The 57,671-nt window shown below is 39.2% G+C and carries 54 protein-coding genes and 1 pseudogene (2 of these 55 running past the window's edge); 53 read left to right on the top strand and 2 right to left on the bottom strand.

Annotation, left to right across the window (positions count from 1 at the left end):
- From ACDX78_RS10865 to ACDX78_RS10670, 40 genes are all read left to right on the top strand, one after another.
- Nucleotides 1-360: the 3' portion of a response regulator gene (locus tag ACDX78_RS10865; RefSeq protein ID WP_486027780.1), read on the top strand. 3 nt of this gene lie to the left of the window's left edge; the window shows 360 of its 363 coding nt (coding positions 4-363); its start codon lies beyond the left edge, outside the window; its stop codon occupies nucleotides 358-360.
- 12 nt (nucleotides 361-372) lie between these two features.
- Nucleotides 373-1,023, top strand: a complete 651-nt coding sequence (locus ACDX78_RS10860; protein ID WP_486027778.1) for a flagellar biosynthetic protein FliO — start codon at nucleotides 373-375, stop codon at nucleotides 1,021-1,023.
- Nucleotides 1,020-1,685 carry a flagellar type III secretion system pore protein FliP gene (fliP, locus tag ACDX78_RS10855; protein ID WP_486027776.1) on the top strand — a complete coding sequence of 222 codons (666 nt, stop codon included), beginning with the start codon at nucleotides 1,020-1,022 and terminating at the stop codon, nucleotides 1,683-1,685. Before ACDX78_RS10860 ends, fliP begins: the two co-directional genes overlap by 4 nt.
- Nucleotides 1,686-1,713: 28 nt before the next feature.
- A complete protein-coding gene (gene fliQ, locus ACDX78_RS10850; RefSeq protein ID WP_486027774.1) occupies nucleotides 1,714-1,983 on the top strand; it encodes a flagellar biosynthesis protein FliQ in 270 nt (89 codons plus the stop codon).
- A gap of 4 nt (nucleotides 1,984-1,987) precedes the next feature.
- A complete protein-coding gene (fliR, locus tag ACDX78_RS10845) occupies nucleotides 1,988-2,767 on the top strand; it encodes a flagellar biosynthetic protein FliR (RefSeq protein ID WP_486027773.1) in 780 nt (259 codons plus the stop codon).
- Nucleotide 2,768: 1 nt separating this feature from the next.
- Nucleotides 2,769-3,848, top strand: coding sequence for a flagellar biosynthesis protein FlhB (flhB, locus tag ACDX78_RS10840; RefSeq protein ID WP_486027771.1), 1,080 nt, complete (start codon nucleotides 2,769-2,771; stop codon nucleotides 3,846-3,848).
- A 19-nt stretch (nucleotides 3,849-3,867) separates the two neighbouring features.
- Entirely contained in the window at nucleotides 3,868-5,904 is a 2,037-nt protein-coding gene (gene flhA, locus ACDX78_RS10835; RefSeq protein ID WP_486027769.1) for a flagellar biosynthesis protein FlhA, read from the top strand.
- Nucleotides 5,901-7,022, top strand: coding sequence for a flagellar biosynthesis GTPase FlhF (gene flhF, locus ACDX78_RS10830; protein ID WP_486027767.1), 1,122 nt, complete (start codon nucleotides 5,901-5,903; stop codon nucleotides 7,020-7,022). The genes flhA and flhF overlap by 4 nt, the downstream gene beginning before the upstream one ends.
- Nucleotides 7,015-7,893, top strand: coding sequence for a MinD/ParA family protein (locus ACDX78_RS10825; RefSeq protein ID WP_486027766.1), 879 nt, complete (start codon nucleotides 7,015-7,017; stop codon nucleotides 7,891-7,893). Before flhF ends, ACDX78_RS10825 begins: the two co-directional genes overlap by 8 nt.
- On the top strand, nucleotides 7,890-8,522 hold the full coding sequence (locus ACDX78_RS10820) for a CheB methylesterase domain-containing protein (RefSeq protein WP_486027765.1): 633 nt from the start codon (nucleotides 7,890-7,892) through the stop codon (nucleotides 8,520-8,522). Before ACDX78_RS10825 ends, ACDX78_RS10820 begins: the two co-directional genes overlap by 4 nt.
- 1 nt (nucleotide 8,523) lies before the next feature.
- The gene (locus ACDX78_RS10815) at nucleotides 8,524-10,527 is read left to right on the top strand and encodes a chemotaxis protein CheW (protein ID WP_486027764.1); all 2,004 of its coding nucleotides are present in this window, start codon (nucleotides 8,524-8,526) and stop codon (nucleotides 10,525-10,527) included.
- Between the two features lie 29 nt (nucleotides 10,528-10,556).
- Nucleotides 10,557-11,027: a chemotaxis protein CheW gene (locus tag ACDX78_RS10810; protein WP_486027762.1), complete on the top strand. Its 471-nt coding sequence runs from the start codon at nucleotides 10,557-10,559 to the stop codon at nucleotides 11,025-11,027.
- Between the two features lie 5 nt (nucleotides 11,028-11,032).
- Nucleotides 11,033-11,665 (top strand): chemotaxis protein CheC, encoded by a 633-nt coding sequence (locus tag ACDX78_RS10805; protein ID WP_486027760.1) that lies wholly within the window; start codon nucleotides 11,033-11,035, stop codon nucleotides 11,663-11,665.
- A complete protein-coding gene (locus ACDX78_RS10800) occupies nucleotides 11,658-12,155 on the top strand; it encodes a chemotaxis protein CheD (RefSeq protein ID WP_486027758.1) in 498 nt (165 codons plus the stop codon). The genes ACDX78_RS10805 and ACDX78_RS10800 overlap by 8 nt, the downstream gene beginning before the upstream one ends.
- A 72-nt stretch (nucleotides 12,156-12,227) precedes the next feature.
- On the top strand, nucleotides 12,228-13,007 hold the full coding sequence (locus ACDX78_RS10795; RefSeq protein ID WP_486027757.1) for a FliA/WhiG family RNA polymerase sigma factor: 780 nt from the start codon (nucleotides 12,228-12,230) through the stop codon (nucleotides 13,005-13,007).
- Nucleotides 13,008-13,040: 33 nt separating this feature from the next.
- On the top strand, nucleotides 13,041-14,417 hold the full coding sequence (locus ACDX78_RS10790) for a DUF342 domain-containing protein (protein WP_486027756.1): 1,377 nt from the start codon (nucleotides 13,041-13,043) through the stop codon (nucleotides 14,415-14,417).
- Between the two features lie 26 nt (nucleotides 14,418-14,443).
- Complete coding sequence (locus ACDX78_RS10785; RefSeq protein WP_486027754.1) at nucleotides 14,444-14,710, top strand: hypothetical protein; 267 nt, start codon at nucleotides 14,444-14,446, stop codon at nucleotides 14,708-14,710.
- A gap of 523 nt (nucleotides 14,711-15,233) precedes the next feature.
- The gene (locus ACDX78_RS10780; protein WP_486027752.1) at nucleotides 15,234-15,665 is read left to right on the top strand and encodes a DUF6115 domain-containing protein; all 432 of its coding nucleotides are present in this window, start codon (nucleotides 15,234-15,236) and stop codon (nucleotides 15,663-15,665) included.
- Nucleotides 15,666-15,928: 263 nt separating this feature from the next.
- Nucleotides 15,929-16,702 carry a 30S ribosomal protein S2 gene (gene rpsB / locus ACDX78_RS10775; RefSeq protein ID WP_486027751.1) on the top strand — a complete coding sequence of 258 codons (774 nt, stop codon included), beginning with the start codon at nucleotides 15,929-15,931 and terminating at the stop codon, nucleotides 16,700-16,702.
- 199 nt (nucleotides 16,703-16,901) lie between these two features.
- Nucleotides 16,902-17,786: a translation elongation factor Ts gene (tsf, locus tag ACDX78_RS10770; RefSeq protein WP_486027749.1), complete on the top strand. Its 885-nt coding sequence runs from the start codon at nucleotides 16,902-16,904 to the stop codon at nucleotides 17,784-17,786.
- A 362-nt stretch (nucleotides 17,787-18,148) separates the two neighbouring features.
- Nucleotides 18,149-18,871 carry a UMP kinase gene (gene pyrH, locus ACDX78_RS10765; RefSeq protein WP_486027748.1) on the top strand — a complete coding sequence of 241 codons (723 nt, stop codon included), beginning with the start codon at nucleotides 18,149-18,151 and terminating at the stop codon, nucleotides 18,869-18,871.
- Between the two features lie 2 nt (nucleotides 18,872-18,873).
- Nucleotides 18,874-19,422: a ribosome recycling factor gene (gene frr / locus ACDX78_RS10760; RefSeq protein ID WP_486027747.1), complete on the top strand. Its 549-nt coding sequence runs from the start codon at nucleotides 18,874-18,876 to the stop codon at nucleotides 19,420-19,422.
- Between the two features lie 184 nt (nucleotides 19,423-19,606).
- Nucleotides 19,607-20,368: an undecaprenyl pyrophosphate synthase gene (uppS, locus tag ACDX78_RS10755; protein ID WP_486027745.1), complete on the top strand. Its 762-nt coding sequence runs from the start codon at nucleotides 19,607-19,609 to the stop codon at nucleotides 20,366-20,368.
- A 15-nt stretch (nucleotides 20,369-20,383) separates the two neighbouring features.
- A complete protein-coding gene (locus ACDX78_RS10750) occupies nucleotides 20,384-21,175 on the top strand; it encodes a phosphatidate cytidylyltransferase (protein ID WP_486027743.1) in 792 nt (263 codons plus the stop codon).
- A gap of 254 nt (nucleotides 21,176-21,429) precedes the next feature.
- Nucleotides 21,430-22,704 carry an RIP metalloprotease RseP gene (rseP, locus tag ACDX78_RS10745; protein ID WP_486027741.1) on the top strand — a complete coding sequence of 425 codons (1,275 nt, stop codon included), beginning with the start codon at nucleotides 21,430-21,432 and terminating at the stop codon, nucleotides 22,702-22,704.
- A 105-nt stretch (nucleotides 22,705-22,809) separates the two neighbouring features.
- Complete coding sequence (locus ACDX78_RS10740; protein ID WP_486027739.1) at nucleotides 22,810-27,096, top strand: PolC-type DNA polymerase III; 4,287 nt, start codon at nucleotides 22,810-22,812, stop codon at nucleotides 27,094-27,096.
- A 202-nt stretch (nucleotides 27,097-27,298) separates the two neighbouring features.
- Nucleotides 27,299-28,141: an STAS domain-containing protein gene (locus ACDX78_RS10735; protein ID WP_486027737.1), complete on the top strand. Its 843-nt coding sequence runs from the start codon at nucleotides 27,299-27,301 to the stop codon at nucleotides 28,139-28,141.
- A gap of 502 nt (nucleotides 28,142-28,643) precedes the next feature.
- Nucleotides 28,644-29,114 carry a ribosome maturation factor RimP gene (gene rimP / locus ACDX78_RS10730; protein ID WP_486027735.1) on the top strand — a complete coding sequence of 157 codons (471 nt, stop codon included), beginning with the start codon at nucleotides 28,644-28,646 and terminating at the stop codon, nucleotides 29,112-29,114.
- A 15-nt stretch (nucleotides 29,115-29,129) separates the two neighbouring features.
- Nucleotides 29,130-30,260: a transcription termination factor NusA gene (gene nusA, locus ACDX78_RS10725; protein ID WP_486027733.1), complete on the top strand. Its 1,131-nt coding sequence runs from the start codon at nucleotides 29,130-29,132 to the stop codon at nucleotides 30,258-30,260.
- Nucleotides 30,261-30,271: 11 nt separating this feature from the next.
- Nucleotides 30,272-30,553, top strand: a complete 282-nt coding sequence (gene rnpM / locus ACDX78_RS10720) for an RNase P modulator RnpM (RefSeq protein WP_486027732.1) — start codon at nucleotides 30,272-30,274, stop codon at nucleotides 30,551-30,553.
- A complete protein-coding gene (locus ACDX78_RS10715) occupies nucleotides 30,543-30,842 on the top strand; it encodes a YlxQ family RNA-binding protein (protein ID WP_486027730.1) in 300 nt (99 codons plus the stop codon). The genes rnpM and ACDX78_RS10715 overlap by 11 nt, the downstream gene beginning before the upstream one ends.
- A gap of 20 nt (nucleotides 30,843-30,862) precedes the next feature.
- The gene (infB, locus tag ACDX78_RS10710; RefSeq protein WP_486027728.1) at nucleotides 30,863-33,001 is read left to right on the top strand and encodes a translation initiation factor IF-2; all 2,139 of its coding nucleotides are present in this window, start codon (nucleotides 30,863-30,865) and stop codon (nucleotides 32,999-33,001) included.
- Entirely contained in the window at nucleotides 32,998-33,276 is a 279-nt protein-coding gene (locus ACDX78_RS10705; RefSeq protein WP_486027727.1) for a DUF503 domain-containing protein, read from the top strand. The genes infB and ACDX78_RS10705 overlap by 4 nt, the downstream gene beginning before the upstream one ends.
- A 44-nt stretch (nucleotides 33,277-33,320) precedes the next feature.
- Nucleotides 33,321-33,662 carry a 30S ribosome-binding factor RbfA gene (gene rbfA, locus ACDX78_RS10700; protein WP_486027725.1) on the top strand — a complete coding sequence of 114 codons (342 nt, stop codon included), beginning with the start codon at nucleotides 33,321-33,323 and terminating at the stop codon, nucleotides 33,660-33,662.
- 66 nt (nucleotides 33,663-33,728) lie between these two features.
- Complete coding sequence (gene truB, locus ACDX78_RS10695) at nucleotides 33,729-34,622, top strand: tRNA pseudouridine(55) synthase TruB (RefSeq protein WP_486027723.1); 894 nt, start codon at nucleotides 33,729-33,731, stop codon at nucleotides 34,620-34,622.
- Nucleotides 34,623-34,643: 21 nt separating this feature from the next.
- A complete protein-coding gene (ribF, locus tag ACDX78_RS10690; RefSeq protein WP_486027722.1) occupies nucleotides 34,644-35,585 on the top strand; it encodes a riboflavin biosynthesis protein RibF in 942 nt (313 codons plus the stop codon).
- A gap of 142 nt (nucleotides 35,586-35,727) precedes the next feature.
- A complete protein-coding gene (gene rpsO / locus ACDX78_RS10685) occupies nucleotides 35,728-35,997 on the top strand; it encodes a 30S ribosomal protein S15 (RefSeq protein WP_486027720.1) in 270 nt (89 codons plus the stop codon).
- Nucleotides 35,998-36,578: 581 nt separating this feature from the next.
- Nucleotides 36,579-38,693, top strand: a complete 2,115-nt coding sequence (gene pnp / locus ACDX78_RS10680; protein WP_486027719.1) for a polyribonucleotide nucleotidyltransferase — start codon at nucleotides 36,579-36,581, stop codon at nucleotides 38,691-38,693.
- A gap of 154 nt (nucleotides 38,694-38,847) precedes the next feature.
- On the top strand, nucleotides 38,848-39,798 hold the full coding sequence (locus ACDX78_RS10675) for a polysaccharide deacetylase family protein (RefSeq protein ID WP_486027718.1): 951 nt from the start codon (nucleotides 38,848-38,850) through the stop codon (nucleotides 39,796-39,798).
- Nucleotides 39,799-39,857: 59 nt separating this feature from the next.
- On the top strand, nucleotides 39,858-41,078 hold the full coding sequence (locus ACDX78_RS10670) for a M16 family metallopeptidase (RefSeq protein ID WP_486027717.1): 1,221 nt from the start codon (nucleotides 39,858-39,860) through the stop codon (nucleotides 41,076-41,078).
- A gap of 730 nt (nucleotides 41,079-41,808) precedes the next feature.
- Here ACDX78_RS10670 and rnhC read toward each other — a convergent pair.
- A complete protein-coding gene (gene rnhC, locus ACDX78_RS10665; RefSeq protein WP_486027716.1) occupies nucleotides 41,809-42,747 on the bottom strand; it encodes a ribonuclease HIII in 939 nt (312 codons plus the stop codon).
- Nucleotides 42,748-42,935: 188 nt separating this feature from the next.
- Between rnhC and zapA the strand changes: the two genes are divergently transcribed.
- The 12 genes and pseudogenes from zapA to uvrC all read left to right on the top strand — a co-directional run bounded on the left by zapA (nucleotide 42,936) and on the right by uvrC (nucleotide 56,365).
- Nucleotides 42,936-43,193, top strand: coding sequence for a cell division protein ZapA (zapA, locus tag ACDX78_RS10660; RefSeq protein ID WP_486027714.1), 258 nt, complete (start codon nucleotides 42,936-42,938; stop codon nucleotides 43,191-43,193).
- Between the two features lie 6 nt (nucleotides 43,194-43,199).
- Nucleotides 43,200-43,757: a CvpA family protein gene (locus tag ACDX78_RS10655; RefSeq protein WP_486027712.1), complete on the top strand. Its 558-nt coding sequence runs from the start codon at nucleotides 43,200-43,202 to the stop codon at nucleotides 43,755-43,757.
- 72 nt (nucleotides 43,758-43,829) lie between these two features.
- Complete coding sequence (gene polX / locus ACDX78_RS10650; RefSeq protein ID WP_486027710.1) at nucleotides 43,830-45,548, top strand: DNA polymerase/3'-5' exonuclease PolX; 1,719 nt, start codon at nucleotides 43,830-43,832, stop codon at nucleotides 45,546-45,548.
- A gap of 34 nt (nucleotides 45,549-45,582) precedes the next feature.
- Complete coding sequence (locus ACDX78_RS10645) at nucleotides 45,583-47,925, top strand: endonuclease MutS2 (protein WP_486027708.1); 2,343 nt, start codon at nucleotides 45,583-45,585, stop codon at nucleotides 47,923-47,925.
- Between the two features lie 95 nt (nucleotides 47,926-48,020).
- Nucleotides 48,021-48,425, top strand: a complete 405-nt coding sequence (locus tag ACDX78_RS10640) for a DUF350 domain-containing protein (RefSeq protein ID WP_486027706.1) — start codon at nucleotides 48,021-48,023, stop codon at nucleotides 48,423-48,425.
- Nucleotides 48,426-48,737: 312 nt separating this feature from the next.
- Nucleotides 48,738-50,432 (top strand): long-chain-fatty-acid--CoA ligase, encoded by a 1,695-nt coding sequence (locus tag ACDX78_RS10635; protein WP_486027704.1) that lies wholly within the window; start codon nucleotides 48,738-48,740, stop codon nucleotides 50,430-50,432.
- Between the two features lie 127 nt (nucleotides 50,433-50,559).
- Entirely contained in the window at nucleotides 50,560-51,141 is a 582-nt protein-coding gene (gene fadR / locus ACDX78_RS10630) for a fatty acid metabolism transcriptional regulator FadR (RefSeq protein WP_486027702.1), read from the top strand.
- A gap of 55 nt (nucleotides 51,142-51,196) precedes the next feature.
- Nucleotides 51,197-51,970 (top strand): enoyl-CoA hydratase, encoded by a 774-nt coding sequence (locus ACDX78_RS10625; protein WP_486027700.1) that lies wholly within the window; start codon nucleotides 51,197-51,199, stop codon nucleotides 51,968-51,970.
- 22 nt (nucleotides 51,971-51,992) lie between these two features.
- Nucleotides 51,993-52,766 (top strand): electron transfer flavoprotein subunit beta/FixA family protein, encoded by a 774-nt coding sequence (locus tag ACDX78_RS10620; protein WP_486027698.1) that lies wholly within the window; start codon nucleotides 51,993-51,995, stop codon nucleotides 52,764-52,766.
- A gap of 202 nt (nucleotides 52,767-52,968) precedes the next feature.
- Nucleotides 52,969-53,940, top strand: coding sequence for an electron transfer flavoprotein subunit alpha/FixB family protein (locus ACDX78_RS10615; protein WP_486027696.1), 972 nt, complete (start codon nucleotides 52,969-52,971; stop codon nucleotides 53,938-53,940).
- A gap of 218 nt (nucleotides 53,941-54,158) precedes the next feature.
- Nucleotides 54,159-54,485, top strand: a pseudogene (gene trxA, locus ACDX78_RS10610) (thioredoxin); the annotation flags it as partial.
- Nucleotides 54,486-54,574: 89 nt separating this feature from the next.
- Nucleotides 54,575-56,365, top strand: a complete 1,791-nt coding sequence (uvrC, locus tag ACDX78_RS10605) for an excinuclease ABC subunit UvrC (RefSeq protein ID WP_486027695.1) — start codon at nucleotides 54,575-54,577, stop codon at nucleotides 56,363-56,365.
- A gap of 38 nt (nucleotides 56,366-56,403) precedes the next feature.
- On the opposite strand, the gene ACDX78_RS10600 is transcribed toward uvrC, so the two are convergent.
- The gene (locus tag ACDX78_RS10600; RefSeq protein WP_486027693.1) at nucleotides 56,404-56,841 is read right to left on the bottom strand and encodes a YslB family protein; all 438 of its coding nucleotides are present in this window, start codon (nucleotides 56,839-56,841) and stop codon (nucleotides 56,404-56,406) included.
- Between the two features lie 456 nt (nucleotides 56,842-57,297).
- Here ACDX78_RS10600 and ACDX78_RS10595 point away from each other — a divergent pair, with 456 nt between their 5' ends.
- On the top strand, nucleotides 57,298-57,671 hold the 5' portion of the coding sequence (locus tag ACDX78_RS10595; RefSeq protein WP_486027691.1) for a succinate dehydrogenase cytochrome b558 subunit. Its footprint extends 247 nt past the window's final position; the window shows 374 of its 621 coding nt (coding positions 1-374); the start codon lies at nucleotides 57,298-57,300; the stop codon falls past the right edge of the window.

The raw sequence follows: 57,671 nt of genomic DNA, 5'->3' as shown, positions 1-57,671 counted from the left end.
GCAAAACAAATTCTCATTGTAGATGATGCTGCATTTATGCGAATGATGATAAAAGATATTTTAACAAAGAATGGGTTTGAAGTAGTTGGCGAGGCACAGGACGGGGTGCAAGCGGTGGAGAAATATAAAGAGCTGACACCGGATCTTGTAACAATGGATATAACAATGCCTGAGATGGATGGGATCACAGCACTAAAACAAATCAAAGAAGAAAATAACGAGGCGAAGGTAATTATGTGTTCAGCGATGGGACAGCAGACTATGGTTATTGATGCAATCCAAGCAGGAGCACAGGATTTCATCGTTAAACCATTTCAGGAAGACAGAGTCATAGAAGCGATACAAAAAGTGCTGGTTTAAAGACGGGTGAATATGTTGAAAAAACAAATCGTCACCATGATAAGTCTGTTGTTTATTATACCTTTTATTTTTCTTGCAGAGGCAGGAGCACAAACACCGAGTGTGAATGATTGCCTTGAAGCAGATGCCGACTGTGAAGAAGAAATAACACCATTATCAGAGGATGAAGACGCCTCCGAATCGATGGCTGGATTTGATGATTCCAACTCTCTCTTGTTTGATCTCATAAAAATGTTTCTCGCTTTATTATTAGTTCTTGCACTTATCTATATTATGCTGAAGCTGTTAAATAAACGTAATAAAATGTATAACCAAATCAAACATTTGGAAAATCTCGGGGGAATTTCTGTCGGGCAGAATAAGTCCATTCAAATTATTCGCATAGGCGGCAGGTTTTATTTGGTAGGTGTTGGAGACAACGTGGAAATGATGCAGGAAATAACAGATGAAGAGATGAAAGAACAGCTTTTGGAACAAGGGGATGAAGAACCTTTTCAATTAACCACATTGCTTCCCTCCTTTTTACGGAAAAGGGGAGAAAAAAATCCTTACAATCAGGATAGCCAGGATTTTAAAAATCTATTTTCCGATGAACTGAAAAAGCTGAAAAAGAACCGGAAAGATTTAATTGGTCGGAACAACCGGAGGGAAGATGAACAATGAATGAATTTATAGACATGTTTTCCGATTCCGATCCTTCGAATATTTCAACCTCGGTTCAATTGATATTATTATTAACTGTTTTGGCTTTAGCGCCCAGTATTTTAATATTAATGACAAGTTTTACAAGAATTATTGTTGTCTTGTCTTTTGTCAGAACATCGCTGGCAACACAGCAGATGCCTCCTAATCAAGTGTTAATCGGGTTAGCCTTGTTTTTGACTTTCTTTATTATGGCGCCCATATTTTCCGAGGTTTATGACAATGCCCTGCAGCCGTTATTTGACGAAGAAATAACACTTGATGAAGCATACGACAGGGCAAGTGAGCCAATGAAAGAGTTTATGGCTTCTCATACGAGACAGAAAGATTTGGAATTGTTTATGAGCTACGCCCAGCTGGATGAAGTAAGCAGCATACAGGAAATTCCGCTGACAACCCTTGTGCCTGCATTTGCCATTAGTGAATTGAAAACGGCTTTTCAAATGGGTTTTATGATATTTGTACCTTTCTTAATTATCGATATGGCAGTTGCAAGTGTACTTATGTCCATGGGGATGATGATGCTGCCGCCGGTTATGATCTCATTGCCTTTTAAAATATTGCTGTTTGTTCTTGTTGATGGCTGGTATTTAATTACCCATTCCTTGTTGGATGGTTTTTAACGTATTTTATAAAAAGTAGGTGTCAGCTTTGAATAGTCAATTTGTTTTGTCCCTGGCTGAAAATGGGGTCTTCACTATCCTGTTGGTCGTTGGCCCTTTATTAATATTGGCGCTGGCCGTTGGTTTATTGGTGAGTATATTTCAAGCAACAACACAGATACAAGAACAAACGCTTGCATTCATTCCGAAAATCGTTGCTGTCCTATTGGGATTAGTTATTTTTGGACCCTGGATGTTATCCCATATTACTGAATTTACAACAGACTTATTCCAAAATTTAAACCGGTTTGTAGGGTAGTACGATGCTTGAGATGATTAATATTAATAGCTTACCAGTATTTTTGCTCATTTTCGTAAGGGTTATTGCTTTTTTTGTCACACTTCCCTTGTTTTCTTATCGGACAATCCCTGTCCCTTTTAAAGTGGGATTTAGTTTCTTTTTAGCGTGGGTCATGTTTTATACCGTTGATCCTGCTGTCATTAATGTGGACGGAACGTATTTCTTTCTATTGCTAAAAGAAGCGATGGTAGGTCTTTTAATCGGTTTAATTGCCTTTATTATTTTATCTGCGGTACAAATAGCCGGTGGTTTTGTTGATTTTCAGATGGGTTTTGCCATTGCCAATGTGGTTGATCCACAAACAGGAGCCCAAACACCGCTAACGGGACAGTATTTTTATATTTTTGCCTTGCTGTTTTTATTATCGGTGAACGGACATCATTTATTAATAGATGGTATCTTTAACAGTTATCAATTTATACCGATAGACGCTTTTATACCATTTCATCATGGCTCTATTGCCGATTTTGTTATTGATGCATTTAATTATATGTTTCTGATCGCCTTTCAAATGGCCATTCCGATTGTCGGATGCTTGTTTTTAGTGGATGTTGCTTTAGGGATGATAGCGCGTACTGTTCCACAGGTCAATGTATTTGTAGTCGGACTTCCATTAAAAATATTGGTGAGCTTTATCGTAATTTTATTCTTTTTAAGTTTATACATTGTACTTATTGAAAGATTGTTTGAAACGATGTTCCAGGCGATGCGTGGTCTCATGCAATTGTTCGGAGGTGCTTAATTTGTACTTGAACATGGATCTGCAATTTTTTGCAGGTGAGAAAACAGAAAAAGCAACCCCAAAGAAAAAGCAAGACGAGCGCAGAAAAGGAAAAGTTGCAAAAAGTCAGGATGTCAATACTGCTATTTTATTATTATTTTCGTTTATGATATTAATCGTTTTTGGTCCTTTTATGAAAGACATTATGACAACGATGTACACCCATACATTCACTGAATTTATTCATTGGGAAGTTACTGAAAATACGGTGCAGCAAGTATTTACAGGTGCTACGATCGAAGCGGCGAAAATGCTTGCTCCGATTATGCTTATAGCCATTGTTGCCGGGTTTGGTTCAAACCTGTTGCAAATTGGTTTTTTATTCACAATGGAACCGTTAAAATTTGACTTGAAAAAGATCGACCCAATAAAAGGAGCAAAACGGATATTTTCCATTCGGGCTCTGGTTGAATTCTTAAAGTCGATGTTGAAAATAGTTCTTATTGGGACAGTTACCTTTATGGTGATCTGGATTAATAAAGATGAAATGATGATGCTTTCTTTTAAAACGGCTGAAAGTGCGCTTGCTTTTTTTGGCAGAGTGACTGCAATCATGGGTATTGCTGCCACGGTTGCATTATTGTTTTTATCAGTTTTTGACTATGCATACCAGCGATATGATTTCCAGAAAAATATGCGTATGTCCAAACAGGATATTAAAGATGAATTTAAAAACGTTGAAGGGGATCCTTTAATTAAATCCAAATTAAAGGAAAAAAGGCAGCAAATGGCAACAACACGAATGATGAGCGAAGTGCCAAATGCTGATGTGGTTATTACAAACCCTACCCATTTTGCTATCGCTATTAAGTATGATGAAGAAAAGATGAGTGCGCCGTATATAGTTGCCAAAGGAATTGATGAAATAGCATTAAAGGTAAAAGAAGTTGCCAAAGCAAATGATGTTGTAACCGTGGAAAACAGGAGTTTAGCCAGGTCTTTATACGCCTCGGTTGAAATTGGTGATGCGATTCCTGAAGCATTTTTTCAGGCTGTTGCTGAAATTTTAGCCTATGTATATAAGTTGGAAAATAAAGTTTAAGCAATGAGGAGGGTTATTCATGAAAGCCCGAGATATTTCCGTTCTATTAGGTGTTATATTAATCATCATCATGTTAATCATTCCGTTGCCAGGATGGCTTTTAAGTGTCCTCATTTTATGTAATATTTCGCTTGCGCTTATCGTCATTCTCGTTTCCATGAATACACAGGAAGCATTGCAGTTTTCCGTTTTTCCAACGCTCCTTTTGCTCTTGACATTATTTCGCCTTGGATTGAATGTGTCAACAACGCGCTCGATTCTTTCCGATGCCAATGCGGGCGGAGTGGTTGATACGTTTGGTTCCTTTGTAATTGGAGATAACCCTTTCGTCGGTTTTGTTGTTTTTATTATTCTTGTCATTATTCAATTTATTGTTATTACCAAAGGGGCGGAACGGGTGTCGGAAGTATCTGCAAGGTTTACACTTGATGCAATGCCCGGGAAGCAAATGAGTATTGATGCTGATTTAAATGCCGGCTTAATCTCTGAACAAGAAGCAAAAAAAAGACGGGAAAAGGTAGGAGACGAAGCAGATTTTCATGGCTCGATGGATGGAGCAAGTAAATTTGTAAAAGGAGACGCGATCGCAGGAATCATTATAGTTTTAATTAATATTATTTTTGGTCTTATTATTGGCATGGTGCAATTTGATTTGTCATTCCAGGAAGCAGTCAATACATTTATGCGGCTTACAGTAGGTGATGGGCTGGTAAGTCAAATACCGGCACTCCTTATAGCTACAGCAACGGGGATAGTGGTGACCAGAACTGCTACGACCGGCAATTTGGGAACAGAAGTAACCGGTCAGCTACTGCAGTATCCTAAGTTGTTATTTATTGCAGCAGGTACTATTTTTTTCATTGGGTTAACACCGATAAACTTTTTCCTTACCACAGTACTAGCAGGCATATTAGCACTAAGCGGGTATTTCCTGTTGAAGCAATCAACTGATGAAGAGCCGGAATTGAATGAAGAGGCAGAAGATCAGGCGGAAAGCACATCCATGAAAGAAACGGATAATGTGATCAATTTATTGAATGTGGATCCGATAGAGTTTGAATTTGGTTATGCATTAATACCGATTGCAGACACGAACCAGGGAGGAGATCTGCTGGACAGAATTATTATGATTCGCAGACAATTGGCAATTGAACTTGGGATGGTTATCCCTGTAGTAAGAATTCGGGACAACATTCAACTGGAGCCGAATGAATATCGGCTGAAAATTAAAGGAAATGTGGTTGCATCAGGTGAACTGTTATTGGATCATTATCTGGCCATGTCGCCGGATATGGATAATGATGAAATAGAAGGAATAGAAACGAATGAGCCTGCATTTGATTTGCCGGCAAAATGGATTAATGGAGAGATGAAGGATGAAGCGGAATTATTGGGATATACAGTGGTAGACCCCGCGTCGGTTGTTTCCACTCATCTTACGGAAGTAATTAAACAACATGTCCACACTTTACTTGGAAGACAGGAAACGAAGCAATTAATTGATCATATAAAAGAAAGTTACCCTATTTTGATCGAAGAAGTTACACCCGAGCCGCTTTCCGTGGGTGATGTCCAAAAGGTGCTCGCTAAATTGCTGAAAGAAAATGTGTCCATTCGGAATCTGCCGGTGATTTTTGAAACACTTGCAGACTTTGCCAAACTGACCAGCGATACAGACTTATTGGCTGAGTATGTGAGACAAGCACTATCGGCACAAATAACCAGGCAATATGTACAGGATAATGCTTCCCTAAAGGTAATTACTGTCACAGGAAAAGTAGAAAAAATGATTGCAGAGAGTATCCAGCAAACTGAACACGGCAATTACTTGTCCCTGGATCCGGATGATCAGCAGCAAATCATAAATATCATTCATGAAGAAGTGGAAAAAGTGGCTATTCAGCAAGATACAGCTGTCGTATTATGCTCCCCTGCTATCCGAATGTATTTAAAGCAATTAATTGAAAGATTTATGCCGCAAGTGGTCGTACTTTCCTATAATGAACTGGAACCAAATATCCAGGTACAAAGTGTAGGGGTGGTGAATGTCGCATGAAGGTAAAAAAGTATGCAGCAGCTACGATGCCTGAAGTGATGAAACAAATAAGAAATGAACTCGGACCAGAGGCAGTCATATTAAACTCCAGAAAGGTCAAGCATGGCGGTTTCCTTGGTTTGAAAAAGAAAAGCCGCATCGAGGTAGTAGCTGCACTGGATCCCCAGCCGTTAAAAGAAAATAAACAGGAGTTAAAGCAAGCAGCAGCAAGTGTGCTTCCTGATGAAAAAAGTAAAATTACTTATCCAAATGACCATATTTTAAATGAGATTTATGTATTAAAGAAGATGATACATCAATCAACTTCCGATAAAACCAAGTATCCGGCGGAATACCAGCGCGTGTATATGCAATTGCTTGAACAGGAAGTTGAAGAAACTGTTGCTAATAAGATACTTGATCAAGTTGTGAAACATCATGACTCAGAGAATATTGAGCCTTCTTATAAAAGGATTCAACAGGATGTGAAAACAGAAATCCTGAATCAATTGAAAAATCTTTCCTTTCAGCCTATTTCAACTGAGCAAAAGATCGTACATTTTGTTGGGCCGACTGGGGTTGGGAAAACAACTACTATTGCAAAAGTTGCTGCCGAGCGTATTTTAAAAGAAGGAAGAAAAGTTGCTTTTATTACAACAGACACATACAGAATTGCCGCAATTGAGCAGTTAAAAACATATGCGAAGATCTTACAAGTTCCGGTTAAAGTAGCTTATACAAAAGAAGATTATATACATGCTGTTCATACATTTGCAGACTATGATTATATTCTGGTGGATACGCCAGGAAGAAACTTCCGTGAAAAGAAATATGTCAATGCGTTAATTCAAAGTATCAATACCGATTTTTCTATTAATATGTATCTTGTATTATCTTTAACGGCAAAATCAAATGATAATCTGGAGATTTATGATCAATTTCAGCACTTGCCAATTAATCAGGTTATTTTCACTAAAGCTGATGAAACAAGACAATATGGCAGCATGCTTAATATGACACTTGAAAAAAATATGGGAATAGCATATATAGCCAACGGGCAGGATGTGCCTGATGATTTAATGGAGGTAACCCCTGAATTAATTTCAGACTTTGTTTTAGGTGGAATTCATGATGAATGACCAGGCAGAGAATCTACGCCGCCGTCTGCAAATGAAATATAACCCGAGACAAGCAAAAACACTATCTATCATTAGCGGGAAAGGTGGTGTAGGCAAATCGAATGTCGCACTAAACTTCTGTTTACAGCTGATAAATCATCAAAAAAAAGTATTGCTGTTTGATTTAGACTTCGGTATGGGGAATGTGGATATTTTACTCGGATTACATCCAAATAAAACGATTATAGATATGTTTCACGAACAGCTGCCGATTTACGATGTTATTGAGGAAGGACCAGGTGGATTAGCCTATATCGCCGGTGGTTCCGTCTTAAGCAGCTTATTTAAGACAGACTCGAGGATGATGGATTATTTTTTTGATCAGTATGAACAATTAATCAATATGTATGATTATATTATTTTTGATATGGGAGCAGGCGTATCCGAAGAGAGCATCCGGTTCATTTTACCATCAGATGAATGTATTGTAGTTACAACGCCGGAGCCAACATCTATTACAGATGCCTATGGGATGATTAAGTATATTTTATCATATAATCCATCCATGCCGCTCCATGTTGTGATGAACAGGTCACAGACAGAAAAAACCGGTTATGAAGCTTTGAAACGGTTTAAAAAAGTCGTTGGGCAATTTCTAAAAGCAGATATTGAGCTAATGGGGACACTTCCGGAAGATAAAACCGTACCAAGATCCGTGATGAACCAGACACCATTTATACTTTATAATGCTAGGTCGCCAATTGCCAAAGCAATGAATAAACTGACCAAAGCATACGTTAGCGGGCAGCAAGGTATTACGAAAGAAAATGTAACATTTGTACAAAAGCTAAAACAACTATTTGACGAGAGGGAAAAAGGAAAAATGCGATGATTAAAAATGAAGCAGAAATAAAATCACCTGCATTTGAGCAGACAATTATAGCGATTGGTACTTCTACCGGAGGACCTAGAGCACTTGAGGCGGTATTGTCTCAGCTGCCGGATAAATTACCTTCTCCTATTTTAATTGTTCAGCATATTCCGGCCGGCTTTACTAAATCATTGGCAGAGAGACTTAACAGTCGGGTCCCGTTTACAGTGAAAGAAGCTATAGACCAAGAAGTAATACATAATAATACAGTCTACATCGCACCTGGTGACTTTCACATGAAAGTGAGGAGTAGAAGAAACAAGGAACTGGTACTTGAATTATCAAAAGAAGCTCCTTTACGGGGCCACCGTCCATCAGCAGATATATTATTTTATTCTATTGCTAATCTTCCTAACCAAAATAAAGTCGCAGCTGTTTTAACTGGAATGGGAAAAGACGGTGCTGAAGGAATAATTAAGTTAAAAAATAAAGATCCAAATTGCGTAATAATTGCTGAGTCAGAGGAAACAGCTATTATCTATGGCATGCCTAAAGCGGCTGTAAATACAAACTGTGTAGATCATGTGCTACCGTTATCCCAAGTCGGAAGGATAATAACAAATATCATTTTTAAAGCGGGAGGGAAATAGCGTGGAAACAGCAGATTATTTAGGTGTTTTTATTGATGAGAGCAATGAGCATATTAACGTTTTATACGATCAGCTGATGGAATTGGAGAATAATTCTAGCGACAGCAGTATTATTGATGAAATATTTCGTGCTGCTCATACATTAAAAGGCATGTCAGCAACAATGGGCTATAGTGATCTGGCGAATTTAACACATAAAATGGAAAATATATTTGATGGGTTAAAGTATGACAGAATCAAAGTAAATACGGATATGCTGGATATCATGTTTGAAGCAGCAGATCATTTGAATGAGATGATGGAAGATATTTCATCCGGCGGAAAAGGAGAAAAAAATATTGCGCAAGTTGTTTCGCAATTGGGAGCGATAGAAAATGGGGAGCAGCTTCATTCTATTCCTGAAAATAAAGAAGAGGAGGAACTCAAAACGATTCTTGGACTTCATTTGGATGACATAGAATTATCCATTTTAAATGAAGCAAAAGAGCGCGGATTCGCCAATTTTGAAATAACTGTGACTTTAAGGCAAGATTGCTTGCTTAAAGGCGCCCGGGTGTTTATGGTATTCGAAGTGTTAGAGAAGCTTGGAGAAGTGATTAAATCAGTACCCTCCGTAAATGACTTGGAGGAGGAGAACTTCGACCAGCGTTTTACTCTCTTGTTTGTTTCTCAGGCAAATACAAATGAAATTAAAGAAAATATTAATAAAGTATCGGAAATGGAATCTGTCACTGTCGATTCATTTTCCGTAGATCATTATAAAAAAGAACAGGAAAATAAAATACAGGACGATACAATAGGTAGTGACACACAGCCGGAATCTGCCACTCAAAAGACACCTGTCAAAAGCAATAAAAAACAAACAATACGGGTTCATAGTGATAAGCTTGATGTATTAATGAATTTGTTTGAAGAACTGGTGATTGATAAAGGGCGGCTGGAACAGATTTCCAATGAACTGAATCACAAAGATCTGAGAGATACGGTGGAGCATATGACACGTGTGTCCGGTGACCTGCAGGATATTATACTTACAATAAGAATGGTTCCGATTGACCATGTATTCAATCGGTTTCCACGCATGATCCGCCAGCTGGCAAAAGATTTACATAAAAATATTGATGTGGATATAAAAGGGGCAAATACAGAACTGGATCGAACGGTGATCGATGAAATTGGTGATCCGCTTGTTCATTTAATTAGAAATGCTATTGATCATGGAATTGAACATCCTGAAGAAAGAGCTGCAAAAGGAAAGCCAGAACAAGGAACTATTAAACTGGATGCTTATCATAGCGGAAATCATGTCTTTATTCAAATATCAGATGATGGTGCAGGAATAAATAAGGAAAAGGTCTTAGAGAAGGCAATAGCTAATGGTGTGATCGACCGGGAAAAGTCATTATTATTAAATGACAGGCAAATTTTTGAATTAATTATGGAGAGCGGTTTTTCCACCGCGGAAGCTGTCTCTGATATTTCCGGCAGGGGTGTCGGGCTGGATGTGGTGAAAACAACCATAGAATCTTTAGGAGGCAGTATTACCATTGATGCCCAGAAGGATAAAGGGTCCGTCTTTTCCATCCAGCTACCGCTGACATTGACGATTGTCTCTGTATTGCTAGTAGAGCTGGGAAAGGAAAAATATGCTGTACCGCTATCAACAATAATTGAAACCACTATTATACATAAAGATCAGGTAAAATCGCTGCATACGAAAAAAGTAATTGATTTTCGGGGGAATATTGTTCCGCTCGTATTCTTAAATGATACTTTCTCCGTTTCTGGAAGTAGGCTTGATAACAGCGAATATATTTCAGTTGTAATTGTAAAGAAAGGGAAGAAATTGGCAGGCTTAGTTGTTGATTCACTTATCGGTCAGCAGGAAATTGTCCTAAAGTCGCTGGGAAATTACTTAAATCATACTTTTGCCATATCAGGGGCAACAATTCTTGGAGAAGGGAAAATAGCTTTAATTATTGATAGTAATGCATTGGTTAAATAATCTTTAATAAAAAAGCGGGGGGCACTAGCATGGAAAATGAAAAAGCAAACGAGAAAAAAGTGATTGTTTTTCAACTGGAATCGGAAGAATATGCCATTTCTGTACAGCAGGTAGGCTCTATTGAACGCATTCAGCCAATTACGAGAGTACCGCAAACAGAAGCTTTTGTTAAGGGAGTTATAAACCTGAGAGGTGTCATTACACCGGTTATTGATATTCGTATCCGCTTCGGTTTGGAAGAAAAGGAATATACGGAATCCAGCCGGATCATTATTGTGTATTTAAATGAAATGGAAGTTGGATTGATCGTTGATTCAGCGAATGATGTAGTAGATATTCCCGAAAATACGATTGAGCCGGCACCGGGAATGATAGGTGCAGTTGAGACGGATTATATTGAAGGCGTTGCAATATTGGCTGACAGACTTCTTATATTACTTGATTTACAAAAGGTACTGACATTTGAAGAAATGAAGGATTTAAAAACAGTGGAAGGATAATCTACATGAATTTTACTTATCTCACAACTGTCCAAAGGGATGTATTAAAAGAAATAGGAAATATTGGAGCGGGAAATGCTGCTACGTCAATGTCAAAATTACTGGATAAAAAAATAGATATGCAAGTACCAAATGTAAATGTAGTAGATTTTGACGAAATGATGGATATGATCGGCGGGCATGAACAATTAATTACAGCTCTTTTCTTTCGCATAGAGGGAGAAGCACCAGGGACAGTATATTTTATTTTAAGTGTGGAAGAGGCGCAGCATTTGGTTGGTGCAATAACAAAGCAAAGCGGTTACAGGCTATTGGGAGAGAATTTTGATGAAATGGCTGTTTCTGCGCTGCAGGAAACAGGTAACATTTTAACTAGTGCGTATTTATCTGCGCTATCTGATTTTACGAATTTAAATATGCAGCCTTCCATACCCTATTTAAGTATTGATATGGCCGGTGCCATTTTAACAGCCGGGATAGTTGAACTCTCCCAGGTAACAGATTATGCCATTATTATTAATACAAGGATTAACCATCATGACAGTAAAAAAGATATACAAGGAAATTTCTTTCTCATACCAGACCCTGCCACTTTAGAAAAATTATATGTATCTTTGGGAATCAATGACCATGAATGAGACACAGACCACCATTAAAGTAGGGATAGCAGATTTGAATTTTGCAAAAAAACCTGATCATTTACGGACCTCAGGATTGGGTTCATGTGTCGGTCTTGTAGTATATGATGCAATGGCAGGCATTGCAGGATTAGCACATATTTTGCTGCCTGATTCAAGTCTGGCAAGGCAAAAGGAGATCAATATATATAAATATGCAGATACTGCTGTGCCATTTTTAATTGATCAGTTAATAAAAAAAGGTGCTTTGACAGACAGACTTAAAGCAAAGGTAGCAGGCGGTGCCCAAATGTTTCAATACACTTCCAAGTCAAATATGATGCGAATTGGTCCAAGAAATATAGAGGCTGTCAAAGAAAAATTACGTGAATACCGAATTCCGGTAATCGCGATGGATGTAGGCGGAAATGAAGGCAGAACCATAGAATTTGATACGTTTACGCATGATTTGAAAATCAGAAAAATTAACCATGAAGAATTTTACATCTAGTCAATGGAAAAAACGTCCGAATTGAAAAAACTGAGAAAAAGGCTGAAAAGTGGTAAGAAAGGGGGAGCAAGCGTGAAAATAAACAACCCTCAACAGGAAGTAAAACGCTGGGATAACTGGTTGGAACACGGAGATGAACAAGCCGCTAATATACTAATCCAACAATATATGCATTTAGTAAGCTATCATGTGGAAAGGATATCCAGCCACTTACCGGCAAGCGTAAACAAAGACGATATCAAAAGTTTTGGTCTCATCGGTTTATATGATGCGATAAAAAAGTTTGAACCGAAGAGAGAACTGAAATTTGACACTTATGCATCCTTCCGTATCCGTGGAGCCATTATGGATGGTCTGCGAAAGGAAGATTGGATACCAAGATCATTAAGAGACAAAATAAAAAAGGTCGAAAAAGTAACGCAGGAACTTGAACAGCTTTACGAGCGTAAACCAACAATGGAGGAAATTGGTCAAAAGGCAGGTTTGGAAAAAAAAGAAGTCGAAGCTATCATCAGAGATTCATTGTTTTCCAACATATTATCTATGGAAGAAAATCCGTCTGATGGAAAATCTGAATTAAGAGAAGGGATTGGTTATGCCGTCCCGGATAAACAGACAATTTCACCGGAAGACCAGCTCATTTCCGATGAATTAAATAATGAATTGGCTGAGGGAATTCAAGCCTTAAATGAAAACGAGAAAATGGTAATCAGTCTTTTTTATCATGATGAATTAACATTAACCGAAATTGGAAAGGTTCTTGGTTTAACAACATCCCGCATCTCCCAGATACACAAAAGATCTATTGTTAAGTTAAGAGATTCGCTTAGGAAAATTCAGGCTTATCAATAACAATAATTTGTACAGAACAAAGGGGGAGGACCTATGGTTAAACTCCATGATATTTTACAGATAGACATTTCCGGTGACCGGATGCTGGCCGAAGTCCGATTAAAAGATACAGATATACATGAAGAATTTAATATGAATGAGCATGATGTACGCCAATTGCTGAAAGACTATAATATTAATACTGGCATTGATGATGAAACAGTCCGGCTGCTTTATTCTGAACCGACAAAAGATGTATTTCCTATTGTCATTGCAAAAGGGACTCCTCCTATTCACGGGGAGGACGGAAAAGTAAACTTTATGACAAATATCCATCCAACTGAAATAGATCGTACGAAAGGGTGGAATTTCCGTGACGTCATGCGTATCCCATCACTGAAAAAGGGTGAAAAAATTGCCGATATCATATTGCCTACCGATGGAGAAAATGGCAGAGATATACATGGCAATATCCTGCAGGCAAAAAAAGGAAAACCATCGAATATAAAGGCCGGGAAGAATGTAGTGTTTCGGGAAAAAAGTCTGGCTTTTTATGCCGTAATTAATGGACAGTTAAATGTCAGCGGAAGAAATATTCATATCCAGCCTGTATATGAAGTAAGTGAAACATTGTCCATGAAGGAAGGGAATCTTGAATTCACAGGTACCATCATTATTCACGGGGATGTACCGTCCGGATACACTGTAAAAGCAGAAGGCGATATTAAAGTATTTGGCATGGTGGAAGCAGCAACTATCATTTCAGGCGGGTCTATTTTCATAGCGGAAGGACTGGCAGGTCAAAAAAATGGTATTATACAAGCAGAAGAGTCCATTCGTCTTGGTTACATTAATCAAGGAGAAGCTGTAGCGGGAAATGATTTATATGCAGAGAACTCAATCATACATAGTATTTGCAGCGTGAAAAATCATGTTTTTTGCCAAAGAGGAAATATCATTGGTGGTTTTTTATCGGTAGGAAAATCCCTGGAGGCAAGAGATATAGGTACTCGTTTTGGCACAAAGACAGAAATCATCTTTGGCATAGATAAAACTTTACATATTCAGGAAGAAAAACTATTAATAAAGAAAAAAGAATTGCAGGATACAATAAAAAAATTAACTGTATTAGGTGAAAAATTAAAACAGCAGGCTAGCAGTGAGAACCCAAAATCACGGATTATGCAGCTCAAACAAAGGAATTCCTATACAAAAGCAAAAGAAAAATTATCCGAAACTGAAACATTACTCGGAGAATTAAATGCACAAATCGGAAGTGAAGCTGAAGCAGAACTCATCGTCAACAATTATCTGTTTAACCAGGTTACTGTTGCTTTTGGCAAATATAAACGTATAATTAATACAGATTATCATTATGTTAAGATGTTTCTGCGGAAAAATGAAATAATTATAGAACCTTTATTTCATTAAAAGAGTCTTAGTATTCTATAAGGGAAGTGTCCCTATTGGGGTGGAAATCAATAAAAATGCAAGTTGCATTTCCGAGGACACAGGATGCGGGTAAACTTCAAGAGCAAATAGGAAAGCAACATCAGCATTTTCAGGAATCATTTACAGCAAATCAAGAACAAAAGCGGAAGCGCCCGTTTAGCGACGTACGGACTGCGCCTTGGGGCTACGGTACAGTGGTTCCTCGCCCCACCGTAAAGATCGGCCATGCCAGGTGGATCAGTGTTGCCGTGCAAAGCGGCGGTTTTAACTGAACATTCTTTCCGTAGGAGATAAAGGAAACATGCCCCCACATTGGGGGTATGCCGACGTTGGCCGGCAAGGCCGTAGTTAGTCGGCCTTCCTTTACCCGTAAGGAGTCGATGTTGACTTATCGGAGGATGTTCGGTTAAAAACGCGACGTCCTGGGACTACGGTACAGTAGTTCCTCGCCCCACCAAAACCTCATGTCGCAACACCGAACTGACCTGCATCTTGCAGGCCCGAGGTGAAGGAAGTCGCGCTAGTCGCTGGGCGCTGGAGCTGGCCGTGGCTAAATTACATTACCAATTTATCCACAGATCACAAATTTTATAATTTCCTAGACGTTTAAAGCAGGAAGAACTGAAGCGTAAACCAGTAAATGAATTTGAACGTATTAAACTTCTTAATAATAAGCAAAGGGATATTGATTAGGTTTTACAGAATGAAGTAGAAAAGAAAAAATCCCAACTTGAGAAGAAATTTGACCATTTTTATTTAGGCAAAAAGATTGATTTTAACGGATAGAGGGATTTCATGGTTTCATTTGTACTTATTATCAGTTTTTTAATACATATTGTAACTTTTGCGGCAATTTACCAATTACTCAGGCAAATTCAAACGATCAAACAATCTGATACGAGTGATATACAGGAAGTTTTAGCAACGTACCTGCAGGAAATCAGAGAAGAAAACAACCGGCTGCAGCAAGCAGTTTTGAAAGATCGGCCCAATGAGCAGGAACAGCTTGCACAAACTACGGCCAACCCTGACCTCACCATAGAGAAAACAACACCTGAAGAAAGTGATATATATGAAAATGTAAAAAAAGATTATATGGAAACATCAACCCATTCCCGAATTCTGCAATTACATGATAAAGGGCATTCTGAATCAGAAATAGCACAGAAATTAAATTGCGGAAAAACGGAAGCAGCACTTATCATTAAATTATACGGGAAAAAATAATGATGATTTATATACGGCAAATTATGACTTTTAGACAAATGCGATCATAAAAAGGTATAATTCCTGCTGATTTTTCTTTTTTTACTTGATTACAGTTAGCCGTTATGATATATTATTTTTTGGTGTAAACACTTGGTTTATGAATAATGAGCCGGTAATAAAATACACACGCCCGGGGATTTGTATAGAAGGTGCCGTTTAATATTTGGTCTCTAACACAATATGAACCGGTCGGAGGGAAAAAACCATAAGGAGGAAGAAAGATGTCAGCAATTTCAATGAAACAATTACTTGAGGCTGGTGTACATTTTGGACACCAGACGCGCCGTTGGAATCCGAAGATGAAAAAGTATATCTTTACGGAGCGTAATGGCATTTATATCATTGACCTGCAAAAAACAGTTAAAAAGGTCGATGAAGCATACAATTATGTAAAAGAGCTTGCAGCAAACGGAGGTACCCTTCTTTTTGTCGGTACAAAAAAGCAGGCCCAGGATTCTGTCAGGGATGAAGCTACCCGTTCAGGAATGTACTATGTAAACCAGCGCTGGCTGGGCGGTACATTGACAAATTTCCAGACAATCCGCAAACGTATTAATCGTCTCAAAGACATTGAGCGTATGGAAGAAGACGGTACGTTTGAAGTACTGCCGAAAAAAGAAGTTGTTGAACTGCTGAAAGAAAAAGACCGTTTAGTCAAGTTTCTTGGGGGAATCAAAGAAATGGATAGGCTGCCTGATGCTTTATTCGTTATCGATCCCCGTAAAGAGCGCATCGCGATCGCAGAAGCACATAAATTAAATATTCCTATTATCGGCATTGTAGATACGAACTGCGACCCGGATGAAATCGATTATGTAATTCCTGCAAACGATGATGCTATTCGTGCAGTAAAACTATTGACTTCAAAAATGGCAGATGCTATTTTAGAAGTGAAACAGGGTGAAGAACTGGAAGAAGCAGAGGCTGTTGAAACGGAAGTGGAAACTGTAAACACTGGCGAAGAAAATGAAGCTTCAGAAACAAAAGAGGTTTAACTATTAAAAAGGGAGGGTGATAAGAGGATAAGAACCTTTTATCACCTTTTTTCGCAGAGAAGAAGTATAAAACTTCCATAACTGCATAAATGCAAGGGCTTTTAGGTTATACCCTTGCGGTATGAGGGCTTTCCTCGTTTGGGCAATATGCCCAGTTTTCTAAAAGTAAAAGTTTGAAAGAAACAAGGAGGATTTAATGATGGCAATTACCGCAAAAATGGTGAAAGAGCTGCGCGAAAAAACAGGTGCAGGTATGATGGACTGTAAAAAAGCACTCCAAGATACAGATGGAGATATTGATAAAGCGATTGATTATTTACGCGAAAAAGGGATGTCCAAGGCAGCTAAAAAAGCAGACCGTATCGCTGCAGAAGGGCTTACACATGTGGAAACAAAAGATAATACTGCAGTATTACTTGAGGTGAACTGCGAGACTGATTTCGTAACTAAAAATGATCAGTTCAAGCAATTACTTTCCGAAATTGGCAAGCATTTAGTTGATCAAAAGCCTTCAACTGTGGAAGAAGCTTTGGAGCAGACAGTGCAGGGCTCCGAAGATACATTGGAATCTTTTATTAATGCTGCTATTGCAAAGATAGGTGAAAAAATTTCTCTGCGTCGTTTTACTATTTTTACAAAAACGGATGAGGATACATTTGGAGAGTACCTTCACATGGGCGGAAGCATCGGCGTGCTGACATTATTGGCAAGTACAAGTGATAAGGAATTAGCTAAAGATATTGCGATGCATGCGGCAGCTATTAACCCGCGTTATATTTCCCGTGAAGATGTCGAACAAGGTGAGGTTGACCGCGAGCGGGAAGTGCTGAAATCACAAGCACTGAACGAAGGGAAACCGGAAAACATTGTGGAAAAAATGGTAGAAGGACGTCTAGGTAAATTCTTTGAAGAAATTTGTTTATTAGAGCAAAATTTTGTGAAGGATCCTGATCAGAAAGTAAAAAAATATGTTGCTGATAAAGGAGCATCCGTTAAAACTTTTGTTCGCTATGAAGTAGGCGAAGGTATGGAAAAGCGTGAAGAAAACTTTGCTGATGAAGTAATGAGTCAAATTAAAAAATAAAATTTAAATGGGCCGGGACAAAACAATCCAAACCCAAGGAGAATCCGAACTTTCGTGCACACCACTCGCACCGGCAACATACTTCGTTTTCACCACGGGCACAAGGGCGACGTCCGTTCAAACTCCCTTTGGTCGTTTTCTCGGTTTCTTCTTTGCCGCGGGTGGCTGGTGAGCCTCCGCGCGCTACCTTAGCTTACGGGTTCTCACCGAGGCCATTCCTCCCGCTGGAGTCTTCGTATGTTGCCGGAGCTAATGTGTAAAACTTTCGGATTCTGGTACGTAATGCTAATTTTTGTCCCAGTCTCTTTAACAATAAACCATCAAAGGCGACCATAAAAAAACAAGTTTCTATGGAGGTTATTATGACAACAGCTCGTTACCGTAGAATAGTACTTAAACTAAGTGGAGAAGCTTTAAGCGGTGAACACGGTTCGGGAATAGGACCCAAAATTATTCAGTCCATTGCATTACAGGTGAAAGAAGTTGCAGAACTCGGTGTTGAAATTGCCATTGTTGTTGGCGGGGGCAATATTTGGCGCGGAAAAGTCGGAAGTGAAATGGGAATGGATCGGGCAACAGCAGACTACATGGGAATGCTTGCCACTATTATGAATTCACTGGCTCTTCAGGATGGCCTTGAAAAGATCGGCATTCCAACAAGAGTACAAACATCGATTGAAATGCGTCAGGTTGCAGAACCTTACATAAGGAGAAAAGCCATTCGCCATTTGGAAAAAAAGCGTGTTGTCATTTTTGCAGCAGGTACCGGGAATCCATACTTTTCTACAGATACAACTGCTGCTTTACGTGCTGCAGAAATAGAAGCAGAAGTTATTTTGATGGCAAAAAATAATGTTGATGGTGTATATACAGACGATCCAAAAGTGAATAAAAATGCGAAGAAATATGAGCGTCTTTCCTACATGGAAATGTTAAATGAAGGATTGGGCGTAATGGATTCAACCGCTTCTACCTTATGTATGGATAATGATATTCTGTTAAAAGTATTTTCAATTACGGAAGAAGGCAATATTAAAAGAGTTGTGCAAGGTGAAGAAATTGGAACAACAATAAGGGGGAAATAATGATGGCGGATCAAATTAAAAAGCAAATGAAAGACAAAATGAGCCAAGCTGTCCAGGCTTTTTCCAGGAATTTGGCAACTGTACGCGCAGGAAGAGCAAATCCCAGCCTTCTGGACAACGTGCATGTAGATTATTACGGTGCCTCAACCCCATTAAACCAACTCGCATCTGTGGGCGCGCCAGAGGCAAGGCTGCTTGTAATTACACCTTATGATAAGTCAGCAGTAGGAGATATTGAAAAAGCTATTCAAAAAGCTGATTTAGGTCTGTCACCATCCAGTGACGGAAATATTATCCGAATTAATATCCCTGCTCTTACGGAGGATAGACGTAAAGAATTAGTGAAAGTAGTAGGTAAATATGCTGAAGAATCACGTGTCCAGGTCAGAAATGTCCGTCGTGAAGCAAATGATCAGCTGAAAAAGATTTCTGATCTGGCAGAAGATGAATTGAGAAGTGCTCAGGATGTTGTGCAGAAAGTGACAGATGAGCACATTAGAGAAATCGATGAGCTTGCTAAAAATAAAGAAATAGAAATCATGGAAGTTTAGCCGAATACCATGTAAAATAAATATACTCGCCCTCTTATATAAGGGGGCTTTTGTATTCTTTTATGAAAATCGTTATAATAAAGAAGGATTTTCATGATATAATAATGTTTCATTATGCTTAGTAATTCACTCATAATGAAATTGAATGTTTATTAGGATAAACCACGCATTCGGAGGACAGAACATGTCAAAGAGACTTCCTTTTTTCAGTAAGGACAAAAATGATAAAATTGATTTTAGTAGTACGGAAAGCACCCCAAAACACGTAGCGATTATCATGGATGGTAATGGCAGGTGGGCAAAAAAAAGAGGCCTCCCCCGTATTGCGGGACATAAAGAAGGGGTAAGTTCCGTAAATAAAGTAGTGAGAACAGCGAATAAATGCAATATACAAATTTTAACATTATATGCTTTTTCAACAGAAAATTGGAAACGACCCACTTCAGAAATTGAATTTTTAATGAAATTACCAAAGGAATTTTTACATATTTATTTACCGGAACTGATGGAAAATAATGTACAAATAAAGACAATAGGTGATTTTGACGCACTCCCGGATTATACGAAAGAAGCAGTACAATATGCGAAAGATAAAACAAAAAATAATGACGGGCTGATCTTGAATTTTGCACTGAATTATGGCAGCAGATATGAAATCATAAAAGCAATTAAGCAAATAATGTCAGATGTGAATGGCTCAAAAATTTCGATTGATTCGCTTGATGAAAAAATATTCTCAGATTATTTATATACACAAGGACTGAGTGACCCGGACTTATTAATACGGACCAGTGGTGAAATGAGGCTGAGTAACTTTCTGTTATGGCAATCAGCCTACACCGAATTTTGGTTTACAGAGGTTTTATGGCCGGATTTTGATGAGGCTGTGTTTCTACGGGCTATTGAGGATTATCAACATCGCATCAGACGCTACGGAGGAGTTTAAGGTGATGAATGAACTATGAAAAAACGGATCATTACAGCCATTATTGCACTTATTATATTTTTGCCATTTGTCATTATCGGTGGCTGGCCATTTAAATTGTTCGTGTATCTTTTAGCTACGATTGGATTTGTTGAACTAATGAAAATGCGTCAAATATCTGTATTTTCTTTCCCATCTCTCTTGGCAATTGTTTTATTATGGTTATTTTTATTGCCTCAGGAACTGTTTATATTTGATGCACAATGGCTTACCAAAGTAAATGTGCTGCTGATCACTGTAATGCTTTTATTAAGCTATACCGTTCTCTTGAAAAATAAATTTACATTTGATCATGCCGGTTTTATACTGCTGGCTGCATTATATGTAGGAATGGGTTTTTTCTTTTTTATTGAAACAAGAGAGTTGTCGAATGGGCTGACGAACATCCTGTACGTTTTCCTTATAGTCTGGGCAACGGATACAGGCGCTTATTTTGTTGGCAGATCATTTGGGCAACGTAAATTATGGCCTCAAATCAGTCCGAAGAAAACAATCGAAGGTGCAATAGGCGGAATTGTTCTTGCCACTTTGACTGGTGTCATTTATCATTTAATTACACCATTTCCTCATTCTATTATCATTATTATCGGGGTAACGATTTTAGCCTCTATATTTGGACAAATTGGCGATTTGGTTGAATCTGCATTTAAACGTCATTACGGAGTGAAGGATTCGGGAGACATATTGCCTGGGCATGGCGGGATATTGGATCGTTTCGACAGCCTGTTGTTTGTATTCCCACTGCTGCATTTTATTGGCTTTATGTAATTCAGGTTTTCTACTATGAATGAACCCTTTATGTATAGGGGCTGTTCATTACAACGGATAACCCTTTGTAAAACTATCATCCGGAATATAGCCTAATTCGAATATTTATGAAAATATTTATAGTTTGTCTCACATATAGTTGGTATGAGGCAAGAAAAATGAATTGCAACTGGTTACTTTAGGCAAAGTTATAACAAGCCTGTAAATCCGTGCTATAATATTGGGTGTATAGCGCTTAAAGGAAGGTGTATCTTTTGAACACAGTTATTGCTTTTATTTTCATGTTTGGACTGCTTGTGTTTGTACATGAATGGGGTCATTTGATTTTTGCAAAGCGTGCCGGAATGCTGGCAAGGGAATTTGCCATCGGTTTCGGGCCGAAAATCTTCTCGTTTGTACGAAATGAAACCTTGTACACGATTCGATTATTGCCAATTGGAGGTTACGTCCGAGTGGCAGGTGAAGACCCCGAGATTATAGAATTAAAACCAGGCTATCATATTGGCCTTGAATTTAATGAGGAAGGCAAAGTCAATAAAATTATTGTTAATAATAAATCAAAACATCCAAATGCTCGTATTATTGAAGTAGAGCGTGCCGACCTGGATCATCAGCTGGTAATAGAAGGATATGAAATGGATGAAGAAGATGAAAAACTTTTCTTTGACGTGGATCCGAAAGCAGCTTTTGTCATGGATGAAACAGCAACGCAAATTGCACCATATGACCGTCAATTCGCTTCAAAGTCAGTCGGTCAGCGTGGAATGCAGCTTTTCGCCGGACCAATGATGAACTTTGTATTGGCCATTGTTATATTTATAATTATCGGAGTTAGTTTCGGGGTACCTGTTGAGGAAGCAAAGTTCAGCGAGATCGAGCTTGGCAGCCCTGCAGAGGAAGCAGGGTTTCAGCCGGATGACGAGGTAATCCAGGTTGAGGATAGCTCGGTTTCTACCTGGGAAGAATTTACCACCATCGTCAGGGATAACCCTGAAGAAGAATTATCTATGACGGTACTAAGAAATGGAGAGCAGGTGCCTCTGACAGTTGTTCCGGATAGCTTGCCCCAGTTAGATATGGACGGGGAAGAGGTAATGATTGGTCAGATAGGTGTTCGCCATGCATATGAAAAGTCATTTTTCGGCACATTTGAATGGGGATTTACCCAAACGTATGAAACCACAAAAATGATTATAACAAATTTAATGATGTTAATTACCGGACAGGTTTCCATTGAATTGCTTTCCGGCCCGGTAGGAATTTATGATGCAACAGACCAGGTAGTACAGTCAGGTTTCATGAGTTTTTTGATGTGGACAGCGATGTTGAGTATTAATCTTGGTATCATTAATCTCGTTCCACTGCCGGCACTTGATGGGGGAAGATTAATGTTTGTCGGGCTTGAAGCTATTCGCGGAAAGCCTATTGCACAGGAAAAAGAAGGGCTTTTCCATATTATTGGTTTTGCATTCTTAATGCTGTTAATGATCATAGTAACATGGAATGATATACAACGGCTTTTCCTGTAGTATATAAATGTAACGGTGAACCCTTGTCTTATTGGTTTGGACAAGGGTTTATATCATTAGAGTGGAAACTTGCTCACTCGCGGTGAACATGGAGGGCTAAGGAGTATGAGGATATCAGAAATAGAAAAGATGAATGTCTTGCTAGAGCAGCTGCAGATTCCTGAAAATTACAGGGAAGAATATTTTCAGGAAAGCCGTTTATCAAAATTAAAAGTGTATAAGGAATCCAGAACCTGGCATTTTTATATTGCAGTAAAACGGGTGCTTCCATTGCATGTATATCAGCTGCTTACTGCGAACCTAAGACAAACTTTCCAGCAGGTCGATAATGTGAAAGTAACAATAGAAGCAGAGGATAAAACAACTAATAATGAAAATATTTCAGCTTATTGGCGCGATTTTCTTCAATCGGGAGCATCATTGTCTCCTGCTTACCACGATTTAGTACATAATCAAACACCTGAAGTTAACGATAATAAGATTATGTTAACCGCAAGGAATGAAGCAGAAAAAAATGCTTTAATAAAAAGACTTCAGTCCGATTTTCAAATCTACTGCCAAAATGCAGGTCTTCCTGCTTATCAATTTGATATAAATATAAAGCTTGATGAATCCGATATTCAAAAATTCAAGGATCAAAAAGCATTGGAAGACCGGGAAATGGTTTTGAAAACTGTCCAGCAAAGAGTAGAAAAAGAACAGAAAATAGAACATAATAATCAGCCTTTCATGCTGGGATATAAAATCCAGGAAGATGCTGTATTGATGGAAGAAATCTTGGAAGAAGAAAGAAGGATTACTGTTCAGGGATATATTTTTGACGTAGAAGTACGGGAGCTTCGGTCAGGAAGAAGTCTATTAATCATTAAAGCAACAGATTATACAGATTCTCTGCAGATTAAAATGTTCTCTAGAGGCGATGAAGACGCCGAGAAATTTAAATCCGTCAAAAGTGGTATGTGGATCAAGGCAAGGGGCAGTATCCAGACAGATATGTTTACGAATGAGCTTGCAATGATGGCAAATGATATTCACGAAATAAAAGTGGAAACGCGAAAGGATGAAGCTTCCGCGGAAGAAAAAAGAGTAGAACTCCATGCCCATACAACGATGAGTCAACTGGATGCCGTTGTGTCTCCCTCCGATTTGATTACCCAGGCAAAAAAATGGGGACATACGGCAATTGCAATTACGGATCATGCAGGGGTGCAGGGGTTTCCTGAAGCTTATGCAGCAGGACAAAAAAATGATATGAAAATTTTATACGGGGTAGAGGCTAACCTTGTAGATGATGGTGTTCCGATCGCTTACAATGAACAGGATATTCATTTGGAATCAGGAACGCATGTGGTTTTTGATGTGGAAACAACTGGTTTATCAGCAGTTTATGATACGATTATTGAACTTGCCGCTGTGAAAATACATGAGGGAGAAGTGGTTGACCGGTTCGAATCATTTGCAAACCCGCATCATCCATTATCACAAACTACGATCGATTTAACCGGAATTACCGATGATATGGTAAAAAACGCACCGGAAGTCGGTGAAGTGCTAAAAAGTTTTCACGAATGGACAGGAGACAGTGTTTTAGTAGCACATAACGCCAGTTTTGATATAGGCTTTTTAAATCAAGGGTACAAACAGCTGAATTATACAAGTGTAGATAATGCAGTAATCGACACACTCGAACTGGCCAGATTTCTTTTTCCTGAATTGAAAAACCATCGACTGAACACACTTTGTAAGTTTCTGGATATAGAATTGACACAGCATCACCGTGCGATTTATGACGCGGAAGCTACAGGTTATCTATTTTGGAAACTCGTAAAAGAATTACTGGAAAAAGAAATAACGAATCACAACCAGCTTAATAACCATATGGGAGAAGGCAATGCTTATCAGCGTTCGCGTCCTTACCATTGCATACTACTTGCACAAACGGAAACCGGCTTGAAAAATATATACAAGCTTGTCTCAAGTGCGCATATCGATTATTTTTATCGTGTTCCGCGAATTCCGCGCTCCCTGCTGCAAAAATTAAGAGAAGGTATTTTAATAGGTTCTGCTTGTGACCAGGGAGAAGTTTTTGAAACAATGATGCAAAAATCGGCAGAGGAAGCTGAAAATGCAGCACAGTTTTATGATTATATAGAAGTACAGCCGCCGGCCAATTATGCACATCTTATTGAAAAGGATCTTGTGCAAAATGAAGCCCAAATTTTGGATATTATCAGGAAGCTGGTGGAAATGGGGAGTAGGATAGACAAGCAGGTCGTGGCCACCGGAAATGCACATTATATTGAGGATCATGATAAATTATACCGGCAAATCCTCATTTCTTCCCAAGCTGGAAACCCTTTAAACCGGCATACTTTATCCGATACGCCATTTCGAACGACAAATGAAATGCTAGATGCCTTTCAGTTTCTTGGAAAAGAGAAAGCAACGGAAATCGTAGTGACCAATTCTAATAAAATAGCGGATGAAATTGATAATATTTCCCCCGTGAAAGATGGGTTGTTTACGCCTAACATTGAAGGCGCAGACCAGGAAATACGGGATCTATGTTACACACAGGCAAAGAAAATCTATGGAGATCCCGTTCCGAAAATTGTTATTGACCGGCTCGAAAAAGAATTGGAAAGTATTATTGGACATGGATTTGCTGTTATTTATTTAATCTCTCATAAACTCGTGAAAAAATCATTGGATGACGGATATTTGGTAGGCTCCCGGGGGTCTGTCGGTTCTTCTTTTGTAGCAACAATGACAGAAATTACCGAGGTGAACCCATTGCCTCCGCACTATGTCTGCCTGTCCTGTCACTTAAATGAATTTATTACGGATGGTTCCATAGGAAGCGGCTATGATCTTCCTGATAAAGATTGTCCTGAATGTGGAAGTTCCCTGACCAAGGATGGACAGGACATACCTTTTGAAACTTTTTTGGGCTTTAAAGGAGACAAAGTGCCTGATATTGATTTAAACTTCTCGGGGACTTACCAGCCAAGGGCACATAATTATACAAAAGAGCTGTTTGGAATAGATAATGTATATCGTGCTGGAACAATAGGAACCATTGCTGAAAAAACGGCTTACGGTTATGTGAAAGGCTATGCATCAGACAAACAGCTTAACTACAAAAAGGCGGAAGTGGACAGGCTGGTTCAAGGCTGTACCGGTGTAAAACGAAATACCGGCCAGCATCCTGGTGGAATAATTGTCGTGCCTGAAGATAAGGAAATATATGACTTTACACCAATTCAATTCCCGGCAGATGATCGTAAAAGTGAATGGAGAACAACCCATTTTGATTTCCATTCCATCGATAGTAACTTATTAAAGCTGGATATACTCGGACATGATGACCCGACGGTAATTCGAATGCTCCAGGATTTAAGCGGCATAGATCCGGAAACAGTTCCGACCGATGACCCAGAGGTAATGAAGATCTTTTCCGGGCCAGAGCCGCTGGGCGTTACACCGGAACAAATTAATTGTAAAACAGGAACGCTTGGAGTCCCTGAGTTTGGAACCAGGTTTGTAAGGCAGATGCTCGAAGATACAAAACCGACTACTTTTGCGGAACTGGTTATTATTTCTGGACTGTCACACGGTACGGATGTTTGGCTAGGCAATGCGCAGGAACTTATTAATGATGGCATTTGTGAACTTCCTGATGTGATTGGCTGCCGTGACGATATTATGGTTTATCTTATGCATAAGGGTTTGGAGGCATCCCTTGCATTTAAAATCATGGAGTTTGTCCGAAAAGGGAAGGGACTGCAGGATAATTGGATAGATGAAATGAAAAAACACGGCGTTCCGGACTGGTATATTGAATCATGTAAAAAAATTAAATATATGTTCCCTAAAGCTCACGCTGCAGCTTATGTGCTAATGGCAGTAAGAATCGCGTACTTTAAAGTTCACTATCCTATTTTCTTTTATGCAGCTTATTTCACGGTGCGGGCAGATGACTTTGAGCTTGACACGATGATAAAGGGATCACAGGCCATTAGAAACCGAATTGAAGCTATTGAAGCAAAAGGAAATGACGCACCGCCAAAAGAAAAAAGTTTATTAACGGTATTGGAAATTTCACTTGAAATGTGTGAGCGTGGCTTTCATTTTGGAAAGGTGGACCTTTATAAGTCAAGCGCAACTGAATTTATTGTTGAAGAGAATATGCTAATCCCGCCATTTAATGCGGTAGATGGCTTAGGCACAAATGCAGCATTGAATATTGTTAAAGTAAGGGAAGATGGGGAGTTTTTATCCAAGGAAGATTTACAGAAAAGAAGCCGGATTTCCAAAACAGTTTTAGAATACTTGGATAACCATGGAAGTCTGGAAGGTATGGAAGAAAAAAATCAACTCTCTCTATTTTAGGATTAGCATTTCTCATGTGCGGAAACAATAGCTCGAAAAAAATGAACTACGTTAAACTGTGTCCATTAACCTCGGCAATGGACACAGTTTTCTTTTAACTTTTCAACATTAAAGGGAATGTATGCTATAATAAAGACTGTATAAATTATAATATTCTATAAATTATGTGTTATATATGATGGAAGAAGGAGGTCGACTCATAATGAAACTTAATGATAGCGAAGGGAATGTACTTACAGATTTTTTAATTGAAAACAGAAAAGAAATTGAGCTTAAGCTTACGGAAGAACCCGATGTCCGTGATAAGATTGATGAAATCCATATAGTGGGAAATATAAATTTATTGGAGAATGCACAAAAACTTATTTTAATGATTGTTGAAGAAAAGCATGAAGAGGTTATACAATTTGCCAATCAGGAAGGAAAAGCATGGGCCGCATCATCATTAACTCTTTCCTTTAAGCTTGAGTGGGTGCAAAGGATTCGGAAAACGCTGTGGAATTTCCTGTATGAATTTGATCAATTAAATAATGGGGAATATAAACGCGAAGACTTTTTTACAATGGAACATAAAATTAATGATTTAATCGACGAATTTTTTAAAGCATTTTTTATAACGTATTCCAATTATAAAGATCAACTGCTGGATGAACAAAAACAATTGGTCGAAAATTTATCGGTACCGATTATCCCTATTTCGCCAAAAGTGAGTATATTGCCCCTTATTGGTACGATGGACAGCTACAGGGCGAATATAATTGAAGAAAAGGTATTAGTGGAAATCGGAGAAAAACGAATTCATATATTAATAATGGATTTATCAGGTATAGCCAATATGGATAGTGATGCAATTCAATATTTCCTGAAATTGCATAACGGTATTTCCATGATGGGCTGCCGTTCCGTTATTACAGGTTTGCGTCCCGAGGTAGTAAAGAAAATCACTAGTTTTGATGAGTCCTTTGCACATAATGTGGAGAAAAGGGGTACAGTAGAACAGGCACTGAATGAGCACTTTCAAATGAGAAGCAGTGAAATCAAGTAAATATTCGATTGAAAAACAGAACTTCTGGATAGCATGATATGAGATGAAGTTTTAAAGTGACTTATGCTTGCATCTATAGGTAACTTATGGTATACTTTTGTTTGCAGTATGATAATGGACGTTTAAAAGAGTGGGAAATGACCCACTCTTTCTTAATACGCTTGAAGCAGCAATGCGCCCCATCCCCTTGCCACATCTACCGGCAAGGGTTTTATATTGGCAGTTAAGACACTTTAAGCTTATTTAAAAGATAAGATGTATATGATTCTTCTCACTATACGGTATGAAGTGAAGAAAATGAAATTGGCTAATTAGCCGCTTTCTTCCGATCTGGCTACTGACCTCTGACATCTGGAAAGACGAGGAGCAGCCGACTTTTTCTACAGCATAAATGTAATTGGCGTATTCGCAGAATTAGCTAAGCTGCTGAAAACATGAAATGAAAAGTACAATGATTGTTAATACTAGTTAATAATGACAACTGAATAAAGGAGGATAAGGTTTGGGTTCTAAAGTAATCAAAATAACTGAAGAATTAGTTGATCCCATTTTAAAAAAGAAAGACTTGGAACTGATTGATGTTGAGTATGTGAAAGAAGGTAAAAACTGGTTCTTACGCGTTTATATTGATAAACCCGGCGGAATTGATATAACGGAGTGTGGAGAAGTTTCCGAGGAATTGAGCGAGAAATTGGATGAAAATGATCCGATTAAAGACAACTATTATCTCGAAGTCTCCTCACCTGGTGCAGAAAGGCCTTTAAAAACAAAAGATGACCTGATCAATAATATAAACAATAATGTAAATGTCAGGCTTTATGAACCAATTGAAGGAGCAAAAGAATTCGAGGGCAGACTCATCAGTTTTGCGGACAATGTACTGACGGTTGAATATAAGGAAAAAACGCAAAAAAAAGAAGTCAGTATACCGTTTGAAAAAGTTGCTAAAGCAAGACTAGCTGTTATGCTTTAAAGGGGGAAAAATAAAGTGAGCAATCAGTTGTTTGACGCGATTGATTATTTAGTAGATGAAAAAGGTATTGATAAGGATATTTTACTTGAAGCATTGGAAGCAGCTCTAATTTCTGCTTACAAAAAGAATTTCAAATCGGCAACAAATGTAAGAATTGAATTGAATGAAGAAACTGGAAAAATGGGTGTATTTGCCAGGAAAACGGTTGTGGCAGATGTAGAAGATACCCAGCTTAATGTCAGCTTGGAAGAAGCGAAGGCAATAAATCCGAATTATGAGCTGGAAGATGTGCTTGAAATTGAGGTGACGCCAAAGAATTTTGGGCGAATTGCCGCTCAGGCAGCTAAACAGGTTGTAACACAGCGTGTAAGAGAAGCAGAACGCGGGGTCATTTTTTCCGAATATGCAGACCGTGAAGAAGACGTAATGAATGGTATTATACAGCGAAAGGATCACCGGTATGTATACGTGAACTTAGGTAAAATTGAGGCAAAATTAGCAGAAGCCGAACAAATGCCAACGGAAGAATATCATATACATGACCGGATAAAAGTATTTGTTACGAAAGTGGAAAATACGAGCAAAGGACCGCAAATTTATATTTCCAGGTCACATCCGGGGCTTCTTAAACGATTATTTGAAATGGAAGTTCCGGAAATTTACGATGGAATTGTTGAAATTAAGTCTGTAGCAAGAGAGGCCGGGGATCGTTCAAAAATTTCAGTGCATGCCCCTGATCCGGATATAGATCCCGTCGGTTCTTGTGTTGGCCAAAAAGGGCAGCGGGTACAAACAATCGTAAATGAACTAAAAGGGGAAAAAATTGATATAGTGGAATGGTCAGAAGATCCGGTTGTGTTTGTTTCCAATGCGCTAAGTCCGTCCAAAGTGGTGGATGTCATTGTAGACGAGGAAGATAAAGCTACTACTGTCGTCGTTCCTGATTATCAATTATCACTTGCGATTGGCAAACGCGGCCAAAATGCCAGGCTGGCGGCAAAACTGACAGGCTGGAAAATCGATATTAAAAGTGAATCTGAAGCTAGGGAAGAAGGGCTTCTGGAAGAAAAAGAAGATACTTTTTTTGATAGCGAAGAAACGTATGAAGAAGAACAATACGATGAAGATGAAGACCTGTTTCAGTAAGGAGGGTCCAAATGGTTAAGAAAAAGAAAGTTCCACAAAGAAAATGTGTAATCACAAATGAAATGAAACCAAAAAAGGATCTGATCCGGATTGTACGAAATAAAGAAGGCGAAGTGTTTGTTGATCCTACCGGAAAAAAGAATGGCCGCGGTGCTTATTTATCAAGGGACGCTAAAATTATTTCAAAAGCCGAGGAATCGAATATTCTGGATCGCCACCTGAATACTGAAATAGACCCATCCGTTTATGAAGAATTAAAGCAAACAATTACAGGTGGCGCTCATGCAAAGTAACTATTTAAATTTAATCGGTCTTGCCAATCGGGCCGGAAAGTGCTCAACCGGGGAAGAAACAATCATAAAAGACATTAAAAGTGAGCGGGCAAAACTAGTGTTGTTAGCCAGTGACACGGGGCCGCAGACACGAAAGAAGATTACAAACAAATGTAAGTCATATAACGTACCATTTGAAATAGCTGATGACAGCGATACACTGTCACATGCTATTGGGAAACACAAAAGAGTAGCCGTCGCTATTTTAGATGCAGGTTTTGCTAATAAGATAAAGTCGATACTCGGGTAATTAAATTCGGGGGTGAACGTATGAGTAAAATGCGTGTATATGAATATGCCAAACAAAACAATACAACAAGCAAAAATGTAATAAATATTTTAAAGGAAATGAATGTGGAAGTATCCAATCATATGGCAACTATTTCCACAGATACAATCAAGAAACTTGATGCGAAGTTCCATCCTGACGCGGTTAAAAAAGAAAATCCGAAACCAAAGAAGCCGGAGCAAAAAACAAACCCGGCAAATAAAGCAGCAAACCAGACAAACAAGAAAAAAGAAGATCGGGGAAACCAAAGAAATAACCCGAATCAAAAGCATCAAAACAAGCAAACGAAAAACAAAAATAACAACAAATTCAATAAAGGAAATAAAGGGAAAGAGAATAAACAAGCTGCTAAGCCTGTAAAACAAACACCAAAGAAAATAACATACAGTGAAACGTTAGCCGTAAGTGACCTAGCTGCTAAGCTGAATAAAGATACCGCTGAAATTATTAAGAAGCTTATGTTTTTAGGTGTGATGGCTACCAAGAATCAGGACCTGGATGATGATGCCGTTGAGTTAATTTGTGCAGAATACGATGTTGAGGTAGAAAAAGAAATAATTCTCGAAAATACTGATTTTGATAAGTATATTGAAGAGGATGATGAAGCAAATCTTCAGGAAAGACCTGCTGTTGTCACAATTATGGGCCATGTTGACCATGGTAAAACAACACTGCTTGATTCCATCCGTCAGACAAAGGTTACTGCAGGAGAAGCAGGTGGCATCACACAGCATATCGGAGCTTACCAGGTAGAAAATGAAGGAAAGAAAGTAACGTTTCTTGATACACCCGGCCATGCTGCGTTTACCAGTATGCGGTCACGAGGGGCACAAGTAACGGATGTAGCCATTTTGGTCGTTGCTGCAGATGACGGGGTCATGCCTCAGACCGTGGAAGCAATTAACCATGCAAAAGCTGCTGAAGTTCCAATTATTGTAGCAGTAAACAAAATGGATAAAGAAGGTGCCAATCCTGACCGTGTGATGCAGGAATTGACAGAATATGAATTAATCCCCGAAGGCTGGGGAGGAAGTACTATATTTGTGAATATAGCGGCAATTAAAGGGGAAGGTATTGATGACCTTCTGGAAATGATTCTCCTCATAGCAGAGGTAGAAGAATTAAAGGCTAACCCGGATAATAATGCCTTTGGTACCGTAATTGATGCCCAGCTTGATAAAGGGCGGGGGTCAGTTGCCACTTTATTAGTACAAAATGGCACACTCCATGTTGGTGACTCTGTCGTAGTAGGGAATACATACGGCCGTGTCAGGGCAATGGTCAGTGATCTTGGACAGCGAGTGAAAGAAGCGAAACCGTCAACGCCCGTCGAAATTACCGGATTAAATAATGTGCCACAGGCAGGGGATCAGTTCCTTGTATTTAAGGATGAGAAAAAAGCAAGACAAATAGGGGAAGCCCGTGAACAGAAACAAATACAGGAAGACCGCGGGGAACAATCCAAAGTCAGCCTTGATGATTTGTTTGAGCAAATTAAACAAGGGGATATGAAAGAAATAAATATTATTATTAAAGCAGACGTTCAGGGGTCAGCCGAAGCTTTGGCATCTTCCCTGCAAAAAATCGAGGTTTCCGGTGTAAATATTAAAATTATCCATACCGGAGTCGGGGCCATTAAAGAATCAGATATTATTCTTGCGTCCGCCTCTAACGCTATCGTCATCGGCTATAATGTTCGTCCGGATGTCAATGCGAAGAGAGCTGCAGATTCGGAAAAGGTGGATATACGCCTGCATCGTGTTATCTATCAGGCAATTGAAGAAATCGAAGCCGCGATGAAAGGACTCCTTGATCCTGAATTTGAAGAGAAAGTAATCGGTCAGGCAGAAGTAAGAGAAACATTCAAAGTGTCTAAAATAGGTACAATTGCTGGAAGTTATGTAACAGACGGAAAAATCACAAGAAATTCCGGTGTACGCTTAATCCGTAACGGTGTCGTTCAATTTGAAGGTGAAATTGCCGATTTGAAACGATTTAAAGATGATGTTAAAGAAGTAGCTCAAAACTATGAATGTGGAATAACAATTAAAAACTTCAATGATATAAAGGAAGGCGATGTTATTGAAGCATTTATTATGGAGGAAATTGAGCGCACATGATTTATTACGCTGAAGTGGAGTGTATCATGTATGAAGGACATTCATTGAAACAAAAACGATCCGTTATCAAAAGTGTTCTTACTAGATTGAAACAGGACTTCAATGTCTCTGTAGCGGAATTGGATTATCACGATCTTTGGCAAAGAACTAAAATTGGCATTGTAACGTTAACAAATGAAAAAAAGCATGCAGAAAAGGTCATCCAGGAAGTATTAAAGGTAATTGATGCTTATACAGAACTTGAACGCACAATTACACATGTAGAAGAATTATAGTATTTTTCTCTCTATATCATCGCTTTTAAGAACGAGGTGAAAATATGGCTGAGTTACGCGCAAATAGAGTAGCTGAACAGATGAAGAAGGAATTGGGAGAAATATTAACATCAAAAATTAAAGATCCGCGAGTCGGGTTCGTGACTGTAACAGACGTAGAAGTAACAGGTGATCTGCAACAGGCAACTGTTTTCATCTCCGTACTTGGAGATGAAAAGGAAAAACAGGATTCACTGCTTGGTTTATCTAAAGCAAAAGGGTTTATCCGATCAGAAATTGGCCAGAGAATTCGTCTCCGGAAAACACCGGAATTACTATTTGAATTTGATGAAGCACTGGAACACGGCAACAGGATTGAAACAATTCTCCGTGATCTAAATAAATAGTCAATACCTAATCTGACCGGTTTCAACCGGTCAGATTTTACATACATGCAAATGGAGGCTAAAAAGATGAATGGAATCTTGCCTTTATGGAAGCCAAAAGGTGTCACATCCCATGACTGTGTAATGCAAGTAAGATCTTTGTTTAAAACAAAAAAAGCAGGTCATACAGGAACATTGGATCCGGAAGTCGAAGGGGTTTTGCCGATTTGTATCGGCCAAGCAACGAAAATTGTTCCTTATTTAACAGATACTAAAAAAAAATATATTGCTGCAATCAAGCTTGGTACTGCCACAGATACAGAAGATGCTCAAGGGAAAATAACGGAAGAAGAAATAATAACTAAGCTTCCGCCGGATGAAAAAATAGAACAGGTATTAAAATCATTTGAAGGAAAAATAAAACAGGTTCCCCCTATGTATTCTGCAGTTAAAATAAATGGAAAAAAGCTGTACGAATATGCAAGGGAAAATAAAACCGTTGAACGTCCAGAACGTGAAGTAATGATTCACGAATTGAATAGAGTTCCTGCTGAAACTAAGGATGAACTCTCCTTCAGTTTTGAAGTGGTTTGTTCCAAAGGTACTTATATAAGAACATTATGTGTGGATATTGGCAAAAAACTCGGGTTTCCGGCACATATGCAGCAATTAGTACGAACGAAGACCGGAAGTTTTACAAAGAAAAATTCAATCACATTTGCTACAATAGAAGAAGCAGCAAATGAAAACCGGCAGCAATTGTTATTATTTCCGATCATAACAGGGCTGGATCATTTAGAGCGGTTACATGTAGATGAGCTGTTAAAAGAAAAGGTAATCCACGGGCAAAAGCTGTCAAAACCGAAAGAAATTCTAGAGGATCCATTTATTATGATGTATAAAGATGAAGTCTTGGCAATCTATCAAATACATCCGGATCACCCTGAACAAATTAAACCTCTTCGTGTTTTTCATGGATAGGAAAAGAGTAGGTGTGCGTTTATGAAAATTTTTGAGATTACATATCCCCATTCATTACTAAGGGAAGAATTACCTGAGACTGCAGCAGCTATAGGCTTTTTTGACGGCGTTCATAAAGGACACCAAAAGCTGATTAATACTGCAATTAGTGAATCCAGTAAGAACCAACTGGAAAGTGCTGTTATTACATTTCATCCGCATCCATCTGTTGTGTTAAAAAAAGATAAGCAGCATGTGCAATACATCACGCCTTTACACGTAAAAAAGAAAATATTGCAGCAGATGAATATTGATCGATTATATATCATTACGTTTAACGAGCAGTTGGCTTCCTTGTCCCCAAAGGAATTTATCAGTCATTTCATTGACGGTTTAAATATTAAACATATTATCGGCGGTTTCGATTATACATTTGGCCACAAGGGCAAGGGCAATATGGATTTAATGAAAAAGCAAGCGGGAAACCGACTTGAAGTGACAACCATTGATAAAGTGGAAATGGATAACGAAAAAGTAAGCTCCACAAAAATAAGAGAATTCATGAATGCTGGAAAAATAGAGAAGGTTAACACGTTGCTTAACAGGCCTTTAGCCACAACCGGCACGGTCGTGAAAGGTGACCAGCGCGGAAGAACAATTGGTTTCCCAACTGCAAACCTGGAAATAAATCAGGATACGTTAATGCCAAAGCCCGGTGTGTATGCTGTAAAAGCCTTATACAAAAATGAAGCGTATGAGGGGATGGCAAATCTCGGTGTAAAACCAACTTTTACAACAGGGGAAAAAATACCGACGCTTGAGGTTCATCTTCTTGATTATAATAATGATATTTACGGGGAAGAATTAGTTATTGAATGGTATCAATACATTAGAGACGAAGTAAAATTTAATGGGATCGATGAACTCGTTAACCAACTAAAAAAAGATGAGCAACAAACACGCCAATATTTTTCGGATAAATGATTCATTTGTATAAGCAATTATTACTTGCATTTTCATGTGAAAAGATGTACGATAAAGAACGTGAAACCATCGCTTGGCAAATCGCAGCTCCGGCGATTGCTAGGGGAATGGGGATTTTAAATAACTACAGGAGGTGAGCCGGATGGCTATCACACAAGAACGCAAAAATGAAATCATTACTGAATACAAGGTGCACGACAGTGACACTGGTTCTCCGGAAGTGCAAATTGCAGTGCTTACGGAAGAAATTACAAAGTTGAATGATCATTTGCGTGTCCATAAAAAAGACCATCATTCACGCAGAGGTCTTTTGAAAATGGTCGGGAAGCGCCGTAATCTATTGAATTATCTACGTAATAAAGACGTTACCCGTTACCGTGAATTAATAAAAAAACTTGGACTACGCCGTTAATTATTCAAAAAGCAGGAGAAATCCTGCTTTTTTTAAGATACTTAAAAAGCATAATAGTCATAGTAAGATGGAAAAGACATATATCAATCAGTTTGTCTTCCCTTTACCGGCTGCATGCTGATCTTCCATATTTGATATTGTATTCCCTGCCGCAAAATTTATCGCAGTGTAACTGGCTGGCCGACAAAAACGCCACGTCTTGTGGCATTGTCGGCACTAGCACGTCCTGTACGTCGTAAGACTCCCACTTCAAGCATGAAGGAAACATGAAAATGCTAAGTGGGAGATCCAACAGCCAGTAATGGCCCGATTCGTTCAACCAACATTCAGTGGGGGGAGGGGAACGCAGACTAAAATCGCCACGTCCTGGGACTACGGTACAGTGGTTCCTCGTCCCACCGAAATACATTGTGGCAACGTCTGCATGACCTAAGTCCTGTCGGCCTAAACCCCCACTGAATGAAGTTTCACTTTATTTTTAAAGTGTATAAATGACAATATATTCTATAATGAATTTACATTCGTCAAGATAACCTATAAAATGTTATATAGATTGTGTTTTGAAAGGAGTCCTAGTACGTATGGCTGAAAAAAAACAAACATTCTCCATAGAAATAGCCGGAAATACATTTACGGTCGAAATAGGAGAAGTAGCAAAACAGGCAAACGGTGCATGTATGATACAGTATGGAGATACCTCTGTATTATCTACAGCAACAGCATCAAAAGAACCAAAGGATTTGCCCTTTTTCCCTTTAACTGTCAATTATGAAGAACGCTTATATGCAGTTGGGAAAATCCCGGGAGGGTTCATTAAGCGGGAAGGTCGCCCAAGTGAAAAAGCAATATTATCTTCTCGTTTAATTGACCGTCCAATTCGCCCGATGTTTCCGGATGGGTTCAGGAATGAAGTGCAGGTTATAAGCACAGTAATGAGTGTAGACCAGGATTGTTCAACGGAAATGGCAGCGATGCTTGGGTCATCCATTGCGCTTTCCATTTCCGATATTCCATTCGCTGAACCGATTGCGGGTGTGCACGTTGGACGTGTGGATGGCGAATTTATCGTTAACCCTACGATAGAGCAGGAAGAAAAAAGTGATATTGAGTTAACAGTTGCAGGTACCAAAGATGCGATCAATATGGTTGAAGCAGGTGCAAATGAAGTACCGGAAGAAGTAATGCTGGAAGCGATTATGTTTGGTCATAAAGAAATCGTTCGCCTCGTAGAATTTCAGGAAGAGATTGTTAAAGCCTGTGGACAAGAGAAAAAGGAAGTTACACTATTCGAAGTAGATCAACCTTTTGCTGAAAAGGTAGAAAGTGAAGCAAAAGATAAGTTGGTTGAAGCAATACAAGTAAAAGAAAAGCATGCCAGAGAAGAAGCAATTGACAAAGTAAAAGAGGAAATGATAGGGCAATACGAAGAGGAAGAAGAAAAGGTTATAAAGCAAGTGAAAACAGTACTGGACACCATGGTAAAGGAAGAAGTCCGCCGGTTAATTACAAAGGAAAAAATACGGCCTGACGGGCGCAGAAATGATGAAATTCGCGCATTATCTTCACGTATTAAAGTATTGCCCAGAACGCACGGATCTGGTTTATTTACACGTGGACAAACACAGGCACTGAGTATTTGTACATTGGGAGCATTAGGAGATGTACAAATCTTGGATGGCCTTGATTTGGAAGAGTCGAAACGGTTTATGCATCATTACAATTTCCCGCAATTTAGTGTTGGGGAAACGGGGCCAATCAGAGGACCTGGCCGTCGGGAAATAGGACACGGAGCATTGGGTGAACGTGCATTGGAGAAAGTGATCCCAAATGACAAAGAATTCCCTTATACGATTCGATTAGTGTCTGAAGTATTGGAGTCTAATGGTTCTTCATCCCAGGCAAGTATTTGTGCAAGCACGCTTGCTATGATGGATGCCGGTGTACCGATTAAAGCACCTGTTGCAGGTATCGCAATGGGACTTGTGAAAGATGGAGAAGATTATACTATTTTAACGGATATTCAGGGAATGGAAGATGCACTTGGGGACATGGATTTTAAAGTTGCCGGTACATCTGAAGGAATTACTGCATTACAGATGGATATTAAAATTTCCGGTTTATCAAAAGAGATTTTAGAAGAAGCATTAAAACAAGCGAAAAATGGACGGATGCAAATTCTTGATTCCATGCTTGCTACCATTCAGGAGCCGAAGAAGGAACTATCCGATTATGCTCCTAAAATCCTTACTATGGAAATAAATCCTGATAAAATACGTGATGTAATTGGACCAAGCGGTAAACAAATTAACCAAATTATTGATGAGACAGGCGTTAAAATTGATATTGAGCAAGATGGCAGTGTCTTTATTTCTTCCACGGATGCAGAAATGAATCAAAAAGCGAAGAAAATTATTGAAGACCTTGTCCGTGAGGTTGAAGTCGGACAAATGTATCTAGGAAAAGTAAAACGTATTGAGAAGTTTGGTGCATTTGTAGAGCTGTTCAAAGGAAAAGACGGGCTGGTTCATATTTCCGAATTAGCAGAAAAACGGACAAATCAAGTAGAAGATGTCGTTTCCATCGGTGATGAAATTATGGTGAAAGTAAAGGAAATTGATCATCAGGGAAGAGTCAATTTGTCGCGTAAAGCCGTTTTAAAAGAAGAACGGGAAAAAATAGAAAAAGCTAAATCATAAGTAGTAAAATGGAAGCTGGATCACCAGTTTCTTTTTTATTTTTAGGAGTTTATGATATAACATGGCAGCTGACTCTCTTTTTAAAAAGTAATTTTTAATTCGATTAATTCATACTCGTCCTATCCTTTCATATGATGATAGGGGAGGAATGAGTATGTTTCGATATTATCATCTGGTTAATGTAATTGTTTTTATTATTATGGTAAGTCTTGTTTTTAATGCAGATTATTATCCAATGCAAACTGTTGAACCCGCTATGTATCAAGAAGCAACAAAACATGAAGATCCATTATTTAATGAAATTGAACAAAAAAGTAACGATTTTACTGAAGTACCCCGAGATGCTTATATAGACAAAGTCTGGAAAAAAACCCCTGGTCTTAACGGATTAAAAGTAGATTTAAACAAAACCTATGAAAGAATGAAGGAGGAAGGCACATTTGACCCATCTTTAATGGTCTATGAGCAGATACCTCCTAGTGTCACTTTGGAAGATCTCCCGGCTGCACCTATTTACCGGGGAAACCCTGAAAAAAATATGGTTGCATTTTTAATTAATGTTTCGTGGGGCAGTGAGCATATACCGAACATACTAAATACCCTGAAAGAACGGCAAGTAAAAGCAACTTTTTTTATTGATGGTAAATGGGCGCAGGAGAATTCGGATTATGTTAAAATGATTGATGAACAAGGCCATATCATAGGAAACCATGCCTATAATCATCCTGATATGGCGAGGCTGTCCAATCAGCAAGTAATGGAGCAAATTAGCCAGACAAACGATATTATTAAAGCGATTACCGGAGAATCTCCAAAATGGTTTGCGCCTCCCAGCGGCAGTTATAATGATCATGTTGTTCAATCAGCTCACCATCTTGAGATGGAGACCATCCTTTGGACGGTGGATACTATTGATTGGAAAAACCCTTCTGTTGCTGTGATGGTAGACCGTGTAAAAAATAAAATCCATCCGGGGGCAACTATCTTAATGCATCCGACACCTTCCATTGCTGGTGGATTGGAAGCGATTATTGAGCAAATTAAAGATTCTGGATATCAGATCGGGACGATTGAAAAGCTGATAAGTGAAGAAAGGCAACCGTAATCACTTTTAGAAAAAATCACAGACATAATATTCATACTTACATTTTAGGAGGCAAAAGGTTGATACAAAAACATACAAGCCCAAATGGACTACGAATTGTCCAGGAACAAATCCCCTCTGTAAGATCCGTTACAATTGGTATATGGGTTTTAACGGGGTCGCGAAATGAAACGAAATTAAATAATGGGATTTCACATTTTCTGGAACATATGTTTTTTAAAGGAACTGATTCCCGTTCTGCCCAGGATATTGCCGAAGCTTTTGATTCAATCGGCGGACAGGTGAATGCTATGACTTCCAAAGAATATACTTGTTTCTATGCAAAAGTGCTTGACACACATAAGGATCTGGCTCTGGAAATTTTGGCTGATATGTTCTTTAATTCTTCTTTTGATGAAGAAGAAATGGAAAGAGAAAAAAAGGTAGTGTACGAAGAAATTAAAATGTATGAAGACACGCCGGATGATATTGTTCATGATTTATTGGCAAGAGCATCTTATGGCGATCATCCGCTGGGATACCCTATTTTAGGTACGGAAGAGCATTTGGAAACATTCACTCCTGATACATTAAGGAATTATATGAAGAAACGTTATGCACCTGATAATGTTGTAATTTCCACAGCGGGGAATGTGGATGAGTCATTTATCCAATCCATTGAAAAACATTTCGGTTCTTATCAATCAATACATGATCAGACTACAATTATAAAACCGTCCTTTTTAGCCGAAAACATTGAAAGAAATAAGGATACAGAGCAGGCTCATTTATGCTTGGGCTTTGACGGGCTGCCCATTGGCGATGATAATGTCTACAGTTTGATTATCATGAATAATGTGCTTGGCGGAAGTATGAGTTCCCGCCTTTTTCAGGATATACGGGAAAAGCAAGGGTTGGCATATGCCGTTTTTTCCTACCACTCCTCTTTTCAGGATAATGGACTATTGACGATTTATGCAGGAACCGGAAATAAACAATTGCCGCTACTTAGGGATACGATTGATAAAACAATAAACCAATTAATTACCGACGGGTTAACGGATAAAGAACTAAAAAACAGCAAGGAACAATTAAAAGGAAACTTCATGTTAAGTCTGGAGAGCACAAGCAGCCGAATGAGCCGCAACGGAAAAAATGAACTGCTGCTAAAGAGACATCGTTCACTTGATGAAATAGTACAGGAAATTGATGCTGTCTCTCATGAAACGATACATGATGTCATTAAAACTGTGTTTGACAAGCCTTCCTCCGAGGCTTTAATTGCACCTGTAACTAAATAAAATTTGTTATAAAATCCATAAACTGCCACGCAACTATTTTTTATTTCTTAAGTCTGAGCAACACCTACCGTCCGGGATCGCTTCGGGCGGATGCTTTCACCACAGGCACAAGGAAGACATCTGGGGCTGTGCTAAATGCTCGCCCCATCGAAAACATTGGATCAAACTCGTTTTCGCCGTATCTTCTTTGCCGCGGGTACGGTCTCAGCCTCCGAAGAGAAAACCACTCTTAGGGGTCTTCGGACACGTGCTGTTTCCGCAGGAGTCACCGCCCTACGCTCACCCGGACTAGTGAGAGCGCATTAACTACAAGTGAGCATCTATGATTTAAGAGAAGATATCAATTATATTCTCTGAATGATGACGGGAAGAGCCGTGTGCGGTAATCCCGCTCGCACGGTTCTGTGAGGAGTAGAGGAGCACACATCAGCAGGATGTGTGTTTCCGCTTACTCGACTGGGAGGTCGGCTAACTTCGGTCACGTCCTATGACCAACGCCGATACTCGCACATCCTATGCTTGCGTCAGCATACCCCTTGTCGGGGCATGTAGGCTCACCAGCCACCCGCAGCAAAGAAGACACGCTGAAAACGGCCAAAGGAAGTTTGAAGTGATGTCGCAATTGTGCCCGTGGTGAAAGCGTAGTATATTTCCGGAGCAGTTTTTAAGTACAAGTTTAGGGATGTTCGGATTTTGTTTACTACAATTGTTTTATCTCAGTCTCTTAGATTTACAAGTATTGCTGTGCTTTTGTTGTGTTGGCAAAATGCAGCTTTGCATAGCTGTTTAGTGTGTCTTTTCCCTTCACTTTTATAATTTGTGCAATTGTCCTATCTACTTTCTTAGAAGCCCCTTTTGGCAAATGTATATCCAATCGCTCGGATAGTGTATCCATCTCCTGGACAAACCGGGCTCTTGCAATAATAGAGGCTGCTGCTACGGCGATGGAGTAGCTTTCTGCTTTCGTCATGAAATATGTATGATCAAAAAGCGTTTGGCGCTCTGATTTAATATGTTTGATAAAAATGCCAGGCTCGCAGAATTGATCAATGAGAATACCGTCCATTTTGGCATCACCAATTTTTTGAAGTAATTTTGATATCACATGCTGATGCAGCATGGCCTTCATTTTCCCTTGTGACCATCCTTTTGCCTGGAGTTCATTATATTTATCGTTATGTAATATAAGTAAAGCGTAGGGGATCTTTTCTTTAACAATTTCTTTGGAAAGCTCCATTATCGCAGGATCTGATAAGTTTTTGGAATCCTTGACACCTAGTGTTCTCAGCTTGGAAATCTGCTCCTTTCTGACAAAAACGCCGCTAACTGTTATTGGTCCAAAGTAATCACCAGTACCTGCTTCATCCGTGCCGATATGTGATTGTGCAAACAAAGTTTCCGGGGGAGCGTATGAATGAGCAGATTTTTTGTTGACGACCGATTTAGCAGTTTTTATCGCAGACTGCATTTTGCCTTCCCACTGTTGTAATTCCTGCGACGGGCTTTTCCCCTGAAACATTACTTTTCCGGATTTATAGGCTGTTACGACGGCGTTTTTAGTTTTTGCCTGAAAAAGAGCCCCCTGTGGAGTTGTCGTGATTTCCTCATGATAATAGCGTTTCATTTCCTGGATTGTATCCATGGAAAAAATATGTACTTCTGTTGCCATTCCTACACCTCTTTTCTTTCATGAGTAAACTATAGCATAATAATAAGTGAATTTCAGTTTTCGTTACAGAAAATAATACGGTGGAATGATGCAATGGAGGCTTCCAACATTAACTCAACAGTTTCCTAAATGCGTCACTTCATGTTAATATAAGGTGAACCATTTTCTCAATATGGGAGGACTTTAACGTGAATAATGAAGAAAAGTCACGTATAACTGTAGAAATACATAATAAATCATATACCATTGTCGGAGGTGAGTCAGAGCAGCATGTTCGACTTGTTGCCGATCTGGTAGATCAAAAGATGAATGAAATCCGTGAATCAAACAGACACCTCGATACTACAAGACTAGCTGTCTTAACAGCTGTAAATACAATGAATGATTATTTGAAACTAAAAGAGGACTATGCAAAGTTGCTCGGTTCGCTAGAGAAAGAGGATTAGTAGCACATGTTTAATTTCATATTAATTTTATTATTATTATTTGGTTTGTTAATGGGACTGAAACGGGGCTTTATTCTCCAGTTGTTTCATTTAATAGGTTTTATTGCGGCTTTTATCGTCGCAGTATTGTACTATGATGATTTAGGCTCCAGCATTTCGTTATGGATCCCTTATCCTGATATGTCGTCGGATGATGGTATATGGGCAGATTTCCTCCAAGCTTTGCCGCTGGAAGCTGCATTTTATAATGCGATTGCTTTTGCTATTATCTTTTTTGCTGTAAAAATTATATTGCAGATTATTGCTTCCATGCTGGATTTTGTTGCCTCTTTGCCACTGATTAACTCCGTGAATAAAATACTTGGTTCTGTCCTTGGTTTTGTCGAGGTCTATTTAATTTTGTTCATTATTTTATATATATTGGCCTTAACCCCGCTGGAGATGATTCAAACATGGATAAACAATTCCGGCGTAGCCCTTTTCATGCTGGAAAACACGCCCTATTTCTCTGAAAAAATCCAAGCATTATGGTTTACCCATATAACTGATATGTTCGAAGGCTGATTTTTCCTGCCAGACAGCCGATTTGAACAATTTGAAGGACTGGCTAATATATCGTAAAAGAAGGTGGTAGAAATGGCGATAAATAAAAAAGATATTATAAAACTGCTTGAGGAAATAGCGGTATATTTGGAAATCAAGGGAGAAAATACGTTCAAAATATCAGCTTACAGAAAAGCTGCCCAGGCACTGGAACAGGATGATCGATCCTTACCGGATATTGATGATTTCACAAAAATGAAAGGGATTGGCAAGGGAACAAGTACTGTCATAAATGAATACGTCGAAACAGGTTCTTCTGAAACATTAAAGGAATTGCAAAATGAAGTCCCGAAAGGCTTAATTCCTTTATTGGACTTGCCTGGACTGGGCGGAAAAAAAATATCGAAGCTATATCATGAGCTGGGTGTTACAGACCAGACATCTTTAAAACAGATGAGTGAAAATGGCCAGGTGGAAAAACTGGATGGTTTTGGCGTAAAGACGGCAAAAAATATATTAAAAGCGATTGAATCAGCAGGAAAACGACCGGAACGTCTGCCACTTGCCATTATGCTGCCGATTGCAGAGAAAATTGAAAGCTATGTAAAAGAAATACCGGAAGTAAGCAACTTTTCCAGGGCAGGCAGTTTAAGAAGGATGCGGGAAACAATCAGGGATATTGACTTTATCATTGCAACTGATCAACCACCAGTTGTCAGGGATGCATTACTTGAAATGGAAAATATTAAAGAAGTGATTTCAAGCGGAGAGACGAAAGTTTCAGTTACCATGGAGGAAATATATGATATAAATGTGGATTTTCGACTCGTAAATCAGGAAGAATTTGCTACCACGCTTCATCATTTCACAGGCTCCAAAGCGCATAATGTTGCTTTGCGGGAGCTTGCTAAGTCACGCGGTGAAAAAATAAATGAGTACGGCGTAGAAATAGAAGAAACGGATGAATTGATCACCTTTTCGGATGAACCGGCATTTTTTAATCATTTCAATTTGCATTATATCCCTCCTGAAGCAAGAGAAGATACAGGGGAGCTGGAAGCTTTTAAGGATGATATCTCCCTCATTGAGCTCTCAGATATACAAGGCGATTTGCATATGCATACCACTTGGAGTGACGGTGCACAGTCTTTGAAGGAAATGGTGAATGCTGCCAGAGAAAAAGGATATGCCTTTATAGCAATTACCGACCATTCGAAATATTTACGTGTCGCACATGGTCTGAATGAAACGAGATTAAGGAAGCAGCGGGAAGAGATTGCAAAGTTAAATGAAATGTATGATGATATCCATGTTTTTGCCGGTGTGGAGATGGATATTTTGCCTGATTCGAGATTGGATTTTTCCGATGAATTTTTAAAGGAAATGGACTTTGTGATCGGTGCGATTCATTCAAGTTTCAGTCAACCAACAAATATTATCATGGACAGGCTGAACCGTGCGCTGGAAAATCCGTATATTTCCCTGATTGCCCACCCGACAGGAAGGCTAATTGGCAGAAGGGACGGGTATAATGTTGATCTTGAGTCACTGCTTGAAAAGGCAAAGGAAACAAACACGGCACTCGAGATCAATGCAAATCCAAACAGGTTGGATTTAGCTGCCAATTGGGCACGTAAAGCACAGGAAATGGGTGTTACACTCGCAATTAATACAGATGCCCATAATTACGAGATGCTTGATCATATGAAATATGGTGTAGGCGTTGCCCGAAAAGGCTGGATAGAAAAAGACACCGTGATGAATACTTGGTCAAAAGAGAAACTTATCGCGGATTTTCAGCGTAATAAATAATCATTTGATCCGTGATCAAAAGGAGTTTGTTTCAATGTATGGTCGGATCCTTTATACACTTGAATTTCATAAAATCATTGAACAATTGAATAACCACGCGGAAACTTCACTGGGCAAGGATTTAACCAACAAATTAAAGCCGGTTGTCTCATTGGATGAGGTAGTCCACCTGCAAAATGAAACAGATGAAGCTGCCCAAGTCATTCGGCTGAATCAGGCTGTCCCTCTAGGGGGGATTTTTGATATTCGGCCAAGTCTGAAACGGAGTGTGATCGGCGGCGTCCTGACTACGAATGAATGTCTCGATGTTGCAAATACCGTTTATGGCGGACGGCAGGTAAAAAGTTTTATTGAAAAATTGGAGGAGACGTTCCCCATATTGGAGGATCTCGTCGACCGAATTACCCCATTACGTGAATTGGAAAGGCATATCAAAAGCTGTATTGATGACCATGGTCATGTAATGGACAGTGCCTCAGGAAAATTGCGAAGCATCCGTTCCTCTATCCGGACATTTGAAAGCCGGGTAAGGGAAAAATTAGACAATGTGACAAAAACAAAAAGCAATATGCTCTCGGATGCTATTATAACAATACGTAATGAACGGTATGTGCTACCTGTTAAGCAAGAATACAGAGGATCTATCGGCGGAATCGTACATGACCAGTCAGCATCAGGACAAACGCTCTTTATGGAGCCAAGAGCAGTTGTAGATTTAAACAATCAGCTCCAGGAAGCTATTTTAAAAGAGAAGCAGGAAGTCGAGCGCATCCTCCGCGAACTAAGTGAACATATAGCAAATGAAGAAATGTACCTTATGGAAAATGTTGCTGCACTGGCACACATCGATTTTATGTTTGCAAGAGCGAAACTTGGCAGGCGAATGAGGGCTACCATGCCAAAGATGAACGATCAAGGGTTCATCATGATGAAACAGGCTAGACATCCATTGATACCGGGAGATGAGGTTGTACCCAATGATATTGAAATCGGCAAAGATTTTACGTCTATCGTTATTACCGGCCCGAACACAGGCGGAAAAACAGTAGCTTTAAAGATGGTTGGTCTTTTTACGCTCATGGCTCAGTCAGGCATGCAGATCCCCGCTATGGATGGCTGTGAACTTGCTGTTTTTGATCATGTGTTTGCCGATATCGGAGACGAACAGTCCATTGAACAAAATTTAAGTACATTTTCATCGCATATGACAAACATTGTCTCTATCTTGAAAGAAGTGGATGATCGCTCACTCGTATTATTGGATGAACTAGGTTCTGGAACGGATCCACAAGAGGGTGCTGCGTTAGCAATGTCCATATTGGATGCAGTGATTCAGCGAGGTGCAAGGGTGATTGCTACGACACACTATCCGGAGCTAAAAGCTTATGGATATAACCGGGAAAAAGTGGTAAATGCATCAGTAGAATTTAATGTAGACACATTACAGCCTACTTACAGGCTATTAATCGGTGTGCCGGGGAGAAGTAATGCCTTTGAAATCTCAAAACGGTTAGGGCTGGAAGATGCTGTAATTAATCGGGCGAAAAGCCATATAGGCGTGGATTCCACCAGCATGGAAAATATGATTGCTGCACTGGAAAAGGCACAGATCGATGCGGAGAAAGAATACGAAGAAGCGCATCTGACATTAAAAGAAAGCGAAAAAATTCGACATGAAATAGATAATGCCTGGAATGAATTGGATCGCAAAAAAGAAGAAATATACAGGAAAGCAGAAGAAAAAGCAGAAAAAGCATTGAAGCAGGCTAGGGAAGAAGCAGAAGAGATTGTAGAGGAAATCCGCAAAATGAAAACAGACTCAGCATTAAAGGAACATGAGTGGATTGAAGCGAGGAAAATGCTGGAGGAAGCACAGCCTGATCTTTCGAAGAAACAGGAAGGTACAGATTTATCGTCCTCCAGGGAGAAAAAAGAACTTCACCCGGGAGATGAGATTAAACTTTTAACGATCAATCAAAAAGGAACAGTGCTGGAAAAAGTCACAGATAAAGAATACCTTGTACAAGTAGGTATTATGAAGGTAAAGGTAAAGCGGAGTGATCTTCAATTACTTGGCAAGAAAAAAGAAATCGTTGAAAAGCCGCTTGCCACAGTGAAGGGTTCCAATTATCACGTCAGACCTGAACTGGATTTACGCGGGGAAAGATATGAAGAGGCGCTTGGCAGGCTGGAGAAATATTTGGATGACGCCCTTTTGGCGGGCTATGCAAAAGTCTCCATCATTCACGGCAAAGGTACCGGTGCACTGAAAAAAGGGGTACAGGAATTTGTGAAAAATCATCCTCGTATCGCTTCGTCCAGATTAGGTTCAATGGGAGAAGGGGGAAGCGGTGTAACCATTATGGAGCTCCGCTAGCAAAATACTGGGATAATGTAACTGGGGAGTGTGCTAAATGCTCGCCCCACCGTAAAAATTTGTCCCTCTGTCCCATTAAAAAGGGGAAGATTGGCATGAATGTTTTTTGGGAAAATATCATCGTAAAAACTGCTGCAGGCTATAGTGTGGTCATTTTGTGCACACTGGTTTTTCTTGCTATTTTTGAACTAGTAACTTCCTATAAAAATTGGGATGAAATAAAAAATGGAAATTTTGCAGTAGCGATGGCCACAGGCGGAAAGATATTTGGAATCGCAAATATTTTCCGCTTTTCAATCGAGAAGAATGATACAATAATTCAACATATCGGCTGGGGTGCTTTTGGCTTTTTCCTGCTGTTATTTGGCTACTTTATTTTTGAATTCCTTACCCCAAAGCTTAACGTGGATGAGGAAATCGGCAAGGGAAATATTGCTGTAGGTTTGATTTCCATGGTGATTTCAATCGGCCTCTCATTTGTAATTGGAGCATATATATAGAAAAAATCGGCTGAAGCCTCCTATTTTCAGAGGCCAGAATTTAGATGCAAGACGCTGGATTGAAAAAAATGGAAAATGCTGATTTCAAAACCATATTTATTAAAAAAGGAGAATGAGCAATGGTTCTTGATCGCTTGGCAAAAATACTGTTTGTAGTTGCTGCTATTTTTTTAATAGTAGGGATTATTTATTTTCTGTGAGCATAAATTTAATGATATAGGTAAAAAAATCGCAAAACAGTCAGTTAAAATTTCAAAAAATATAAATTAATCGTTATAATAGGTATAAGCTACTATAAAAGGAGGAGAATGTATGGCAGAAGAAAAAATATGGCTTAAGCATTATCCGGAGGAAATCGCAGCAAGTATAGCTTATGATGAAGAGCCGCTGCATGCGTATTTGAAGAAAAGTGCTGAGAGAGACAAAGAAAAGAAAGCGCTTCACTTTATGGGGAAGGAAATGACGTTTGAGGAACTTTATGCCCAGGCAAAAAAGATGTCTCACTTCATGCAGGCTCATGGCCTGAAGAAAGGGGACAGAGTGGCCGTCATGCTGCCTAATTGCCCCCAAGGTGTCATTAGCTACTATGCAGCATTGATGGCCGGTGGGGTTGTCGTACAGACAAACCCATTGTACACAGAACGTGAACTGGAATATCAGATGAAGGATTCAGGAGCAACATTTATTGTATGTCTCGATATATTATTACCGCGGGTATCTAACGTAAGAGATAATACGGATATTGAGCATACAATTGTAACCGGTATCAAAGATTATTTGCCATTCCCAAAAAATCTGATCTACCCATTCATCCAAAAAAAGCAGTATAATATGGTCGTGAAAATAGAAGAAACAGAGGATACACATGGATGGCAAAAAGTGATTGAAAATACTTCTGAAGATTACACACCGGTTGACGTAAATCCACTGGAGGATCTAGCACTGCTTCAATATACAGGTGGAACAACAGGTCATCCAAAAGGTGTCATGCTGACTCATTATAACCTGGTGTCAAACGTTCAAATGGCTGATGCATGGTTATTTGAGAAAAGTGATTCCCAGGATGTCATCTTCGGTGTATTGCCGTTTTTCCACGTATACGGGATGACGACAGTAATGAATATGTCCATCATGAATGGCTCGAAAATGGTGCTTGTACCAAAGTTTGATGCTACAGAAGTGCTTAAAACCATTCAAAAACAAAAACCGACCATGTTTCCGGGAGCACCTACTATTTATATTGGAATTATGAATCATCCGGATGTGAACAAATATGATTTATCTTCCATCAGAGCATGTATAAGTGGCTCTGCACCATTGCCAGTAGAAATTCAACAGCGCTTTGAAGAAGTTACTGGCGGTAAGTTAGTTGAAGGTTATGGATTAACTGAAACCTCTCCAGTAACGCATGCCAATTTTGTGTGGGGCGGAGAAAAAGTGGTTGGAAGCATAGGACTTCCATGGCCGGACACTGATGCGAAAATTTATAACATGGAAAGTGATGAAGAAGCAGTCATAGGCGAGGTAGGCGAGATTATTGTTAAAGGCCCTCAAGTAATGAAAGGATACTGGAATAATAAAGAAGAAACCACGAATGTATTAAAGGATGGTTGGTTCTTTACCGGGGATCTTGGCTACATGGATGAGGAAGGATACTTTTATGTGGTAGACCGCAAGAAAGATATGATTATTGCCGGCGGGTTTAATATTTATCCGAGAGAAGTAGAAGAAGTTTTATATGAACATGAAGCCATCGCAGAAGCAGTAGTTGCAGGTATACCTGACCCATACCGCGGCGAAACTGTTAAAGCTTATGTCGTTTTGAAAGATGGCTATAATATAACAGAAGATGAATTAAATGATTTTTGCAGGGAAAATCTTGCAGCATTTAAAGTCCCTCGCTCTTATGAATTCAAGGATGAGCTGCCAAAAACAGCAGTTGGTAAAATCCTGAGACGACAGCTCGTTGATGAAGAAAAAGAAAAAGAAGCGACGGAACCGGTGTAAAGCTCCATCCCTCTTTTTTTCGAAAATAATTGTACAAGCTTTTCATTGACAGAAGCGTTTGGGACGAGTAGAATAATTAATGAATGATGATTCATTCATTTTTAATGGGTAATGTAAGGAGATATTTATGAAGAAGTATAAACCAAAGTATAAACAAATTATCGATGCAGCAGTTGTGGTAATCGCCCAAAATGGTTACCACAGCTCGCAAATATCCAAGATTGCCAAGCAGGCGGGCGTTGCAGATGGAACTATTTATCTTTATTTCAAAAATAAAGAAGATATTCTTGTGTCTGTCTTTGAAGAAAAAATGGGTCAGTTCATAGGGGAAATTTCCCAAAGTATAGAAGAAAAAGAAGATGCAAATGAAAAACTGCTTACATTAATCCATATGCATTTTAAACAGCTGTCTAATGATCACAACCTGGCAATTCTTACACAGCTAGAATTAAGACAGTCGGATCCGGAATTAAGAACAAAAATAAATGCAGTGCTAAAACCGTATTTAACCGTCATAGATTCCATCATCCAGGAAGGAATCAAACAGAATTTATATCAAAATGACCTAAACTTGCCGCTAGTTCGGCAAATGATATTCGGCACACTGGATGAAACTGTCACAAACTGGGTAATGCAAGGTCACAAGTATGATATTGTCAAACAGACATCGAAGGTTCACACTTTATTAACGAATGGATTTTCTGTATGATAGAAAATGTATGTAAGTGTTTTCTTGTATTTTTTAACGTTAGGGGGATAAAACTTTGAGTGCCATTGCGTACGAAACGAACCAGAATGTTGCCTATTTAACAGTTATGAGCCCGCCTGCAAACGCGCTATCTTCTGCTCTATTAAATGATCTCGCAGAAAACCTGGATAAAATAGAGCAGGACTCTCATATAAAGGCAGTAGTCATTAAAGGGAATGGAAATTTTTTCTCTGCAGGAGCGGATATTAAAGAATTCACTTCTCTAAGAGAAGCTTCTGATTACAAATCATTGGCAGAAAAAGGCCAGCAGTTATTTGATCGTATGGAGCATTTTCCCGTACCGATTATAGCAGCTATTCATGGCGCGGCCTTAGGTGGCGGACTTGAGCTGGCGATGGCTTGTCATATGCGTATAGTAACTGAAAATGCAAAACTGGGGCTTCCTGAATTATCACTGGGAATTATCCCGGGATTTGCAGGAACACAAAGACTTCCGATGTATGTTGGTACACCAAAAGCATATGAAATGATACTTACTGGAGAACCAATCAGCGGGAAGGAAGCTTATGAATTAGGTCTTGCAAATCATGTTACCGCTGAAGATGATGTATTTGTAAAAGCTATGAATCTTGCTGAGAAGATTGCCGCAAAAAGCAAGCTTACGATTAATAGTGTCATGCGCTTAATTCCGTATGCCAAGACGGGGCAATTTTCCCAAGGTGTACAAGCTGAAGCACATGAGTTTTCCGAGATATTCGGTTCCTGGGATGCCAAAGAAGGTGTACAAGCTTTTATCGAAAAACGCAAACCAAATTTTCAGGATAAATAGTAGTTTATAAGGAGGATATGTCATGAATATATACGTATTATTGAAAAAAACCTTCGATACCGAGGAGAAAATTAACGTTTCCAATGGAGAAATAGAAGATGACGGTGCAGAATTCATCATCAATCCGTATGATGAATATGCGGTGGAAGAAGCAATAAACCAGCGTGATGCACATGGCGGTGAAGTAACCGTTGTCACAGTTGGTGATGAAGACTCTGAAAAACAGCTGCGCACTGCCCTTGCTATGGGTGTGGATAAGGCAGTTCTTATCAATACGGAAGATGACCTTGAAGAAGGCGATGCCTTTACTACGGCAAAAATTCTGGAAACATTCTTTGAAGATAAAGAAGCTGATTTAATTTTGGGTGGTAATGTTGCCATTGATGAAGCCAGTGGGCAAGTGGGCCCGAGAGTGGCAGAGAGCTTGGGAATTCCTTATGTCACGACCATTACTGACCTGAAAATCGATGGTGAAAATGTAACGATAGAAAAAGACGTTGAAGGCGACGTGGAAATTGTGGAAACAAGCCTGCCAGTACTCGTTACTTGCCAGCAGGGCTTGAATGAACCCCGTTACCCATCTCTTCCGGGTATCATGAAAGCGAAAAAGAAACCATTGGAAGAGCTGGAAATCGATGATCTAGACCTGGATGAAGATGAACTGGAGCCAAAATCAAAAACAATCGATATCTTCCTGCCGCCGGAAAAAGAAGCAGGCAGAGTACTTGAAGGTGATGCCAGCGAACAGGTACAGGAACTGGTATCCATACTGAAAAACGACGAAAAAGTACTGTAAAAAAACTAAAGCGTGGCGTCAGTTTAGCGACGTACAGAATGAACTTTGGGACTCCGCTAATGTTCGCACCACCGTAAAGAGGTGCTGGTCGCCGGAAACGGGACGGGTAAAGTCTATTATACTATTAGAACATTTTATTAGTTTTAGCTGAATCGACAAACAAACTTTTATTCATTTTGCTGACAGAAGGGAGCAAGAAGACGTGAGTAATAAAGTATTGGTTATAGGCGAATCAAAAGATGGCGCATTGCGTAATGTATCATTTGAAGCAATCGCGGCAGCGAAAAAAATAAATGCAGATGAAATTGTAGGTGTTGTACTGGGCGCAGGTGATCTGGACGCACAAGGAGAAGAAATGATCAAATATGGTGCAGACAGAGTGGTAACTGTCACGCACAATAATCTGGAAAAATATACTTCCGAGGGTTACGGTCAGGCGGCATTGGCTGTCATTAACGATGAATCTCCGGATGGCATCGTGATGGGTCATACATCCATCGGGAAAGACCTGACACCAAAACTGGCAAGCAAACTGGGAAGCGGCCTTATTTCCGATGCTGTCTCGATAGATGTGGATGATGACAAAGCAGTATTCACAAGACCAATTTATTCCGGAAAAGCATTTGAGAAGAAAATCGTTACAGATGGAATGGCATTTTTCACTATTCGTCCAAACAATATCGCATCACTGGAAAAAGATGACGCTCGTTCAGGAGATGTTACCGCTAAAGAGGTGGATGTAACAGATATCCGGACCGTTATTAAAGATGTTATCCGCAAAGCATCAGAAGGTGTTGATTTATCAGAGGCAAACGTCATTGTTGCAGGCGGACGCGGGGTGAAAAGCAAGGAAGGCTTTGAGCCGCTATACGAACTGGCAGAAGTGTTGGGCGGTGCAGTAGGTGCTTCACGCGGGGCATGTGACGCTGAGTACTGTGATTACTCCCTGCAAATCGGACAGACAGGTAAAGTAGTCACACCTGACTTATACATTGCTGTAGGTATTTCCGGAGCTATCCAGCATCTGGCCGGTATGTCTAACTCGAAAGTAATTGTTGCGATCAATAAAGATGCTGAATCAAATATCTTTAATGTGGCGGGCTATGGGCTAGTTGGGGATTTGTTTGAAATTGTTCCAATGCTGACAGAAGAAATTAAAAAGCTGAAACAATAAACAAATAAAATGGCTGTCTGTTAAACTTGATTCCAGGATTTCTGAAGAAGGAAGAGGGGTTATCAGGCAGCTTTTTTTAATACTTTAATTTCTCCTGCTTAACAACCTTGTAGTTTATCAGCAGTGGCTTCATTTGTTACAATAAGTGCATAAGCAGATTATTAGTATGAGAAAATAATTAATGATATACTTTCTTTTAAAGTGATGAAAGATTAAGGAGGAATAATAAAATGGCTATTGTAAATGTAACTGACCAAAATTTCTCTCAAGAAACTTCTGAAGGCCTGGTTCTGGCTGACTTTTGGGCTCCGTGGTGCGGACCTTGTAAAATGATTGCACCAGTCCTTGAGGAAATTGATGGGGAAATGGAAGATAAAGTGCAAATTGTTAAATTGGATGTAGATGAAAATCAGGAAACAGCCGGAAAATACGGTGTAATGAGTATTCCTACACTTTTATTATTTAAAAATGGAGAAGTTGTAGATCAGATCATTGGATTCCAGCCAAAAGAAGCACTTGTTGATATCATTAACAAACACGCTTAAAACATGATATAATAATGATATGAAAAAGTTGAAAATCCCTTGTTGCACTCTGTGACAAGGGATTTCTAATGCATGAAGGATTGAAAAATATGAACTCGACGATAAAAGAAAAATTAGCTGTTCTGCCGGCACAGCCGGGCTGTTATTTAATGAAGGATAAACATAATACCGTGGTCTATGTGGGTAAATCAAAGCTGCTTAGAAACCGGGTGCGTTCCTATTTTACGGGTGCTCATGATAAGAAAACACAGCGGCTCGTTCAGGAAATCGAAAACTTTGAATACATTGTTACCACTTCCGAAATGGAAGCACTTATTCTGGAAATGAATTTAATTAAAAAATACGATCCAAAGTACAATGTCATGTTAAAAGACGATAAATCCTATCCTTATTTAAAGATTACTTCGGAAAGACATCCCCGCTTATTAATCACAAGACAAGTGAAAAAAGATAAAGGGAAGTACTTTGGCCCTTACCCGAATGTGATTGCAGCAAGGGAGACTAAGAGACTCCTGGATAGGCTGTATCCGCTGCGGAAATGCAATAACCCGGCGGGAAGAGTCTGCCTCTACTATCATATGGGGCAATGCCTGGCGTGCAGTGAAAAACCGCCGCCTGCGAAAACGTATGCAAAGATCGTACAAAACATAAGCTCTTTTTTACATGGTGGATTTAAAGATATTAAACAGGATATAAAAAAGAAAATGTACGAAGCAAGCGAACAGCTGAACTTTGAAAGGGCAAAAGAGCTTAGGGATCAGATTCAGCATATTGAAGTTGTTATGGAACAACAGAAAATGACACTGAATGATCGGAAAGACAGAGACATTTTCGGTTACAGCTATGATAAAGGCTGGATGTGTATTCAAGTGTTTTTTATCAGACAGGGCAAATTGATTGAACGGGACGTGGCGGTTTTTCCTTTCTTTGATACACCGGAAGAAACGTTTATCAGTTTTATCGGCCGGTTTTATCTCCATCAGCACCATTTAAAACCGAAAGAAATACTACTTCCCATTGGCACAAATAAAGAAATGGTGGAAAATTTGCTAGAGGTAGATGTCCATATACCGATGAGAGGCAGAAAAAAAGAACTTGTAGAGCTTGCCGTTAAAAATGCGGAAATTGCGTTAAATGAGAAGTTTACATTGATCGAAAGAGATGAAGAACGAACGATTCTCGCCGTTGAAAAACTGGGAAAAGTGCTGAACATAGAGCTGCCGCACCGTATCGAAGCATTTGATAATTCAAACATACAAGGGACAGACCCTGTTTCTGCTATGGTCGTGTTTATTGACGGAAAACCGAATAAAAAAGAGTATCGGAAGTATAAAATACGAGATGTCGATGGTCCGGATGACTACGAAACAATGCGGGAGGTTATACGTCGTAGGTATAGAAGAGTAATAAAGGAAGAACTTCCACTACCGGATTTAATCATTGTAGACGGCGGTAAGGGACAAATGAGTGCTGCTATTGATGTATTGGAAAATGAATTAGGTCTAGATGTACCATTATGCGGTTTAGCCAAGGACGATCGCCATAAAACAAGTGAACTTCTTTATGGTGATCCAGCTACCGTAGTCCCTTTGTTCAGACAGTCACAGGAATTTTACCTCGTACAGCGGATTCAGGATGAAGTTCACCGGTTTGCGATCACATTTCATCGGCAATTACGCGGTAAAAACCTATTTCAATCGGAGCTGGATAAGATACCGGGTATTGGTGAGAAAAGAAGGAAGCTATTATTGACGCATTTTAGGTCAGTTGGAGAAATTAGAAAAGCCTCTGTAACAGATATTACGAACTTGGGTATTCCAGAGAATACTGCCAAGGATATTGTTCAGCATTTAAATACAGAAAATGAAAAAAAGCTGTAGAGTTAATATTACACTGCAGCTTTTTCTGCATTCCAGTATTACTTCGAATAAATCACACTGAATTGTACTTGAAAAATGCGCTTATTAATTTCTTCCACACATTCACATTCGGCACCATTAATGATTTGAATTGCTTCAGCCAAAAAACCTGCTTCCAGGCGGAAATCGGTATTTAATGCGGATTTAAGACGATAAGCTACCGCATCAGACATAAGCTGAAAAATCATCTGATTCTTCTTTTGTTTTACTAACTCCAGTTTTCCCCAGCCAAGTTTTTCAAAACAAAAGGATACATCTTCCACTGTATGTATTTCAAGTTTTCTCGCAATATTTCTGCCCATAAAATATAGAAGCGTATCGGCTTCTTGCCCAAGCAGTTCTGGTAAACCTAAATAGCGGAGAACATCATAACCGGCCCCATTCGTATGCAGTTCATCCAGTTGGGAAATGGCAATTTTCTCTTTTTCTTTCGACATGGATGTCACCCTTCCTGTAAGCAAAAGACCCTTGAACCTATATTATTATTTACAAATTACATTATCAATATAATTCAAGAATCCTGCAAGTCATACTAGGTTCTAACTTCTTTTCTAATGTATAAATATTGGTATAACACATCATTGCATAAGAATATTGTACATCATCATTATAACGAATAGCACATATTTTAAAAATAATATATAGGGTTTTCTTGACGCTTTTCGTAGTTAGAAGTACAATTGTAATGTCATAATTTGTACAAGTTTGTATGGAACATCATATAAATTCATGAATGAAGCCTCCCATATATAAGTGTGGGGGCAAATTAATTACATATCATGATACGGAGCGTACGATTTCTTCTATCAAAAATATTCGTGAATTTATAACATCTGTAATTTCTGCTTGTGCAATAAGTATAATATCATTGTAAACTAAAAGGGGGGTAACAGATGGCGGAGCATCGTGAATTTTTCACCAGAAGATTACACTCACTCCTGGGGGTTGTACCAATTGGTCTCTTCCTTACCCAGCATTTATTGGTGAATCATTTTGCCGTATACGGTGAAGAAAGTTTTAATCAGGCAGCAGGATTTATGGCAGGTCTACCATTTGTTCTGTTATTGGAGATATTTGTAATTTATCTGCCGATATTATTTCATGCAATCTTAGGGGTGTATATTGTCTTTGTTGCACGCAACAACACTAGGAGGTACGGTTATTTCAGAAATTGGATGTTCTACCTCCAGCGTATTACCGGGCTGGTTACACTCGTGTTTATTGCATGGCATGTGTTTGAAACGCGTGTGCAGATCGGGCTTGGCAA

The sequence above is a fragment of the Virgibacillus oceani genome, assembly GCF_041521345.1.
Classification (GTDB): domain Bacteria; phylum Bacillota; class Bacilli; order Bacillales; family Amphibacillaceae; genus Virgibacillus_N; species Virgibacillus_N oceani_A.
This window is presented reverse-complemented; position numbering and strand designations above follow the sequence as displayed.

Bases quoted from the DNA above. Each gene is read 5' to 3' on its own strand.
- frr (WP_486027747.1), top strand. From the start codon at position 18,874: ATGGCGGATCAAATTAAAAAGCAAATGAAAGACAAAATGAGCCAAGCT.
- ACDX78_RS10600 (WP_486027693.1), bottom strand. From the start codon at position 56,841: ATGTCGAAAGAAAAAGAGAAAATTGCCATTTCCCAACTGGATGAACTG.
- rpsB (WP_486027751.1), top strand. From the start codon at position 15,929: ATGTCAGCAATTTCAATGAAACAATTACTTGAGGCTGGTGTACATTTT.
- ACDX78_RS10675 (WP_486027718.1), top strand. From the start codon at position 38,848: ATGTTTCGATATTATCATCTGGTTAATGTAATTGTTTTTATTATTATG.
- rnpM (WP_486027732.1), top strand. From the start codon at position 30,272: ATGGTTAAGAAAAAGAAAGTTCCACAAAGAAAATGTGTAATCACAAAT.
- rbfA (WP_486027725.1), top strand. From the start codon at position 33,321: ATGGCTGAGTTACGCGCAAATAGAGTAGCTGAACAGATGAAGAAGGAA.
- polX (WP_486027710.1), top strand. From the start codon at position 43,830: ATGGCGATAAATAAAAAAGATATTATAAAACTGCTTGAGGAAATAGCG.
- uppS (WP_486027745.1), top strand. From the start codon at position 19,607: ATGTCAAAGAGACTTCCTTTTTTCAGTAAGGACAAAAATGATAAAATT.
- uvrC (WP_486027695.1), top strand. From the start codon at position 54,575: ATGAACTCGACGATAAAAGAAAAATTAGCTGTTCTGCCGGCACAGCCG.
- flhA (WP_486027769.1), top strand. From the start codon at position 3,868: ATGAAAGCCCGAGATATTTCCGTTCTATTAGGTGTTATATTAATCATC.
- pyrH (WP_486027748.1), top strand. From the start codon at position 18,149: ATGACAACAGCTCGTTACCGTAGAATAGTACTTAAACTAAGTGGAGAA.
- ACDX78_RS10640 (WP_486027706.1), top strand. From the start codon at position 48,021: ATGAATGTTTTTTGGGAAAATATCATCGTAAAAACTGCTGCAGGCTAT.
- rpsO (WP_486027720.1), top strand. From the start codon at position 35,728: ATGGCTATCACACAAGAACGCAAAAATGAAATCATTACTGAATACAAG.
- fliR (WP_486027773.1), top strand. From the start codon at position 1,988: ATGCTTGAGATGATTAATATTAATAGCTTACCAGTATTTTTGCTCATT.
- ACDX78_RS10790 (WP_486027756.1), top strand. From the start codon at position 13,041: ATGGTTAAACTCCATGATATTTTACAGATAGACATTTCCGGTGACCGG.
- tsf (WP_486027749.1), top strand. From the start codon at position 16,902: ATGGCAATTACCGCAAAAATGGTGAAAGAGCTGCGCGAAAAAACAGGT.
- truB (WP_486027723.1), top strand. From the start codon at position 33,729: ATGAATGGAATCTTGCCTTTATGGAAGCCAAAAGGTGTCACATCCCAT.
- ACDX78_RS10635 (WP_486027704.1), top strand. From the start codon at position 48,738: ATGGCAGAAGAAAAAATATGGCTTAAGCATTATCCGGAGGAAATCGCA.
- infB (WP_486027728.1), top strand. From the start codon at position 30,863: ATGAGTAAAATGCGTGTATATGAATATGCCAAACAAAACAATACAACA.
- ACDX78_RS10820 (WP_486027765.1), top strand. From the start codon at position 7,890: ATGATTAAAAATGAAGCAGAAATAAAATCACCTGCATTTGAGCAGACA.
- ACDX78_RS10735 (WP_486027737.1), top strand. From the start codon at position 27,299: ATGAAACTTAATGATAGCGAAGGGAATGTACTTACAGATTTTTTAATT.
- ACDX78_RS10860 (WP_486027778.1), top strand. From the start codon at position 373: ATGTTGAAAAAACAAATCGTCACCATGATAAGTCTGTTGTTTATTATA.
- rnhC (WP_486027716.1), bottom strand. From the start codon at position 42,747: ATGGCAACAGAAGTACATATTTTTTCCATGGATACAATCCAGGAAATG.
- ACDX78_RS10645 (WP_486027708.1), top strand. From the start codon at position 45,583: ATGTATGGTCGGATCCTTTATACACTTGAATTTCATAAAATCATTGAA.
- ribF (WP_486027722.1), top strand. From the start codon at position 34,644: ATGAAAATTTTTGAGATTACATATCCCCATTCATTACTAAGGGAAGAA.
- fliP (WP_486027776.1), top strand. From the start codon at position 1,020: ATGAATGAATTTATAGACATGTTTTCCGATTCCGATCCTTCGAATATT.
- pnp (WP_486027719.1), top strand. From the start codon at position 36,579: ATGGCTGAAAAAAAACAAACATTCTCCATAGAAATAGCCGGAAATACA.
- ACDX78_RS10805 (WP_486027760.1), top strand. From the start codon at position 11,033: ATGAATTTTACTTATCTCACAACTGTCCAAAGGGATGTATTAAAAGAA.
- ACDX78_RS10780 (WP_486027752.1), top strand. From the start codon at position 15,234: ATGGTTTCATTTGTACTTATTATCAGTTTTTTAATACATATTGTAACT.
- ACDX78_RS10715 (WP_486027730.1), top strand. From the start codon at position 30,543: ATGCAAAGTAACTATTTAAATTTAATCGGTCTTGCCAATCGGGCCGGA.
- ACDX78_RS10740 (WP_486027739.1), top strand. From the start codon at position 22,810: ATGAGGATATCAGAAATAGAAAAGATGAATGTCTTGCTAGAGCAGCTG.
- fadR (WP_486027702.1), top strand. From the start codon at position 50,560: ATGAAGAAGTATAAACCAAAGTATAAACAAATTATCGATGCAGCAGTT.
- ACDX78_RS10750 (WP_486027743.1), top strand. From the start codon at position 20,384: ATGAAAAAACGGATCATTACAGCCATTATTGCACTTATTATATTTTTG.
- ACDX78_RS10620 (WP_486027698.1), top strand. From the start codon at position 51,993: ATGAATATATACGTATTATTGAAAAAAACCTTCGATACCGAGGAGAAA.
- ACDX78_RS10655 (WP_486027712.1), top strand. From the start codon at position 43,200: ATGTTTAATTTCATATTAATTTTATTATTATTATTTGGTTTGTTAATG.
- ACDX78_RS10810 (WP_486027762.1), top strand. From the start codon at position 10,557: ATGGAAAATGAAAAAGCAAACGAGAAAAAAGTGATTGTTTTTCAACTG.
- flhF (WP_486027767.1), top strand. From the start codon at position 5,901: ATGAAGGTAAAAAAGTATGCAGCAGCTACGATGCCTGAAGTGATGAAA.
- ACDX78_RS10705 (WP_486027727.1), top strand. From the start codon at position 32,998: ATGATTTATTACGCTGAAGTGGAGTGTATCATGTATGAAGGACATTCA.
- ACDX78_RS10825 (WP_486027766.1), top strand. From the start codon at position 7,015: ATGAATGACCAGGCAGAGAATCTACGCCGCCGTCTGCAAATGAAATAT.
- ACDX78_RS10800 (WP_486027758.1), top strand. From the start codon at position 11,658: ATGAATGAGACACAGACCACCATTAAAGTAGGGATAGCAGATTTGAAT.